The organism is Bradyrhizobium manausense (genome assembly GCF_018130615.1).
Lineage (GTDB): Bacteria > Pseudomonadota > Alphaproteobacteria > Rhizobiales > Xanthobacteraceae > Bradyrhizobium > Bradyrhizobium manausense_A.
Genome location: NZ_JAFCKB010000027.1, coordinates 57,672 through 111,248, shown reverse-complemented (window position 1 = coordinate 111,248; position 53,577 = coordinate 57,672). Strand labels below are relative to the sequence as shown.

The 53,577-nt window shown below is 64.3% G+C and carries 48 protein-coding genes (1 of these 48 cut by a window edge); 26 read left to right on the top strand and 22 right to left on the bottom strand.

Features of this window, described 5'->3' with window-relative positions; genetic code table 11:
• Positions 1–371: hypothetical protein (locus JQ587_RS33720; protein WP_212428209.1), on the bottom strand; the 371-nt coding region annotated here is incomplete at its 3' end.
• A 336-nt stretch (positions 372–707) separates the two neighbouring features.
• Complete coding sequence (locus tag JQ587_RS33715; RefSeq protein ID WP_212303116.1) at positions 708–1,871, bottom strand: hypothetical protein; 1,164 nt, start codon at positions 1,869–1,871, stop codon at positions 708–710.
• A 340-nt stretch (positions 1,872–2,211) separates the two neighbouring features.
• On the opposite strand from JQ587_RS33715, the gene JQ587_RS33710 reads away from it, so the two are divergent.
• Positions 2,212–2,832, top strand: coding sequence for a LuxR C-terminal-related transcriptional regulator (locus tag JQ587_RS33710; RefSeq protein ID WP_212303115.1), 621 nt, complete (start codon positions 2,212–2,214; stop codon positions 2,830–2,832).
• Between the two features lie 33 nt (positions 2,833–2,865).
• On the opposite strand, the gene JQ587_RS33705 is transcribed toward JQ587_RS33710, so the two are convergent.
• From JQ587_RS33705 to JQ587_RS33690, 4 genes are all read right to left on the bottom strand, one after another.
• Positions 2,866–3,114: a hypothetical protein gene (locus JQ587_RS33705; protein WP_212303114.1), complete on the bottom strand. Its 249-nt coding sequence runs from the start codon at positions 3,112–3,114 to the stop codon at positions 2,866–2,868.
• Between the two features lie 98 nt (positions 3,115–3,212).
• The gene (locus tag JQ587_RS33700; RefSeq protein WP_212428208.1) at positions 3,213–3,626 is read right to left on the bottom strand and encodes an Hpt domain-containing protein; all 414 of its coding nucleotides are present in this window, start codon (positions 3,624–3,626) and stop codon (positions 3,213–3,215) included.
• Positions 3,627–3,759: 133 nt separating this feature from the next.
• On the bottom strand, positions 3,760–4,455 hold the full coding sequence (locus JQ587_RS33695; RefSeq protein ID WP_212428207.1) for a Crp/Fnr family transcriptional regulator: 696 nt from the start codon (positions 4,453–4,455) through the stop codon (positions 3,760–3,762).
• Between the two features lie 200 nt (positions 4,456–4,655).
• Positions 4,656–5,366 carry a Crp/Fnr family transcriptional regulator gene (locus JQ587_RS33690; RefSeq protein WP_212428206.1) on the bottom strand — a complete coding sequence of 237 codons (711 nt, stop codon included), beginning with the start codon at positions 5,364–5,366 and terminating at the stop codon, positions 4,656–4,658.
• A gap of 510 nt (positions 5,367–5,876) precedes the next feature.
• On the opposite strand from JQ587_RS33690, the gene JQ587_RS33685 reads away from it, so the two are divergent.
• The 7 genes from JQ587_RS33685 (at position 5,877) to JQ587_RS33655 (ending at position 12,304) form a co-directional block, all read left to right on the top strand.
• Positions 5,877–6,284, top strand: a complete 408-nt coding sequence (locus JQ587_RS33685; RefSeq protein ID WP_212303266.1) for a response regulator — start codon at positions 5,877–5,879, stop codon at positions 6,282–6,284.
• A gap of 418 nt (positions 6,285–6,702) precedes the next feature.
• Positions 6,703–9,510, top strand: coding sequence for a hybrid sensor histidine kinase/response regulator (locus JQ587_RS33680; protein WP_212300029.1), 2,808 nt, complete (start codon positions 6,703–6,705; stop codon positions 9,508–9,510).
• A 22-nt stretch (positions 9,511–9,532) separates the two neighbouring features.
• Positions 9,533–10,006, top strand: a complete 474-nt coding sequence (locus JQ587_RS33675) for a chemotaxis protein CheW (protein ID WP_212428205.1) — start codon at positions 9,533–9,535, stop codon at positions 10,004–10,006.
• A 35-nt stretch (positions 10,007–10,041) separates the two neighbouring features.
• Entirely contained in the window at positions 10,042–10,431 is a 390-nt protein-coding gene (locus JQ587_RS33670) for a response regulator (protein ID WP_188106496.1), read from the top strand.
• A gap of 34 nt (positions 10,432–10,465) precedes the next feature.
• On the top strand, positions 10,466–11,338 hold the full coding sequence (locus JQ587_RS33665) for a CheR family methyltransferase (protein ID WP_212303689.1): 873 nt from the start codon (positions 10,466–10,468) through the stop codon (positions 11,336–11,338).
• 2 nt (positions 11,339–11,340) lie between these two features.
• Positions 11,341–11,658, top strand: coding sequence for a PilZ domain-containing protein (locus JQ587_RS33660; protein ID WP_128963451.1), 318 nt, complete (start codon positions 11,341–11,343; stop codon positions 11,656–11,658).
• A gap of 142 nt (positions 11,659–11,800) precedes the next feature.
• Positions 11,801–12,304 carry a response regulator gene (locus JQ587_RS33655; RefSeq protein WP_212303688.1) on the top strand — a complete coding sequence of 168 codons (504 nt, stop codon included), beginning with the start codon at positions 11,801–11,803 and terminating at the stop codon, positions 12,302–12,304.
• 53 nt (positions 12,305–12,357) lie between these two features.
• Here the strand turns inward: JQ587_RS33655 and JQ587_RS33650 are convergent, their stop codons facing one another.
• On the bottom strand, positions 12,358–12,660 hold the full coding sequence (locus tag JQ587_RS33650) for a hypothetical protein (RefSeq protein WP_212428204.1): 303 nt from the start codon (positions 12,658–12,660) through the stop codon (positions 12,358–12,360).
• Between the two features lie 189 nt (positions 12,661–12,849).
• On the opposite strand from JQ587_RS33650, the gene JQ587_RS33645 reads away from it, so the two are divergent.
• Entirely contained in the window at positions 12,850–13,485 is a 636-nt protein-coding gene (locus JQ587_RS33645) for a response regulator transcription factor (RefSeq protein ID WP_212303686.1), read from the top strand.
• 135 nt (positions 13,486–13,620) lie between these two features.
• Here the strand turns inward: JQ587_RS33645 and JQ587_RS33640 are convergent, their stop codons facing one another.
• From JQ587_RS33640 to JQ587_RS33630, 3 genes are all read right to left on the bottom strand, one after another.
• Positions 13,621–17,229: a PAS domain S-box protein gene (locus JQ587_RS33640; protein ID WP_212428203.1), complete on the bottom strand. Its 3,609-nt coding sequence runs from the start codon at positions 17,227–17,229 to the stop codon at positions 13,621–13,623.
• Positions 17,207–17,617 (bottom strand): response regulator, encoded by a 411-nt coding sequence (locus JQ587_RS33635; protein WP_212303684.1) that lies wholly within the window; start codon positions 17,615–17,617, stop codon positions 17,207–17,209. The genes JQ587_RS33640 and JQ587_RS33635 overlap by 23 nt, the downstream gene beginning before the upstream one ends.
• 195 nt (positions 17,618–17,812) lie before the next feature.
• On the bottom strand, positions 17,813–18,529 hold the full coding sequence (locus tag JQ587_RS33630; protein ID WP_212303683.1) for a GntR family transcriptional regulator: 717 nt from the start codon (positions 18,527–18,529) through the stop codon (positions 17,813–17,815).
• Between the two features lie 91 nt (positions 18,530–18,620).
• On the opposite strand from JQ587_RS33630, the gene JQ587_RS33625 reads away from it, so the two are divergent.
• The 8 genes from JQ587_RS33625 to JQ587_RS33590 all read left to right on the top strand — a co-directional run bounded on the left by JQ587_RS33625 (position 18,621) and on the right by JQ587_RS33590 (position 32,013).
• Positions 18,621–19,640, top strand: coding sequence for an ABC transporter substrate-binding protein (locus JQ587_RS33625; protein WP_212428202.1), 1,020 nt, complete (start codon positions 18,621–18,623; stop codon positions 19,638–19,640).
• Positions 19,640–20,401: an ABC transporter ATP-binding protein gene (locus JQ587_RS33620; RefSeq protein ID WP_212428201.1), complete on the top strand. Its 762-nt coding sequence runs from the start codon at positions 19,640–19,642 to the stop codon at positions 20,399–20,401. Before JQ587_RS33625 ends, JQ587_RS33620 begins: the two co-directional genes overlap by 1 nt.
• 11 nt (positions 20,402–20,412) lie before the next feature.
• Positions 20,413–21,276: an ABC transporter permease gene (locus JQ587_RS33615; protein WP_212428200.1), complete on the top strand. Its 864-nt coding sequence runs from the start codon at positions 20,413–20,415 to the stop codon at positions 21,274–21,276.
• Positions 21,273–23,009, top strand: a complete 1,737-nt coding sequence (gene araD, locus JQ587_RS33610) for an L-arabinonate dehydratase (protein ID WP_212303679.1) — start codon at positions 21,273–21,275, stop codon at positions 23,007–23,009. Before JQ587_RS33615 ends, araD begins: the two co-directional genes overlap by 4 nt.
• Before the next feature lie 111 nt (positions 23,010–23,120).
• Positions 23,121–23,840 (top strand): ribonuclease activity regulator RraA, encoded by a 720-nt coding sequence (locus JQ587_RS33605; protein ID WP_212303678.1) that lies wholly within the window; start codon positions 23,121–23,123, stop codon positions 23,838–23,840.
• A gap of 84 nt (positions 23,841–23,924) precedes the next feature.
• On the top strand, positions 23,925–25,016 hold the full coding sequence (locus JQ587_RS33600) for an SMP-30/gluconolactonase/LRE family protein (protein ID WP_212303677.1): 1,092 nt from the start codon (positions 23,925–23,927) through the stop codon (positions 25,014–25,016).
• Positions 25,017–25,432: 416 nt separating this feature from the next.
• The gene (locus JQ587_RS33595; protein WP_212428199.1) at positions 25,433–26,953 is read left to right on the top strand and encodes a ShlB/FhaC/HecB family hemolysin secretion/activation protein; all 1,521 of its coding nucleotides are present in this window, start codon (positions 25,433–25,435) and stop codon (positions 26,951–26,953) included.
• Positions 26,917–32,013: a beta strand repeat-containing protein gene (locus tag JQ587_RS33590; RefSeq protein WP_212428198.1), complete on the top strand. Its 5,097-nt coding sequence runs from the start codon at positions 26,917–26,919 to the stop codon at positions 32,011–32,013. The genes JQ587_RS33595 and JQ587_RS33590 overlap by 37 nt, the downstream gene beginning before the upstream one ends.
• Before the next feature lie 21 nt (positions 32,014–32,034).
• Here JQ587_RS33590 and JQ587_RS33585 read toward each other — a convergent pair whose 3' ends face one another.
• Complete coding sequence (locus JQ587_RS33585; protein ID WP_212428197.1) at positions 32,035–34,134, bottom strand: S9 family peptidase; 2,100 nt, start codon at positions 34,132–34,134, stop codon at positions 32,035–32,037.
• A gap of 154 nt (positions 34,135–34,288) precedes the next feature.
• Here JQ587_RS33585 and JQ587_RS33580 point away from each other — a divergent pair, with 154 nt between their 5' ends.
• Both JQ587_RS33580 and JQ587_RS33575 read left to right on the top strand, forming a co-directional pair.
• Complete coding sequence (locus JQ587_RS33580) at positions 34,289–35,725, top strand: MBOAT family O-acyltransferase (RefSeq protein WP_212428196.1); 1,437 nt, start codon at positions 34,289–34,291, stop codon at positions 35,723–35,725.
• Positions 35,725–36,825, top strand: coding sequence for a hypothetical protein (locus JQ587_RS33575; RefSeq protein ID WP_212428195.1), 1,101 nt, complete (start codon positions 35,725–35,727; stop codon positions 36,823–36,825). The genes JQ587_RS33580 and JQ587_RS33575 overlap by 1 nt, the downstream gene beginning before the upstream one ends.
• Before the next feature lie 206 nt (positions 36,826–37,031).
• Here JQ587_RS33575 and JQ587_RS33570 read toward each other — a convergent pair whose 3' ends face one another.
• The 3 genes from JQ587_RS33570 to JQ587_RS33560 form a co-directional block, all read right to left on the bottom strand.
• A complete protein-coding gene (locus JQ587_RS33570) occupies positions 37,032–38,219 on the bottom strand; it encodes a pyridoxal-phosphate-dependent aminotransferase family protein (RefSeq protein WP_212303672.1) in 1,188 nt (395 codons plus the stop codon).
• Positions 38,220–38,324: 105 nt separating this feature from the next.
• Entirely contained in the window at positions 38,325–39,050 is a 726-nt protein-coding gene (locus tag JQ587_RS33565; RefSeq protein ID WP_212303671.1) for a thermonuclease family protein, read from the bottom strand.
• 163 nt (positions 39,051–39,213) lie between these two features.
• Entirely contained in the window at positions 39,214–40,944 is a 1,731-nt protein-coding gene (locus tag JQ587_RS33560) for a hypothetical protein (protein WP_212428194.1), read from the bottom strand.
• 411 nt (positions 40,945–41,355) lie between these two features.
• On the opposite strand from JQ587_RS33560, the gene JQ587_RS33555 reads away from it, so the two are divergent.
• Positions 41,356–42,207, top strand: coding sequence for a caspase family protein (locus tag JQ587_RS33555; protein WP_212428193.1), 852 nt, complete (start codon positions 41,356–41,358; stop codon positions 42,205–42,207).
• Positions 42,208–42,367: 160 nt separating this feature from the next.
• Here the strand turns inward: JQ587_RS33555 and JQ587_RS33550 are convergent, their stop codons facing one another.
• Positions 42,368–43,246, bottom strand: coding sequence for an efflux RND transporter periplasmic adaptor subunit (locus JQ587_RS33550; RefSeq protein WP_212303668.1), 879 nt, complete (start codon positions 43,244–43,246; stop codon positions 42,368–42,370).
• A gap of 287 nt (positions 43,247–43,533) precedes the next feature.
• On the opposite strand from JQ587_RS33550, the gene JQ587_RS33545 reads away from it, so the two are divergent.
• Positions 43,534–43,842 carry a hypothetical protein gene (locus JQ587_RS33545; RefSeq protein WP_212428192.1) on the top strand — a complete coding sequence of 103 codons (309 nt, stop codon included), beginning with the start codon at positions 43,534–43,536 and terminating at the stop codon, positions 43,840–43,842.
• Here JQ587_RS33545 and JQ587_RS33540 read toward each other — a convergent pair.
• The 3 genes from JQ587_RS33540 to JQ587_RS33530 form a co-directional block, all read right to left on the bottom strand.
• Positions 43,839–44,009, bottom strand: coding sequence for a hypothetical protein (locus JQ587_RS33540; protein ID WP_212303666.1), 171 nt, complete (start codon positions 44,007–44,009; stop codon positions 43,839–43,841). The genes JQ587_RS33545 and JQ587_RS33540 overlap by 4 nt on opposite strands.
• Before the next feature lie 74 nt (positions 44,010–44,083).
• Positions 44,084–45,199, bottom strand: a complete 1,116-nt coding sequence (locus tag JQ587_RS33535; RefSeq protein ID WP_433995314.1) for a lactonase family protein — start codon at positions 45,197–45,199, stop codon at positions 44,084–44,086.
• A 174-nt stretch (positions 45,200–45,373) separates the two neighbouring features.
• Entirely contained in the window at positions 45,374–45,511 is a 138-nt protein-coding gene (locus JQ587_RS33530; protein ID WP_212303664.1) for a hypothetical protein, read from the bottom strand.
• A gap of 150 nt (positions 45,512–45,661) precedes the next feature.
• On the opposite strand from JQ587_RS33530, the gene JQ587_RS33525 reads away from it, so the two are divergent.
• The 3 genes from JQ587_RS33525 (at position 45,662) to JQ587_RS33520 (ending at position 48,344) form a co-directional block, all read left to right on the top strand.
• Positions 45,662–45,844, top strand: a complete 183-nt coding sequence (locus JQ587_RS33525) for a hypothetical protein (protein ID WP_212303663.1) — start codon at positions 45,662–45,664, stop codon at positions 45,842–45,844.
• Positions 45,845–45,972: 128 nt separating this feature from the next.
• On the top strand, positions 45,973–46,095 hold the full coding sequence (locus JQ587_RS36990; protein ID WP_349629550.1) for a hypothetical protein: 123 nt from the start codon (positions 45,973–45,975) through the stop codon (positions 46,093–46,095).
• A 149-nt stretch (positions 46,096–46,244) separates the two neighbouring features.
• The gene (locus JQ587_RS33520; RefSeq protein ID WP_212428190.1) at positions 46,245–48,344 is read left to right on the top strand and encodes a methyl-accepting chemotaxis protein; all 2,100 of its coding nucleotides are present in this window, start codon (positions 46,245–46,247) and stop codon (positions 48,342–48,344) included.
• Positions 48,345–48,480: 136 nt separating this feature from the next.
• Here JQ587_RS33520 and JQ587_RS33515 read toward each other — a convergent pair whose 3' ends face one another.
• The 3 genes from JQ587_RS33515 to JQ587_RS33505 form a co-directional block, all read right to left on the bottom strand.
• Positions 48,481–50,178 (bottom strand): GMC family oxidoreductase, encoded by a 1,698-nt coding sequence (locus tag JQ587_RS33515; RefSeq protein ID WP_212428189.1) that lies wholly within the window; start codon positions 50,176–50,178, stop codon positions 48,481–48,483.
• A gap of 123 nt (positions 50,179–50,301) precedes the next feature.
• Positions 50,302–50,562 carry a hypothetical protein gene (locus JQ587_RS33510; RefSeq protein WP_212303660.1) on the bottom strand — a complete coding sequence of 87 codons (261 nt, stop codon included), beginning with the start codon at positions 50,560–50,562 and terminating at the stop codon, positions 50,302–50,304.
• Positions 50,563–50,650: 88 nt separating this feature from the next.
• A complete protein-coding gene (locus JQ587_RS33505; RefSeq protein ID WP_212428188.1) occupies positions 50,651–51,010 on the bottom strand; it encodes a hypothetical protein in 360 nt (119 codons plus the stop codon).
• A gap of 330 nt (positions 51,011–51,340) precedes the next feature.
• Here JQ587_RS33505 and JQ587_RS33500 point away from each other — a divergent pair, with 330 nt between their 5' ends.
• Together JQ587_RS33500 and JQ587_RS33495 are read left to right on the top strand one after the other, a co-directional pair.
• The gene (locus JQ587_RS33500; protein ID WP_212428187.1) at positions 51,341–51,883 is read left to right on the top strand and encodes a hypothetical protein; all 543 of its coding nucleotides are present in this window, start codon (positions 51,341–51,343) and stop codon (positions 51,881–51,883) included.
• 12 nt (positions 51,884–51,895) lie between these two features.
• Positions 51,896–52,582, top strand: a complete 687-nt coding sequence (locus tag JQ587_RS33495) for an ATP-dependent Clp protease proteolytic subunit (RefSeq protein ID WP_212303657.1) — start codon at positions 51,896–51,898, stop codon at positions 52,580–52,582.
• Positions 52,583–52,596: 14 nt separating this feature from the next.
• Here JQ587_RS33495 and JQ587_RS33490 read toward each other — a convergent pair whose 3' ends face one another.
• Positions 52,597–53,577, bottom strand: partial view of a bifunctional diguanylate cyclase/phosphodiesterase gene (locus tag JQ587_RS33490; RefSeq protein WP_212428186.1) — the 3' end only. The gene runs 1,683 nt beyond the window's last position; 981 of the gene's 2,664 nt are visible here — the last part of the coding sequence; its start codon lies beyond the right edge, outside the window — the gene reads right to left on this strand; its stop codon occupies positions 52,597–52,599.

Here is a 53,577-nt window from a genome sequence, read left to right as displayed (position 1 = left end):
GTCGGATAGAACTCGGTGCGGTACGGACCCCACGCGGTGTCCTCGATGATGCGGTTGACCTCGCGCAGTCGCGAGGCTGGCAGCCGCAGCGTCGCCACTTGGCCGATGCCCATCATCACGTACCAGCTCACGACCTCCACCCCCGCCGGCGGAAAGGCCTTGCGAAAGCCCTGTTTGTCGAGCTGCGCATTCAGCTCATGAAGCGGGCGCGACTGATCGTGCTTGAAGAAGACGGTGAGCAAGACGGTATTGTCGGCGGTCGGCGCAGCGTTGCCGGGAGGCGGCGCGGTCTGCGCCATCGCGGCCGAAGCGAGCACGCACGCTCCCGTGAGCCATGCGGTCACCGCCAATTTCAGTCGGATCGATCTCATCCCAATGTCCTTTTAATGCAGCATGCGATGCATCGGAGAATAGGGGGGAGGGGTTCCATCCACGAATTCATTTTCGCGCGATGCGCGCATGATACGGCATCGCGCGTGACGGTGATGCGACAACGCGTCTAAGTGCCGGACGGGCGAGTGTGAAGCACCTCACATCCGTATTGCTGCATATGCGCTATTGATCCACGTAGCCGGTGGTGGGCTGTCAGGGATCGCAGCTATGACGACGCGGCGGATGATCTATTGGTGGTTCAGGTTCGTGATGTCAGGACGATTTCTCGATCGCTTCCTGTGCATGCCGCATGCGCCCGAATAGTGCTGCGGGAACTAGGTCGCCCCGATCAATTTGCGAAACGCCGCCGCGCCGTCCTGCACGGCGTCGCGCCCCTTCCAGGCGAGGTAGGTCAGCTTGCCACCCAGCGTGTCCTGGCTGCGCAGCCGTCGCGATCCCAGGATGTGACCGACATTGGCGGGAAAGCGGCTGACTTCGGCGGACACCAGCGCTGCGATCGCATCCATCAATTGCTGAAGCCGAGCACCCCATTCGCAATGCTCGATGCCGTCGATGCGAACCTTGAGCGCGTATTCGGTATCGTAGATCTCGGCGAGCAGGTCGCGCGCGACCAGCACGCGGTTGTGCCGGAGCGCAACCCTCAGCGCGAGGCGCTTGTCGTCGAGCCGGTCGAGCACCATGGGGACGACGCAGGCGTAAGGTGCAGCCGCGACGTCGGCCGCGCTCTTGCTCGGCGCAGCCTTGGTGGCGAGGCGCACCAGCTGCCACGACATCTTCAAGCGCCGGGCCACCAGCGCCAGTGCAAAGGGCAGTGCCTCGGGATTGGCTTTCTTGAAGGCGTCGAGCTGCGCGGTGATCTGCGCGACCTGGCCGTCACCGAATTTTGCGATCGCCGCCGGCAGCTTCTCATTGAACTTCGGCAGTGCGTTGCCGGCGCGCAGCACCTGCTGCATCTTCTTGACGTCGTCGAAGGCGGTGCGCGAAGCCGTGTATTGCGCGAGCTTGCCGCGCGCGAACTCGGTGCTCTCCGCCGATGCGAGGGTGTTCTCGAGCACCTTGAGGACCTTGACCTGGAAGGTCGTTGCGATTTTCAGCACTTCCTTGGGATTGTTGGCGGTGACCTGGTCGTTGATCGCCTTGATGTAGTCGCGCGCCATGGTCGGCAGAAGGTCGCGGCAGATCCATTCCCAGATCGGGGTCAGCGTGTTGCGCGAAATCCGTCCCGCATTGGCGTGCTCGGGGGCACCGTCGATCAGCAGCAGCTCGAGCGGTGCGAAGAAGTAGCGCGACGGGTTGGTCGCGCGCGCCTGGGTCGACCCGTCCTTGCGAAATTCGGCGCGCAGCTTGGCTTGAATCTCCGTCGAGCCCGGCATGTCGATGCCGCACAGCTCGAGCCGCTCGAGTTCGCTGAGCAGGCAGCTGCGCGACAATGGCGTCAGCTTCTGCAAAAACTCCGATAACTCGTCGATCCCGTCCATGGCACGCAATCTCTCGCAACGATCCAGCAGGCCTGATCGGCCCAATGCATGGAGGCATTTGCGCGCTCTCAATTGCGACATAGAGAAGCAAGCCGCCGTTAATTAATCCGTAAAATCCGGGGGCGGCGGGATCGGGCGGGGGAGCGGCCGTTAAGGAGGCGTTTCGGTGTCTGCCTATGATTTGGGCAGTTTTATCAACCTCTGCATAGTCCCAAGCCAGTGTGCGCAAGCATAAATTGTGCCGATGTCGGCATTTCGGCGCAAAACAGACAAAATAGCCGTAGTCTTACGGAGCGAAAAGTTAACCACAGTTCGCCCCGGGTTCCGCTAAACGAGTCACATGGGGTCACAGAACGATACGGTCACCGATTCGCGGCCGTCGGAATGGTTCGAAAGCAGCGCTTCTGCGCCCGAAGAGCTCGATTTCGTCCGGCTGAATGCCGCCCGTACCAAGGCGGCGGACGAGATGGCTGCAGCCATCGCTCGCGAGCTCAATGGTCCCCTGACCGCACTCCTGCTCTACATGGGCGAGATCAAACATCACAGCGATCAGCTCGCGCCCGTTGCGGGCGACCGCGCCTATTTGCAGCAGGTGGTAGAGAACGCGCTGGCGCAGACCGAGCGCGTCTGCGGCTTGGTCAAGCAGCTCGCCGGCCCACACAAGGGTGGTCTGCCCGCGCCGTCGACGACGGAGGAGGTCGAGTTGAAGGTAGGCCGGGTGCTCCCGCCACCGCGCGAGCCGAGCTCCGAGCTCTCGAGCCTGTCGAGCAAGCGGCTGACCAAGCGCGAACGTGAAGTGCTGAGGCTGATCAGTGAGGGGTTTTCGAACAAGCAGGGGGCGCTGCGGATGCAGATCAGCCCGCGCACCTTCGAGAGCCACCGGGCAGAAGCGATGCGCAAGCTCGGCGCGCGCAACACCGCGGACCTCGTCCGCGCGGCGCTGCTGCATTCGATCGATTGAGCCTGTCGGCTGGCGCTATCTTCGCGGCCGGGCCTAGAAATAGTCTTCGGCGAAGGGGCGCGCGCGCGAGGTGGGCCGCAGCAGCTTCGGCTCTTCCTTCGGCGCATTCGGGATGATCGTGATGGTCCAGCGTGGCGGGATGGTCGATTCCTGCTCCAGCACAGAGCGGACAAAACCCGTCACCGTGGACTCGCCCGCCTTCACCGTTGCCATCCGGCCGTTGAACTGCGCGATGCGGAAGCGACGGACCTCTTTCTGGTCCGCAGTCTCATAGGTGAACATGGAAACCCTCCTGGTTTCCGGCGACTATCGCCACCTATGATTAGTCATCTGTGAAAATTGCAAACCGTATAAGTACGGCGGGTTTTTCGACGGGATGGTCAACCCTGCGGCTCCTGCGCCTTTGCGGCGGCAAAGGCCGCGTCCATCTGCTGCAGCAGATCGCCAAATTCGGCGTCGGCGAGGCTGTCGGCGGTGCTCTCCAGCCGCAACGCCAGCGCCGCGAGCCGGAGATAGCCGAATGTCCTGGCCGTGCTCTTCAGTGAATGCGCCTCGCGCGCGATCTTGGCCCGATGCTGGCCGAGCGCGAGCGTGTGAAACAGCTGGAGCCGTGCGCTGGTATCGCTCCAGAACACCGCGCGCACCTCATGGGCGCCGTCCTCCCCGATCTCGCGCACCAGCGCGTCGAACGCGCCAGGCTCGCGCAGCGGTTCAAGGTCGCGCAGCGGTTCAAGGTCGCGCAGGGGGGCGGTGTCGTGCGCGCCTGGCGCGGGTGCGAATGCGGCGTCGAACATGCTTGTCCCGGTCCCTATTATGCGGCGTCCGGGACATCTACGCCTTTCCGATTGCAGTTCTGGTCACGAGACGCGCGGTGTTTGAGGGCGGCGATAAGCACTTACTTTACCATGCGCGGCCCCGTGCCTGCCGTCAGGCCCCAAGCAGCCGGTCGTACTGGGCCTTGACGGTGGCGTAGCATTCGCAGGCCGTCTGGCGCAGCCCGTCCAGATTGAGAATCTGGATGTGTCCGCGGCTGTAATGGATGAAATTGGCCTGCTGCAAGGTGTTGGCGACCAGCGATACGCTATTGCGCCGCGCCCCGATCATCTGCGCCATCGCCTCCTGCGTCAGCAGCAGGCGGTAGTCGCCCGACAAATCATGGGTGTGCAGCAGGCAGCGCGACAGCCGCGATTCCACCGGATGCGCCGCGTTGCAGCCCGCGGTCTGCTGAACCTGCGCGTAAACAGCGAGCCCATGCCGCGTCAGCAAGGTCCGCAGGGTGGGGCTCTGTTCGGCCGCGACGCGTAGCTGGTCAAGGTCCATGACGGACGCGGCGCCGGGAACGAGCACGACCGCCGTGTTGAGCGCGCATGCGTCGCCCATGGTCGAGAGCGTCCCGAGCAGGCTGTCGCGACCGATCATGGCGACCTGCACATGCTCGCCCTTGGCGAGTTTCACGACCAGCGAGATCACGCCGCGGTGGGGGAAGTAGGCGCGCTTGAGCGTCTCACCGGTTTCCACCAGCACCGCCTCATGGGGCAGATCGACCGTGCGCAGATGTGCACGGATCAATTCATAGTCGTCTGTCGACAGCGCCGACAGGAAACCGTTGGATGGGCGCACCATCGTTTCCAAAGCTGCCTCCCGTCGCCTCGCCGGTGAATGCGCCCGCCGGCGAAATCACCGCCCTCTGCCCGAACAAGTTCCAACATGCTTCCATTGGGATATATTGGCAATTGGTTCAGTGTTGACAGGCGCGGCTCGGCAATCAATCGATATCGCCTTGTGTGCACGCCAGCATGCAGCCAAATTTCGTCGCGCTGGCATCAAGGCGGTCTCGTCAACAGACGCGTGTGATGGGCCTTCACGGCGGTATAGCAGTCGCAAGCGGTGGCTTGCAGCGCGCCTAGATCGGTGATCTCGATCTGGCCCCGGCTATAGCGGATGACCCCGGCACGTTGCAGTGCATGCGCGACCAGTGAAATGGCGTTGCGCCGCACGCCCATCATCTGGGCCAAGACTTCCTGCGTCAGCGGCAGGATTTCGCTATCTGACAGATCTCGGGCCCGCAGCAGCCAGCGCGCCAGGCGCGCCTCAACCGGGTGCAACGTATTGCAGAGCAAGGATTGCTGCGCATATGCGAGCAGCGCCTGCTCATGCCTGATCATCAGGTTGCGGAACGGTAGGCTGGCGGCGGCGACGGTTCGAAAAGCCGTGACGTCGAGCGCGGAAGCGGTTCCAGGGAAGAGCACGACAGCGTCTGACGCCGCGATCCCGTCCGCAAGCGCCGCACTGCCGCCGACAATGCTGTCGCGACCGAGCATTGCCACCTCGATCGTCTGTCCCTCGGACAGGCTCACTGTGATCGAAACCGTTCCATGGTGCGGGAAGTGGACGTGTCGCAGCGCCGCGCCCGTCTCACCCAAGACAGTCTCTCTGACCAATTCGATCGTGACGAGATGAGGACGCAACAGATCGAAGTCCGCTGCGTCGAGCATTTGCAGCAATCGGTTGGGCGGTGGGCCGCTCGCGGTCATGCAGGATCAATCCAGCCCGGTTCCATGAGATCAGCGCCGCGTCTTCGACATCCAGTTGCGCGGCGGTACAAATTTATTGTAATGGTTGTGTCGCTGTCCATATACCCGTTAGAGGGCAGACAGCTTGTCGCATTTGCGGCGGAAATGAGAACAGCGCGCTGATTCGCGCGCCCGGCGAGTCAGTGATGCGTCTCAACCCGGGAAAGTGTGGCAGGAGGCTCATGGGCCGGAAGCTGGCAACCCACGGCAGATATTGGATCTGCCTTTCCATCGGGCATTCGCCGGTCGACGCCATCTTGTTCATTCGTCGCTTCTCTTCAGCCGTCAGACTTTGCCTCGCGCCTTTGTCCGGTCTGGTCGCAGATCTCGCAATCATCCCGCGCGCATGCCGTACCAGGCCGACTGCGCGCGCAGTCATCACCATTTCAATGCAAGCAAGAGGAGAAAGGCGTGCGCCACGGTTCAATTATTGAATCGCCGAAGCGGGAAATTCAAACGACGACAGAAAGTCTGCGCCATATTCTCGTTGTCGACGACGACCCGATGGTGTCCATGGCCATCGAGATCTATCTCCAGCGCAACAATTTTCGGGTGACGATTGCGGACGGCGGAGAAGCGGGGCTCCGAGCTGTCGAGAACGAACAGTTCGACCTGATGATCATCGACATCTTCATGCCGCACATGCGCGGGTTCGAATCGATCCGGCTCTTTCATGACCGCGCGCCTGCCACTCCGCTGATTGCGATGTCCGGCTATGCCTTCGCGGATCTGAATTCGCCTGCGCCCGACTTCCTGAGAATGGCGCTGGAGCTCGGAGCTGCGCGCTGCCTGCGCAAGCCGTTCACGCCGAATGCGCTGCTGGCCGCGATCAGAGACTGTCTCGCCGAGCACCAAGCCGCTGCTGCGCGATTGGGTTAGCGTGTTAGAGTTCGCGGCGCGCGTGAGGTAAGAGTCCATTTACCGCGAGCGCGGATCTCGCGGGTTTCACCGGCCCTTCGACGGATGGACGCGAAGGCGATTCCGATTGCGCGTGATTTGATTCAATTCGCGCGGCCCGTGCGTAGCCCCCAACATTGGCAGGATTTTTTTGCGCTGGTCGTGACGCTGTTATCAAGGCGTTTACCTGTCGCGTCTCCAGCCCGATGCTGCGTGCCGGATTGGGCGAAAACGCCAGCCTGATGCGGTCGAACGGCAAACTTCGCTTCAATATCCGTATTAGCACGGAGGATGAAATTAACGGGACCGTGAAATGGGTTGTCTAACGATCTAGGAGCGGACTTCCGCCGATTCCAGACGCGGCGCAGGCGTCGAGGTCCAGCTCAGTAAGGCGTAGCTTATGGATGATCTGTTGCGGGAGTTTCTGACGGAGACCAGCGAGAGCCTGGACACCGTGGACAATCAGCTGGTGAAGTTCGAGCAGGAGCCGAACAACGCCAAGATCCTGGATAACATCTTCCGCCTGGTCCACACCATCAAGGGTACGTGCGGCTTCCTCGGCCTGCCGCGGCTTGAAGCGCTGGCGCATGCCGGCGAGACGCTGATGGGCAAATTCCGCGATGGCATGCCGGTGACCGGCCAGGCCGTGACGGTGATCCTGTCCTCGATCGACCGCATCAAGGAGATCCTCGCAGGACTGGAGGCGACCGAAGCCGAGCCCGAGGGCAACGACCGCGATCTCATCGACAAGCTGGAAGCGATGGTCGAGCAGGGCATGGCGGCTATGTCCGGCTCGGCGGAGCCGATGCCGGCCGCAGGCGCTGCGGCTCCCGTTGCCGACGCGCCGCCGCTGGTGCCGGAAGCCCCGGCTGCGGCTCCTGCCAAAGAGATGACCACGGGCACGCTGATCGACCAGACCCTGGAGCGCCCGTTGCGTCCGGGCGAAGTCTCGCTCGACGAGCTCGAGCGCGCCTTCCGCGAGACCGCGATCGAGGCGCCGGCCCCCGCGCCGGTGGCCAAGGCCGAAGTGAAGGCCGACGTGAAGGCCGAGCCCGCGCCGGCTGCTGAAGCGCCGAAGGACACCAAGGCGCCCAAGGCCGCGCCGAAGAAGTCGATGGCCGACGAGGGCGCCTCCGAGGGCGACCGCATCGCCAACCAGTCGATCCGCGTCAACGTGGATACGCTGGAGCATTTGATGACCATGGTCTCCGAGCTGGTGCTGACCCGCAACCAGCTCTTGGAGATCTCCCGCCGCAACGAGGACACCGAGTTCAAGGTGCCGTTGCAGCGCCTCTCCAACGTCACCGCCGAGCTGCAGGAAGGTGTCATGAAGACGCGCATGCAGCCGATCGGCAATGCCTGGCAGAAGCTGCCCCGCATCGTCCGCGACCTCTCGAGCGAACTCGGCAAGCAGATCGAGCTGGAGATGCACGGCGCCGACACCGAGCTCGACCGCCAGGTGCTCGATCTGATCAAGGACCCGCTCACCCACATGGTGCGCAACTCCGCCGATCATGGCCTGGAGACCCCGGCCGAGCGGCTTGCGTCCGGCAAGGGCGAGCAGGGCACCATTCGTCTGTCCGCCTATCACGAGGGCGGCCACATCATCATCTGCATCGCCGACAACGGCCGCGGCCTCAACACCGAGAAGATCAAGGCCAAGGCGCTCTCCTCCGGTCTCGTCACCGAGGCCGAGCTGGAGAAGATGTCGGAAGCCCAGATCCACAAGTTCATCTTCGCGCCCGGCTTCTCGACCGCGGCCGCCATCACCTCGGTGTCGGGGCGCGGCGTCGGCATGGACGTGGTGCGCACCAATATCGACCAGATCGGCGGCACCATCGATATCAAATCGGTGGCCGGTGAAGGCTCTTCCGTCACCATCAAGATCCCGCTGACGCTCGCGATCGTCTCGGCGCTGATCGTCGAAGCCGCCGGCGACCGCTTTGCGATCCCGCAGCTCTCGGTGGTCGAGCTGGTGCGGGCCCGCGCCAACTCGGAGCACCGCATCGAGCGGATCAAGGACACCGCGGTGCTGCGGCTGCGCAACAAGCTGCTGCCGCTGATCCACCTGAAGAAGCTGCTCAAGATCGACGACGGCGCGGCCTCCGATCCCGAGAACGGCTTCATCGTGGTGACGCAGGTCGGCAGCCAGACCTTTGGTATCGTGGTCGACGGCGTCTTCCATACGGAAGAGATCGTCGTGAAGCCGATGTCGACCAAACTGCGTCACATCGACATGTTCTCCGGCAACACCATTCTGGGCGATGGCGCGGTGATCATGATCATCGACCCCAACGGCATTGCCAAGGCGCTCGGCGCCGCCGGCTCCTCGGCCCATGACATGGCCGATGACAATGGCGCGCACCACATCGGAAGCGGCGAGCAGACCACCTCGCTCTTGGTGTTCCGCGCCGGCTCGTCCCAGCCCAAGGCGGTCCCGCTCGGGCTCGTCACCCGCCTGGAAGAGCTCCCCGCCGACAAGATCGAGTTCTCGAACGGTCGCTACATGGTGCAGTACCGCGAGCAGCTGATGCCGCTGGTCTCCATGGACGGCGTCACCATCGCCTCGCAAGGCGCCCAGCCGATCCTGGTGTTTGCCGATGACGGCCGCTCCATGGGCCTCGTCGTCGACGAGATCATCGACATCGTCGAGGAACGGCTCAACATCGAGGTCGGCGGCTCGGCTAGCGGCATTCTGGGCTCGGCCGTGATCAAGGGCCAGGCCACCGAGGTGATCGACGTCGGCCACTTCCTGCCGATGGCGTTCTCCGACTGGTTCACCCGCAAGGAGATGAAGCCGTCGATGCACTCGCAGTCGGTGCTGCTGGTCGACGACTCGGCGTTCTTCCGCAACATGCTGGCGCCGGTGCTGAAGGCGGCCGGCTATCGCGTCCGTACCGCGCCGACTGCGCAGGAGGGCCTGGCGGCGCTCCGCGCGCAGAGCTTCGACGTGGTCCTGACCGACATCGAGATGCCCGACATGAACGGGTTCGAGTTCGCGGAAGTGATCCGCTCCGACAGCAATCTGGGCGCGATGCCGATCATCGGCCTCTCGGCGCTGGTGTCGCCGGCGGCGATCGAGCGCGGCCGCCAGGCCGGCTTCCATGACTATGTCGCCAAGTTCGACCGTCCCGGTCTGATCGCGGCGCTGAAGGAGCAGACCGCAGGTGCGGCCGGCGCCTCCGAGCTGAGCCGCGCGGCAGCCTGAGCGGGACCTGAGGAGACACGAGATGAGCAAGAAGACGCAGTCCACCGAAGGCGCCATGGTCGAATACGTCACCGCGATGATCGGCGGCCAGCTGTTCGGCCTGCCGATCTCCCGCGTCCAGGACGTGTTCATGCCCGAGCGCGTCACCCGCGTGCCGCTGGCCTCGCGTGAGATCGCAGGCGTCTTGAACCTGCGCGGCCGCATCGTCACCGTGGTCGACATGCGCGCCCGGCTCGGCCTGCCCAAGCCTGAGGACGGCAAGACGGCGATGGCGGTCGGCGTCGATTTGCGCGGTGAATCCTATGGCCTGCTGATCGACCAGATCGGCGAGGTGCTGCGCCTGCCCGAGGACAGCAAGGAAGAGAACCCCGTCAACCTCGACCCCCGCATGGCCAAGCTCGCCGGCGGCGTCCACCGCCTCGACGGCCAGCTCATGGTCGTCCTCGACGTCGATCGCGTCCTCGAGCTCAAGACCGAAGTGCAAATGGCTGCCTGAACTTTCACGAAAGACATTTAAGCCGGAGAACCAAGATGAAGACCTGTTTGGTGGTTGACGATTCCAGCATCGTTCGCAAGGTCGCGCGCCGTATCGTCGAAGCGCTGGGCTTCCAGGTCATCGAAGCGGAAGACGGCGTCGAAGCCCTGGTCCATTGCAAGAAGGCCATGCCGGAAGCCATCCTGCTCGACTGGAACATGCCCGTCATGGACGGCTTCCAGTTCCTGGGGACGTTGCGTCGCATGCCCGGCGGCGACGAACCCAAGGTGGTGTTCTGCACCACCGAGAACGGCATCGACCACATCACGAAAGCGATGGGCGGCGGCGCCAACGAGTACATCATGAAGCCGTTCGACAAGGAAATCGTGTTGGCGAAGTTCCAGGAAGTCGGGCTGGTCGCGCGCGAAGAAGAGACGGCCGCCTGAAAACACACCTGCCAGTAGCGTCAAGAGGTATCCTGTGAACGCGCCTGATTACGAGTATCTGCGTAAGTTGCTGAAAGAGCGCTCCGGTCTCGACCTGTCCGCCGACAAGCAATATCTGATCGAAAGCCGCTTGCTGCCGCTGGCGCGCAAGGCCGGCCTCTCCGGCATCCCCGAGCTCGTGCAGAAGCTGCAAGGCGGCTCGAGCGCGCTGATCACCAGCGTGGTCGAAGCCATGACCACGAACGAGACCTTTTTCTTTCGCGATAAGGTCCCGTTCGACCATTTCCGCGATACCATCATGCCGGAAATCCTCAAGGCCCGGGCCGGCCGCCGCAGCGTGCGGATCTGGTGCGCCGCAGGCTCGACCGGGCAGGAGCCCTATTCGCTGGCGATGACCCTGAAGGAGATGAGCGCGGCGCTCACCGGATGGCGTGTCGAGATCATCGCGACCGACCTCTCGCAGGAGGTGCTCGAGAAGGCCAAGTCCGGCGTCTACAGCCAGTTCGAAGTGCAGCGCGGCCTGCCGATCCAGATGCTGATGAAATATTTCAAGCAGACCGGCGAGACCTGGCAGGTCAATCCCGAGCTGCGCGCGATGATCCAGCACCGGCAGCTCAATCTGCTCCAGGACTTCTCCCACCTCGGTACGTTCGATGTCATCTTCTGCCGCAACGTGCTGATCTATTTCGACCAGGAGACCAAGATCAACATCTTCAACCGTCTGGCCCGCCAGATCGAGCCCGACGGCTTCCTGGTGCTCGGCGCGGCTGAAACCGTGGTCGGACTGACCGATACGTTCCGGCCGATTGCGGATCGCCGCGGCCTCTACAAGCCGAACGATCCGCGTGCGGCGGCGGCCAGGCCGGCCGTCGAGGCGCCGCGGATGGCGGCGATGGCAGGACGATAGGCATGGCCGAGGATGGCAAAGGCGCAGAGCGCGTCACCTTCAGTCGGGGCTATGATGTTTGCATCATGGCCATCGACGGCACGTGGCGGCGCGACTGTACGCTCAACGCGATTTCCGACACCGATGCCATCCTCACGGTGGAAGGTTCGATCCAAGGATTGAACCTGAAGGAGTTCTTCCTGCTGCTGTCGTCCACGGGCTTGGCCTACCGGCGCTGCGAGCTGGTGCGCGTCAACGGCGCCGAGATGGACATCCAGTTCCTGCGCGGCAAGAACCGCAAGAAGCGCGGCGCCGCCAGCGGCCATGATGCAGTGGCGTGATCGCCACGCGAACGGCGCGGCCCTCCGCTGACGCATTGCTTCACATTTTCTGAAAACATCCGACCGAATTCGCAGGCCCGGCTTTACGTGGCCTAAGCGCGTGCCATGTATCAACGACAGGTCGCAATTTCAGGGGCCGGCCATGCCAAGAAGCTCTCTCTCTCCCATTTCGTCAAACCTGTCCGACGTCGCCGAACGGCGCGCGCTTCAGCTCCTGGTGGTCGATGACGACGCCACCCAGCGCAGCCTGATCACGGTCGCCGCCAAGCAGGCCGGCCACGAAGTTGCCGTTGCGCCGTCGGTTGCGGAAGCCATCGAAAAGCTGCGCGCGGCGCGCTTCGACTGCGTGACGCTCGATCTGGTGCTGGAGGACGGCGACGGCATCGACGTGCTGCGCGAGATGGCGGCGGCGAAATTCTCGGGCTCGGTGATCGTGATCAGCGGCATGGACGGCAAGCGCCGCAGCGCTGCGCGCAGCTTCGCCCGCTCCGTCGGAATCGAGCTTCAGAGCTTGCCGAAGCCGTTGGACCTCGCGGCGTTGCGCATCAGCCTCGCCAATCTCGGAAAGACCGCGATGGGATTGCCGACGATCCATACCTGGGGCGGCGTCGCCACCGACGCAATCGTGGAGCGGCACCGCGCCTGAGGTGCGGAGCTGCCATGCAACGGCTGCGGCCCATCGGCCGCGCCAATCCCGGCCTATGCCGGATTGACGGATTCCGACAGGTTCTGAAGGGCCTGGCCGAGCTCCGCCCGGCAGGCGTTGAGGGCGGCGCTCGCCGTGGCATAACGGGGCGTCACGTCGTCGAGCACGACAATCTCGGTGGAACCCAGGTCGGCGCTCACGACGGCGCGATCGTCCTCGGGCTCCATCGCCGCGTCGATCAGACGCATACTGATCTCGATGCGGGCGATCAGGGAGCGAAGTTCAGCTGCGATCAGCTCTCGGCAGTCCGTTTCAGCCATCGCGGCAAGCGGGGGCGTGCCTGCGTAATTTAGCATGGATATTCTCCGTCTCCCGCAATAAGGCACCTCAGCGCTACTTGTGCGTTAAGTTCATGTCCCGTACAAATGCGGGGTGGGCCGAATCTGCGCCGAAAGCCATGACTTTAGGCGCGGACGCGAGTCCTTGAATGCCGAATGGACTTTGCGATCGACTTTGGCGATCGATTTGGCGAATGGACGTGGCACATGGTCGAACAAAGCTCCCGTGGTGAGATCTTCGTGGTCGATGACGACCCTGCTGTTCGCGACACCTTGTCGATGGTGTTGAAGGCGGCGGGCTATGAGGTGATCTGTTTTGCGGACGGCGCAGCACTGCTGTCCGTGGCGCGAAACCGCACACCCGCTGCGATCCTGCTCGACGTGCATATTCCCGGAAAGTCGGGTCTCGACATTCTGAAGGAGCTGCACGGCGAGGACTATCCGGCTCCGATCTTCATGATCTCCGGGCAAGGCGACATCACGATGGCGGTCGGCGCCATCAAGAGCGGTGCGCTCGATTTCATCGAGAAGCCATTCCGCGGCAGCGAGATCGTCGGCCGGCTCGACGAGGCGATCGGCGCTTATGCACGCAGGCAGGCGGAGAACGCGTCACCGAAATTCGGCTCACTGCATTTCCCCGGACGCGAGCCGTTGACCCGCCGTGAGCGCGAGGTGCTGGAGCAGTTCGCTGCCGGCGCCTCCAACAAGGAGGCCGGCCGTACGCTCGGCATCAGCCCGCGCACCATCGAGGATCACCGCGCCAACATCATGAAGAAGCTCGGCGCACGCAATGCCGCCGATCTCATCCGCATCGTGATGACCGCAGCCCAGCGGGCGTCGTAGGGCTCGGTTGCATCGCGGACATTCCTTTCGTCATTCCGGGCGATGCGGAGCATCGAGCTACGGTGCGCAATTGCGCACCTGAAAATCTCGAGCTTCCGGGTCGCGCTACGCGCGTCCGGAACGACTCCCAAAACATCACGCGCTCAGCGCCTTGCGGATGATGCGCGCCAGATCGGATTTGCGATACGGCTTCGCCAGCAGCAGCACGCCCGAATCCAGCCGGCCGTGGTGGATGATCGCGTTCTCGGTATAGCCTGACGTATAGACCACCCTGAGATCGGGACGCGTCTTCAGCACCTCGTCGGCGAGCTGTCGCCCGTTCATCTTGCCGGGCATGATCACGTCGGTGAACAGGAGGTCGAACGGCTTTCCGGCCGTGACGATCGCCAATGCCTCCGCAGCGTTGGCGGCCTGCAGGGTGACGTAGCCGAGCGAGTGCAGCTGCGCGAGCACATACTCGCGCACCAAGCGGTCGTCCTCGACCACGAGGATCGTCTCGTGTCCGCCCTCGGCTGCCATCGGCGTCACGCCGTCGCTCACGGCCGTGGGGGTCTTGCCCGGCGGCAGATACATCTTGATCGTGGTGCCGTGGCCCTCCTCGCTGTAGATCTTGATGTGGCCCGCGGACTGCTTGATGAATCCGTAGACCATGGAGAGTCCGAGCCCGGTGCCCTTGCCCGGCCCCTTCGAGGTGAAGAAGGGGTCGAACACGCGCGCCAGCATGCTCGCGGGAATGCCGGTGCCGGTGTCGCTCACCGCGATCAGCACGTAATGTCCGGGCGGGACATCGTTGGCGCTGGCATAGACCTCGTCGAGATAGGCAGCGCCCGTCTCCACGATCAGCTTGCCGCCGCGCGGCATCGCGTCGCGCGCGTTGAGCGCGAGGTTGAGAATGGCCGTGGTGAGCTGGTTCGGATCGACGACCGCGACGCAGCTCTCGTCCTCGAACACGGATTCGATCTGGATCTGCTCGCCCAGCGTCGGCCGTAGCAGCTTTGCGGTGTCGATGATCAGCGAGTTGATGTCGATCTCGCGCGGCTGCAGCGGCTGCTTGCGTGCAAAGGCGAGCAGATGCTGGGTCAGCTCGGCGCCGCGGCCGGCGGCCTCGTCGATCATCTTCGTGATCGCGGCAAGCCCCGGTTCCTTCGCCACTGCATCGGCCAGGATTTCGATCGTGCCGGTGATGACGGTGAGGATGTTGTTGAAATCGTGCGCCACGCCACCGGTGAGCTGGCCGACTGCCTCCATCTTTTCGGCGTGGCGGATGCGCTCCTCGGAGGCAATCTTGTCGGTGAGGTCGCGGTAGAACACGTTGAACAGGATGCCCTCGCGGCGCCGCAGCGCCGTGACACTCAGCTCGGCCTTGAATTCCTTGCCGTCGCGGCGGCGAACCTTGAGCTCGCGGCGACGGTTGAGGGTCTGGCCTTCCGCAGATTCGAGGAAACGGGCGAGGCCGGCCCTGACCCTTTCGCGCTCGCTCTCCGCGACGATCATGTCGACCGCATTCTTGCCGAGCGCTTCGTCGCGCCGCCAGCCGAACAGCTCCTCGGCTCGCGAGCTCCAGTTCAGGATAGTGCTGCGCTCATCGGTCTGGACGAAGGCGTCGAGCGCGGTCTCGACGATGTTGCGCGCAAGCTGCTCGCTTTCACGCAAGGACTCGGCGGCCAACCTCGCCTCGGTCATGTCGCGCCCGACGAAGAAGTAGCGCTTGGCCTGATCCGACCAGTTGCCGAGCCATGACAGCCAGACCTCGCGGTGGTCCTTGTGGAGGCAGCGCGTGTCGGCAAGCTTGGGATGGCCGCCGCGTTTGAGCTCGCGCATCTCCTCGCGGGACTGATCGAGGTGGTCGGGATGGATGAAATCGGCGCCGCTGCGCCCGATCATCTCGTCGGGCCGGTAGCCGAGAATGGTCTCGCTGCTCGGGCTGATCTGCACGACCTGGCCGCGCGCGTTCATGATCATGATCAGATCCTGCGAGGTGTCGAAAAGCTGCCGCCGCTCCTCCAATTGTTGCTGCAGCGCCCGTTCCGCGCGCCGCGCCTCGGTCAGGCTGCGCGCTGATCCGGAGGCGCCGATGATCTCGCCCGAGGGGCCCCTGATCGGCGACAGGCTGAGTGAAATTTCGACCGGCGTGCCGTCCTTGCGCAGCCGGACCGTCTCGAAGCGTTCGATCGGCTCGCCCCTCGAGATCCGCCCCAAATAATCCTTGCCGTGCTCGCGACGGTCGGGCGGGACGATGATGGAGGTGGATTTCCCGATCGCTTCGTTCGCCGAATATCCATAGAGACGCTCGGCCGCAGGATTCCAGCCCGTGATGATGGCGTCGAGGGATTGCATCACGATCGCATCGTCGGACGATTCGACGGCGGCGCTGAACAGCAGCTCGCGCGCCGCATGATGGCTTCGCGCGGCCTCGGTGCGGCGATGCTCCGCAACCTCGCGTTCGAGCGCGGCCGCTTTCGCGCGCGTTTCTTCGACCATCCGGGCAAAGGCCCGCGCCAGTGCGCCGGTCTCGCCCGGTGCATCGACGGGGATGTCCGCAGAGCGTCCGCTGCCGATGGCCTCCACTGCCCTAGTCAAGCGCCCGATCGGACGGGTGAGCGAGCGCGCCAGCAGCACGGCGAGCGAGGCCGCGGCGAGGACGGCCAGCACACCGACGAGCAAGGAGGTCTTTTGAATGGCCGCTGGCACGAGACCGAACACAGGCGCCGGAATCGTCTCGATGATGGCGACCCAATCCTTGCCCGCGAGCAGCGCTGGCGCGATCGCGGCGCCACTCGGCCGGCCAGATCCATCGGTCATGAGCCGCGTGGAGGCGTCCAGCGTGCCAATCAAGGAGGCGAAATATGGAAAGTCCTTGCGCCAGTCATTGGGGCGATCGTGTGGTGCGCCGAATTCCCGCGCGCGGTCGGGGTGAACGAGATAATCTCCCCGCGAGTTCACGACGTAGATCGCGCCGCCTGAGGACTCGGTCGAGCGGACACTATCGAGCGCCGGCCGCATGTCGACGTTGGCAATGATGATGCCGAAGGGCTTGCCGTCCGGCGCGAACAGCGGCATCGCGATGCGCAGCGTCGGAACGTGCAGGGCCGTCGTCCCGCCGTGCCGGGTGGCGAGATCGATGGGCGACACATAAACTTCGCCCGGCCCGAGCCGTATCGTTTCCTGGAAGTAGGCCCGGTCGCTCTTGCGCTCCAGTTCGCCGTCGGGAACGATCCGTGCTGCTCCGTTCGGTCCGGAGCGATCGACCCGGACCAGCTCGCGCTGGTCGTCGTCAACACCGATGATCCGAAACTGCCCATAGATGGGCTTGGCCTCAATCTCGGCTGCGAGCCGCGCCGCGATCCGTTCGCGCCAGGTTTGCTCCGAGACCCCGTCAGCAGGATCAATGCCGCCACCGGTGTGGGCGCGGATCAGGCCGTTGATGGCCGCTGCGGCGCGATAGCCGATCAGATCGCCGCGCACTCCGGCAACATAGGATTCAAGATTGCTCGCCAACAGGCGTGACTGGGCTCCGACCCGCTCCAGGACGCGCGGGATGACTGCCTGCGTGGTGTTGCGATAGCCGAGCCAGCCGACAGCGCCCACTGTGATCGCCACCAGCAGAATCATGGCGATGGCGAGACGTGTCGCGAGCGTCGTTCCGAGCCTCACGGGAACATTCGCGGGGCTCCCTGGACGATCGCGCCTGCTCTGGCCTTGGGGGGCGATGATGCTCCCCTCATCGGCGGCTGGCACTGACATCGGACCCCCCCGACTTCAGGCAACCGTCGACCGCCGCCAGCAGCGCGTCGGCCCGGAACGGCTTCTGCAGGCTCGCGACCGCGCCGAGCTTGGTCGCCATCTTCAGGAAGTCCGGTTCGGCGTAGGCGTCCGGCGTGATCGACCGACCGGAAATGACGATGATCGGGACCGCCGGTTGCAGGGCCCGGACGTGGCGCATCGTTTCCAGCCCGTCCATGCCGGGCATGAAGATGTCGAGGAACAGCAGGTCGAACTGGCTGCCCTCAAACAGAGTTAGCCCCTTGCGGCCGTCGCCGGCGACCGTCACGTGATGACCGGCCCGCTCCAACAGCAGTCGGATTGTCAACTGAACGGCCGGGTCGTCATCCACGATCAGGATGTTGGCCACGTTAAAACCTCCGGGCCGGATGGGAATGCTCCCAGCGACCCAAATCAAAGCTCCAAATGCGAAATTGTTGCGCGGATTGTACCTGTCCTGCAAGCACTTCGCGGCCGATCGGACGAGTTTGCATATGGCGGGCGAATTCCGACGCGTTTTCATATGCATGCTTGCATGCGCAAGCCGTCAGAGCAGCCCGTGCGGTCAGTCTGTGAGGTATTCGGGATGGTGGCTGCGGATGGTGTCGAGCTCGCTCAGCGTGCCGGACAGATGCTTGCGCAGATGCTGTTGTGCAGCATCGGCCTCGCCCGCCTCGATCGCACGCATGATCAGTCTGTGGTGGCGCACGATGTTCTGCGCCTTGCCGGGCGAAGGTAGATGCAGCCGGCGCAGCCGGTCGATATGTCCGCTGCGGCTTCGTACCAGCATCCAGAGGTCCTGCTTTCCGGCGGCGGCATAGAGCTGGGCGTGGAAATCATTGTCGGCGGCGATGAAGCTCTCGAAATCTCCGGCCTTGGCGAATTGCTGCTGGAGCGCGATCGCATGATCGAGGCGGACGACCAGGGCGGGATCATGGTGTTCGGCGAGCAGCCGGACGATCTCGAGTTCCAGCGCCTGGCGCAGGAAATGCGCCTGCTCGGCGCGGCCGACATCGACCCGGCTGACTACGGTCGCGTGCTGTGGAAAGACGTCGACCAGCCCTTCTTCCTCCAGCCGCATCAAGGCGTCGCGGATCGGGGTCGAGCTGACACCGAATTGCGCGGCGAGGTCGGTGCGCGACAGCGATGAGCCCGGCGGCAATTCGAGCGCGATGATCGCATTGCGCAGCCGCTCGAACACCTGCGGCGCGGCCTGTCGCGCACGGTCGAGCCGCGCGCCGGGGCGGACGGCCGCGTGTGGCGCGGGATGGGCTGGTTCCATGGCGGCTCCGGCGGGCTTGCCTTTGATGCACTAATGCATTAGTGCATCAGTTAGGCCGCGCGTCAATGCCAGCCGGAGGAAACGAACAACAATGATCACACAATTCCAGCGTGGCTGTGCAGCCGTCGCCCTGATCGCCGCGGCCGTCTTGTCGATCTCGCCGGCGCGGGCGCAGCAGAAATCCGAGATCTCCCTGTCGCGGCAGCCCGGTATTTTCTACATGCCGAGCCACATCATGGAGAAGCAGAAGCTGATCGAGAAGCACGCCGCCAGCCTCGGCGTGCCCAATGTCACCACCAAATGGGTCACCTTCTCCGGTGGTGGCGCGCAGACCGATGCGCTGCTCGCGGGCGGCGTCGACATTCTCAATACCGGCACCGGCAATCTGTTGCTGCTGTGGGATCGCACCCGCGGCGGCGTGAAGGGAATCGTCGCGACCTCGGCGCAGCCGATGACGCTGATCAGCCGCGATGCCAACATCAAGTCGATCAAGGATTTTGGGCCGAGCGACAAGATCGCGGTGCCGACGGTGAAAGTCTCGACCCAGGCGATCGTGCTGCAGATCGCCGCCGCCGAAACCTTCGGCGCCGACCAATGGTCGAAGCTCGACGCCAACACCGTGCAGCTCGGCCATCCCGACGCCTATGCGGCGCTCGCCAATCCCAAGCACGAGGTGCACAACCACTTCTCAATCCCACCGTTCAGCTTCCTGGAGCTGAAGAACGTGCCGGGCGCGCACGTCGTGCTGAACTCGCCTGATGTGATGGGCGGTCCGCTGAGCCAGGCGCAGTTCTTCACTACGACGAAATTCGCCGACGCTAATCCCAAGATCATCCAGGCGGTGCGTGACGCGACCAAGGAAGCGCAGGACCTGATCCGGAGCGACACCAAGCAGGCGGTCGAGATCTACAAGGAGATCACCGGCGACAAGACCTCGGTGGAGGAGCTGCTCGATCTCTTGAAGCAACCCGGCATGATGGAGTGGAATCTCGAGCCGCAGGGCACGATGAAATTCGCAGCCCATCTTTACAAGACCGGCACGCTGAAGACCCAGCCCAAGGCCTGGACCGACTACTATCTCCCCGTGGCGCACGATCTGAAGGGCAACTGATGGCGCTGCTCGACGTCAGCTCCGTGACGCTGCGCTACAAGACGTCCAGCGCCGTCGTCACCGCCACCGAGAGAGTGAGCTTCACCGTCGACAAGTCCGACCGCTTCGTGCTGCTCGGACCGTCCGGCTGCGGCAAGTCGACCCTGCTCAAGGCCGTCGGCGGCTACATGTCGCCGAGCGAAGGCCGCATGACGATCGGCGGCCGCGAGATCCACGGTCCCGGCGCCGACCGCATGATGATCTTCCAGGAGTTCGACCAGTTGCTGCCCTGGAAGAGCGTGCTGGCCAACGTGATGTTCCCTCTGCTCACCGCGCGAAAGCTTTCGCGCAAGGACGCGGAAATGCGGGCGCGGGCCTATATCGAGAAAGTTGGTCTCACCCGCGTGGTCGATGCCTATCCGCACACGCTGTCCGGCGGCATGAAGCAGCGCGTTGCGATCGCGCGCGGCATGGCGATGGAGCCGGACATCCTGCTGATGGACGAGCCGTTCGCTGCGCTCGACGCGCTGACGCGCCGGACCTGCCAGGACGAGTTGCTCCAGCTCTGGAGCGAAACCAAGTTCACCGTGCTGTTCGTGACCCATTCGATCGCGGAAGCGATCCGCATCGGCAACCGCATCCTGCTGCTGTCGCCGCATCCCGGCCGCGTCAAGGCCGAGGTGATCGACGTCGACAAGGTCAGCAATGATGACGGCAGCGCCGGACGGCTCGAGAAGGAGATCCACGATCTCCTGTTCGCCGGCGAAGCCACGGCGCATTAGGGGAGCCGCTCATGGGCGAAGCAAGAATTCTGCTGCGCGACACGCCGGTTGCTGCGGCGACCGGTGCGAGCGAGGTCGAGCGCAAGCTGCGCGTGGCCGAGCTGCTCTGGAACGACGGCTTCGTCCGCAAGAGCGTCATTATCCTGTTCCTGGCCGCTGTGTGGGAAGCCTACGGCGTCTATCTCGACAATCCCCTGCTGTTTCCGACCCTGCACGATACGATTCTGACGCTGTTCGAGCGCGTCAAGGACGGCACGATTCCGCTGCGGGCTTGGACCTCGCTAAAAGTCCTGTTCATGGGCTATTCGGCCGGCATCGTGCTCGCCGCGATCTTCACCGTGCTCGCGATCTCCACCCGGATCGGCACCGACTTCCTCGAAACGGTGACGGCGATGTTCAACCCGCTGCCGGCGATCGCGCTGCTGCCGCTTGCGCTGATCTGGTTCGGGCTCGGCAATGGCAGTCTTGTTTTCGTGCTGATCCATTCGGTGTTGTGGCCGGTCGCGCTCAACACCCATTCCGGCTTCAAGAGCGTCTCCAACACGCTGCGTATGGTCGGCCGCAATTACGGCCTGCGCGGATTGCCCTATGTGGCAAAAATCCTGATCCCCGCCGCCTTCGGCTCAATCCTCACCGGCCTCAAGATCGGCTGGGCCTTTGCGTGGCGCACGCTGATCGCGGCCGAGCTGGTGTTCGGCGTGTCCTCGGGGCAGGGCGGGCTCGGCTGGTTCATCTTCGAGAACCGCAACCTGCTCGACATACCCGCAGTGTTCGCTGGCCTCTTGACGGTGATTATCATCGGGCTCTTTGTCGAGAACCTGATCTTCCGCGCCATCGAGCGGAACACCGTCCAGAAATGGGGCACCCAATCATGACCAAGAAGAAAACACCCGACCAGCTCCGCAGCGCGCGCTGGTTTGCGCCCGATGACCTCCGCTCGTTCGGCCACCGCTCTCGCGCCATGCAGATGGGCTACGCCCCTGAGGAGTGGAAGGATCGGCCGTGCATCGCGATCATCAACACCTGGTCGGACGCGCAGCCCTGCCACATGCATTTCAAGTCGCGCGTCGACGACGTCAAGCGCGGCATCCTGATGGCCGGCGGTCTGCCGGTGGAATTGCCGGCGCTGTCGCTGTCGGAATCGCTTCTCAAGCCGACCACCATGCTCTATCGCAACCTCCTTGCCATGGAGGCCGAGGAGCTGTTGCGCAGCCATCCCGTTGATGCCGTGGTGCTGATGGGCGGCTGCGACAAGACCACGCCGGCGCTGCTCTTGGGCGCAACCTCGATGAACATTCCGGCGATCTATCTGCCGGCGGGTCCGATGCTGCGCGGCAATTGGAAGGGCAAGACGCTCGGCTCCGGCTCCGACGGCTGGAAATATTGGGACGAACGCCGCGCCGGCAAGATCTCCGACAAGGACTGGCTCGACATCGAAGCCGGCATTGCCCGCAGCTACGGCACCTGCATGACCATGGGCACCGCTTCGACCATGACCGCGATTGCGGAGGCGATCGGCATGACGCTGCCTGGCGCCTCCTCGATCCCGGCTGCGGATGCCAACCACATCCGCATGGCCAGCGAATGCGGTCGGCGCATCGTCGAAATGGTGTGGGAGGATTTGACGCCGAAGATGATCCAGACCCGAAAAGCCTTCGAGAACGCCATCGCGGTCGCGATGGCGATGGGCTGCTCGACCAACGCGATCATCCACCTGATCGCGCAGGCCCGGCGCGCCGGACAGGACATCGGGCTCGACGATTTCGAGATCGCTAGCCGCAAGGTGCCCGTGATCGCCAATGTGCGCCCGAGTGGGGATACCTATCTGATGGAAGACTTCTTCTATGCCGGCGGCCTGCCGGCGCTGATGGGCCAGATCAAGGACCATCTGCATCTCGACTGCATCACCGTGACCGGCAAGACGCTCGGCGAAAATATCGACGGTGCTGAAGTGCACAATGCCGATGTCATTCGCGGCGTTGACAATCCCATCTACAAGGAAGGCGCGCTCGCCGTGCTCAAGGGCAATCTCGCGCCCGACGGCTGCGTCATCAAACCGTCTGCCTGCGCGCCGCGCTTCCTCAAGCATACCGGGCCGGCGCTGGTGTTCGACGACTATCCCGCGATGAAGAAGGCGGTCGACGATCCCAATCTCGACGTCACCGAGGATCACATCCTCATCCTGCGCAATGCGGGCCCGCAGGGTGGGCCGGGCATGCCGGAATGGGGCATGCTGCCGATCCCGACCAAGCTCGTGAAGCAGGGCGTGCGCGACATGGTCCGCATCTCGGATGCGCGCATGAGCGGCACCAGCTACGGCGCCTGCATCCTGCACGTCTCGCCGGAGTCCTATATCGGCGGCCCGCTGGCGCTGGTGCAGAACGGCGACCGCATCACGCTCGACGTCGCCGCGCGCACCATCAATCTCGACGTCCCGGAGGCCGAACTCGCCAAGCGCCGCGCCGCCTGGAAGCAGCCTGAGCGCCGCTTCGAGCGCGGCTATGGCTGGATGTTCACCAAGCACATCAAGCAGGCCAACGACGGCTGCGACTTCGACTTCCTGGAGACCGATTTCGGCGCGCCGATCGGCGAGCCGTCGATTTACTAGTTTCACCCACCGTCGTTCCGGGACGATGTGAAGCATCGAACCCGGAACCTCGAGATTCCGGGCTCATCGCTTCGCGTGCCCCGGAATGACGACCATGAGAGAGTTCGACCAATGACAAAACTTTCCGAAGCCACCCGTACCAAGCTCAAATCCGTCTCCACCGCCACTGTCGCCACCGCTTTGTTCAAGCGCGGCCTGCGCATCCAGATGATCCAGGATGTGCATCCGCTCGGTGCGGACCAGCCGACCATGGTCGGTGAAGCCTTTACGCTGCGCTATATGCCGGCGCGTGAAGATCTCAACACGATTGACGTCTTCAAGGACCGCTCGCATCCGCAGCGCAAGGCCGTGGAGGATTGTCCTCCCGGCGCCGTGCTGGTGATGGACAGCCGCAAGGATGCACGCGCGGCCTCGGCCGGCGCGATCCTGGTGACGCGGTTGATGAAGCGCGGCGTCGCCGGTGTCGTCACCGACGGCGGCTTCCGCGATTCCGCCGAGATCGCCAAGCTCGGCATCCCCGCTTATCACCATCGCCCGAGCGCGCCGACCAATCTCACGCTGCATCAGGCAATCGAGATCAACGTTCCCATCGGCTGTGGCGATGCGCCGGTGTTTCCCGGCGACGTCATCTTGGGCGATGCCGACGGCGTGATCGTCATCCCTGCGCATCTCGCCGACGAGATCGCGAATGAAACGTTCGAGATGACCGCGTTCGAGGACTTCGTCGCCGAGGAAGTCGGCAAGGGCCGCGGCATCTTTGGCCTCTATCCCGCCACCGATCCGCAGACGCTCACCGACTTCGCGGAATGGCGCAAGAAGAACGGCCGCTAAGGCCGTTCACGCCAGAAACAATCGATTCAAGCATCAGGCCGGCCACATCAAGTGCCGGCCTTTTATCAAGCAGGGAGGACTTTTATGAGTTTCACGCGACGCAATCTCTTGTCCGGCGCCGGTGCGGCGGCGGCTTCGACGCTTCTCGCCCGCGCCGCCGGCGCCCAGTCGTTTCCGTTCACGCCGGCTCAACGCTATCCGGACCCCGCCGTTCAGATCCTCGATCCGAGCTTCGCAAAGTACCGGCTCTATTCCTCGACCCTCGAGCAAGTCGCGACCGGCATGCGCTGGGCTGAAGGTCCGGTCTATTTCCCGGAAGGCGGCTATCTCCTGTTCTCCGACATTCCCAACAACCGGATCATGAAATTCGACGAGAAGACCGGGCAGACCAGCGTGTTTCGCGCCAACGCCAATTACGCCAACGGCAATACCCGCGATCGCCAGGGCCGCCTCGTCACTTGCGAGCACTCCGTCACCCGCCGGATCACCCGCACCGAGAAGGACGGCAAGATCACCGTGCTGGCCGACAAGTTCGAGGGCAAGCGGCTGAACGCGCCGAACGACATCGTGGTGAAGTCGGACGACAGCATCTGGTTCACCGACCCGCTGTTCGGCATCAATGGCGAATGGGAGGGCAAGAAGGAGAAGCCTGAGCAGGCCACCACCAACGTCTATCGTATCGCCAAGGACGGCAAGCTCTCCGCCGTCCTCACCGATCTCGTCAATCCCAACGGCCTCGCCTTCTCGCCGGACGAGAAGAAGCTCTACATCGTCGAATGGAAGGGCACGCCCAATCGCAGCATCTGGAGCTACAATGTCGGCGATGACGGTTCGCTCAGCGGCAAGACCAAGCTGATCGACGCCGCCGACCAGGGCTCGCTCGACGGTTTTCGCGTCGACCGCGACGGCAATCTCTGGTGCGGCTGGGGCTCGAACGGCGCGTTGCAGTCCGAGCCCGCCGATGTCGGTGGCCGCAAGGTCTATCAGCTCAAGGGCAGGCCAGAGGATCTCGACGGCGTGATGGTGTTCAACCCCGAAGGCAAGCCGCTCGCCTTCATCAAGCTGCCGGAGCGCTGCGAAAATCTCTGCTTCGGCGGCCCCAAGAACAACCGCCTCTACATGGCGAGCTGCCACTCCATCTATGCGCTTTATGTGGAAGCCCACGGCGCGGTGTAGCGCGTGAATTGCGGCGCGTGTCCGTGGGATTACGGACATGCGCCGTGATGCGATTGCATCATCATACCCTTCTCACGAGGAAGTGGTATCCAATCCTCAATTCGCAACGCTTTGTTAAAGTTAACGCTGCAGTTTCGCGCGCAGATCGACCTTTTAAAGTGCGCGCTTGAAGTTGTTCTCGGGTGCGATTTTTCTCATGAATATTGCTCGAGATGTCTTGAATGCTCCGCGGCTGTCTTCGCATGGCGATTTGCGCTGGACTGGGCGTCGGGTCATTTGCTGGATGGGCCCGCGCGCAGGCCACTGCGCCAAGTCAGCTTACGCCGCAGGATTTGCGCCCGCCCGCTCTGACGGGTGAACAGACGACAGCTCTCCCGGGAGCGTCGGTCGCCGCGCCTCCGGCGGGCGATCGCAGCATGACGGTGCTGCTGCGCGAGGTCCGGATTGGCGGTGAGTTCGTTGAAGTCGCCGCCGCCGGCAAGACCTTGACCGCGGGACTGAGCGGACGACGGATCAGCGTGACGGACATCTATGCCGTCGCATCCGGACTGGAGCGCCTTTATCACGAAGCCGGCTATCCGCTCGTGCGTGTCGCGGTACCGCCGCAGCGCCTCGTCGATGGCGGCGTGTTGCAGCTCCTGGTGATCGATGGTTTCATCGAGACGATCAATGTCGACGCTGTGCCGTCGCGCGCCAGATCGGTCGTCGCGGCGCGAACCGCGCAGTTGGTCGGCCGCAGGCATTTGCGGCTCGCCGAGCTCGAGCGGGCGCTGCTGATCGCGGGCGACCTGCCGGGCCTCGCGCTTCGAAGCACGCTGATGCGGGGCGATAGCGAGGGTGGCACTAAGCTGATCCTCGATGGCGCGCATCGACTGGTTTCGGCATCGGCGGGCGCCGACGATCGACTGCCGGCTTCATCTGGTACGTGGCAGCTTCGCGGCACCTTGGCCCTCAACAGCGCGCTCGGATTGGGTGAGCAGGTCTACGGCTCGGCGGGCCTCGGCGCGAACCTCGAAGCTGCAGCACAGGGGCGAGCTCCGCTCGCCGTCTATGGCGGAGGCTTGATCGTCCCGGTCGGCGTCGACGGGTTGACCGTCAATCCGGAGTACACGCACTCGACGACGCGAACGCCGGAGGCGCCGGGTGTGGTCGGCTCGTTCGGCACGTTCGAGCGCGTCGCCGTCAGACTGCGGGCGCCGATCAGCCTGACGCGGGCATCATCGCTCTACGCGAACGCATCGATCGAGCATGTCGACCAGCAGATCAGCGCGCCGACCTTCGGCGTGATGCTGAGCCATGACCGTTACGCCGTCGCGCGCTTCGGTCCGGACTATGCGACCACACTGCAATGGGGCGCCGGCATCCAGGCCGGCATGACGTTCTCGGGCGGGCTTGGCGGCCGGGACGTCCTCGACGTTGCGTCATCCGGGGTTCCTCTGTCGCGGCTCGGCGCGAGCCCGGATTTCACCAAGGTGACGGCCAACGTTCATCTGGCCCAACCCCTGCCATGGGGCGTTCGCTGGGACTTGATCGGCTCCGGGCAGGCGAGCTTCGACAAGCCGATGCTGCGTTCGGAGCAGATCTCGCTCGACGGCGCCGACGCGGTCTCGGCCTTTGCGTCGGGCACCCTGACGGCCGACCAAGGCGCGACGTTGCGCAGCGAGTTGTCCCGTTCGTTCCGGCTCGACGCCGTCCGCGCGACGCTGTCGCCTTACGTCTTCGGTGCCGTCGGCCGCGGCTGGCTGGCAAACGCGACGGTCGTCGAACGCTCCGCATTCAATGCCGGCTCGGTCGGCGCCGGCTTGCGCAGCGCCGTCGACGCCGTCGGCGTGCTGCCGGGGGCCTCGCTCGGACTGGAGGCCGCGCGCGGATTCACAGACCTGCCGGGAACAAGGCTTGGATGGCGCGCCAACGCCATCGCCTCGGTGGCCTATTGATGCCGGCCTGTCGTCCCACGGCGCAGCTGCGGAGGCATCGCGCAAGAGCGGTGGCGCTGCTCGTCTGCTCGCAGGCCATGGCCTGGTGTTCGCAAACATTTGCGCAAGCCTTGCTGCCGCAGGGCGGAAAGGTCGTCTCGGGCCAGGCCAGGATCGACGCTGCCGGCAATGCGCTCACGATCACGCAGAGCTCATTACGGTCGGTGATCGACTGGAACGCGTTCTCGGTCGGGGAGACCGGCGCCGTCAATTTCGTGCAGCCCAATGCCGGCTCGGCCACGCTCAACCGGGTCACGGGGCAGACGTCCTCGGTCATCGCCGGTCAGATCAATGCGAACGGTCAGGTCTTTCTCGTCAATCCGAACGGCATTGCCATCACCTCGACCGGAACGGTCCAGGTTGGCGGCGGCTTCGTCGCCTCGACGCTCGATATCGATACGGCTGACTTCAATGCCGGACGTCTTGGCTTCGTCGGCAAGGGGGCGTCCGCGGCGGTCAGCAATGCCGGGGTGATCTCGGCCGCTCCGGGCTCCTTCGTTGGATTGATCGGCGGCACCGTTTCGAACAGCGGCACCATCAATGTGCCGCTCGGCAGGGTCGGGCTCGGCTCGGGCGAAGCGGTGACGCTCGATCCGACCGGCGAGGGTTTTCTTCAGGTCGCAATTCCCACCGGTGCGACCGCCGCCAACGGCCGGGCGCTGATCGATGTCACCGGCCGCATCAAGTCGGCCGGCGGGCGCGCCGAGATCAAGGCGGCGACGGCGCAGCAGCTGTTGCGCGACGTCATCAATGTGTCGGGGAGCGTGACGGCGCGGAGCGTCAGGGGCCGCAGCGGAAACATCATCCTCGACGGCGGCGATGGCGGTGCGGTCACCGTCTCCGGCAGGCTCTCGGCCAACGGCAACAAGGTGAGCAAGGGCGGCGTCATCGTCGCGACCGGCCGTAAGGTGACGTTGACGTCGACCGCGCGCGTGTCCGCCGATGGTGCGACCGGCGGCGCGGTGCTGATCGGCGGAGACATGCGCGGCGGCACGGACGCCGCCGCGAAGCTCGTGAGCATGCCAGTGCGGACGGCGGCGACGACGTCGATCGACGAGGGCGCGCTCATCTCGGCCAACGGACGTGCGGGCACCGGCGGCAATGTTGTGATCTGGTCCGATGCCGCGACCGATTTTCGCGGCACGATCTCCGCGACCGCTGCCGGGTCGGGAGCAGGCGGTGCGGTCGAAGTCTCCAGCCATGGTGTGCTCGGCTACGACGGACATGTCGACGTCACCGCCGCCGGTGGGATCACCGGGACCCTGCTGCTCGATCCCTATAACGTGACGATATCGTCCGGCGGCAACAGCAACATGTCCGCCGGCACGCCTTTCACGCCGTCGGGCAACAGCTCCGTTCTCAACGTGGCGACATTGCAGGCTGCGCTGGCGACGGCCAATGTCACGGTGAACACCGGCAGCGCGGGCGCACAGAGCGGTGATATCACGGTCGCCAATGCGGTGACCTGGAGCAGCGGCCACTCGCTCACCTTGACGTCGGCGCGGGACATTGTCGTCAACGCCAACATCACGACGAACGGCGGTGCACTGACGCTGAATGCGGGCCGCGGCGTCACCACGACCAATACGACCATCAACACGTCAGGCGGCGCTCTGACCGTAACCGGCAGCACCACCGACGGCACCACCGGCATCACGCTCAATGGCGCCGCCATCAGCGTTGGGACTGGCACCGCCACGCTGACGGGCACGGCGACCAACGGCAAGGGCGTCTTTTTCACCACCGGCGCCAATACGCTCTCGGCGAGCGGCGCGGGCTCGGTCACCATCACCGGGAATTCGAGCACGACCGTCACCAATTACGGCGTGGCGCTGAACACCAATCTCACGACGTCCGGCTCGGTTTCGATCTCCGGCACGAACACGGGTTCTGCGTCGCAGGCTTATGGGCTGTACGTCAACGGCGGCAACACGATCACCGACAGCTCGGGCAATCTGACCTTGAGCGGCACCTCCACCTCGGCCAACGGGGTCTGGTTCAATGCCGGGACGACGACGCTGACCAATTCGGGTGCGGGAACGCTTGCCCTGAGCGGCGTCAGTGGGAGCCTCAACGGCATCAGGATGAACACCAGCACGGGCCTGGCCACGTCCGGTACCGTCACGCTGTCGGGCAGCTCGACCAGCGGTTCGGGATTTTCCGCGAAGGGCAGCAATACGCTGACGGCGTCGAGCGGCAATCTGACGATCAGCGGCGCGACCAGTTCCGGATCTCTCGGGATCGACCTGTCGTCGAGCGGCAACACGATCACGAACAGCGGCAGCGGTAAGCTGACGTTCAGCGGCACCGGCGGCACTAATCTGGCTGCGACCATCACCTCCTCATCCGGCGTGCTCGCGATCGGCGACACCAGTGCGGTGACGCAGTCGGGGGGAACGATCACCGCAGGCAGCCTCCTGCTGTCCGGCGGCGGGAGCTTCTCGCTCGGGCAGGCCAACCTCGTCGGCACGATTGCGGCGACCGGCGTCGGCTCGGTGTCCTTGGTCAACAATCAGGGACTGACCATCGGCACCGTTTCGGGGATATCGGGCATTTCCGCGCTGGCATCGGCAAGCATCACGATCACCACCAGCGGCACCAGCGACATCACCGTCGCGAGCGCGGTGAGTGGCGCCAGCGGCAATGCGGTGAGCCTGACTGCGGGACGAGATATTCTCGTCAATGCCGGCATGACGACCAATGGCGGAGCGCTCGCGCTCAATGCCGGCCGCGCCGTGAGCATCGCCAATGCGGCAATCTCGACATCGGGTGGCGGCCTGACGGCAAGCGGGACGACGACCGACGGCACGACGGCCATCACCCTCAACGGGGCGACGATCAATGTCGGCAGCGGGACGGGCACCTTGAGCGGAACAAGCTCGACCTCCGGCCTCGGTGTCCGCTTCACGAGCGCAGCCAGCGCCCTCAGCGCGAGTGGCAGCGGTTCGATCACCATCACCGGCCAATCCGCCAGCAGCAACGGCGTGCAGGATGATGCAAATCTGACGACATCGGGGACGGTCTCGATATCGGGAACGTCGAGTACGGCAACGGGTGTGCAGTTCGGGGCAGTGACCTTCAACGTCGCCAGCGGCAATGTCACGGTCAACGGAATGTCGAGCGCGACCGCCGGCTCGGGATCGACCATCGGGACGCGCTTCGCCGGAACGATCGTGAGCAATTCCGGCAGTGGCGCTCTCACGGTCCTGGGAACGTCGAACGATGCCGGCGCCGCCAATTCCGGCAGCGCCGGCGTGCTCTGGAGCGGGACGAGCTCGCTCGCCAACACCGGCGGCGGCTCGCTTTCGATCAGCGGCACCAATACGTCCGGTTATGGGACCGAGGTGAAGACCTCGGCGTCGCTGACGACATCGGGGACGATGTCGATCTCAGGAACATCGACCTCGGGCTACGGCCTTTTCCTTGCCAGCGGAACCACCGTGACGGCGGCGACCGGAAATCTGAGCCTGTCGGGCAGCTCAAGCTCGGCTATCGCCCTGCGGCTCCGGGGGAGCTCGATCACCAACAACGGCACGGGCACGCTAGCGCTGATTGCGTCGGGTGATACCGACCTGCACGAATCGATCTCCTCGACAAGCGGGCTGCTGAACCTCTCGCAAAACGGGACTTTCACGCAGGCGACCGGCACGATCAGCGCGGCGAATTTGCTGCTATCGGGCGCGAACGGCACCTTCATCCTTACTGCCGGCGGAAACAGCATCGCGACCCTCGCGGCGAACACCGGCAGCGTTGCCGTGATTGACGGCGCGTCGCTCACGATCGGATCGATCGCGGCAACGTCGGGCGTCACCGCGACGGGCACTGCGACGATCCAAACGTCGGGCGATCTCACCCTCGCATCGCCAGTCAGCGCCATCAGTCCGGTCCTCTCCGCGACCGGCGCCTTCATCAATCATGTCGGCAGCAGCGCCGTGACCGCCACGTCCGGACGGTGGTTGATCTATTCGAGCGCGCCCGGCTCGGATGTTTTCGGCGGGCTGGACAGCGCCAACACGGCGATCTGGAATGCGACCTACGCGACGCTGCCGCCGGCCAACGTCACCGCCACGGGCAATCGATACGTGTTTTCCTACCAGCCGACACTGACATTCACGTCGACAAACGCCACCAAGACATATGGCGCGGATGCGACCTCTGCGGTTGCATTGAGCTACAGCGTCTCAGGATATCAGGGCGTCGGCGGCGCCTTTACCACCGACAGCGCGAGCTCCGTGTTCACGGGCAGTCCTGTGGTGACCTCGAGCGGATCGGCCGCAAGCGCCTCGGTCAGCGGCGGTCCCTATGCCATCACGATCGCGCAGGGCTCGCTGTCGACGACATCGAGCTACGCACTGGCGTTCAGCAGCGCGGGGACCCTGACGGTCAATCCGGCGCCGGTGACGGTGACCGCGCTCGGCGGCTCCTCGACCTACGGTTCGTCGCCATCAAATCCGGGCTTGTCGGCAACCGGCTTGCAGAATGGCGAGACCGTAAGCCTGCTGACCGGGCTGTCCAACTCGTTCGCCGTCAGCAACATGACCAATGCCGGCACCTATACGCTCAGCGTGATGGGCGCGCTGACCAACAGCAATTACACCCTGGCCGGGACCAATGCGGGTAGCTGGACGGTCAATCCAGCGCCCGTGGTCGTGACGGCGCTTGGTGGCTTCTCGTTCTACGGCCTCGCGTCGCGCAATCCGGGTCTGTCCGCAAGCGGTTTGCAGAACAGCGATACCGTCAGCGCGTTGACGGGTCTCTCCAACTCGTTCGGGATCAGCAATACGAGTGCTGCAGGCACTTATGTGCTTCGCGTGACCGGCACGCTCACCAATCCGAACTATGCGGTAAGCGGCACCGTGAACGGAACGTGGCTGGTCTACGCGCCGTCCCCAGCGGTCGCCTTGCCGCCGCAGCCCATCGGCGCCAAGCGCAGTTGCGGTCGGCGCCTCAATCGACCGTGCTTCGATATCTGGGAAACCACGGCGCCGCACGCCGAAGGACTGCGTGCGTCGATACGGTAGCTGCGCACTCGTCCGTGCGGGCTAGGCCTGCGCCATCCCCGTCGCCCACAGTGCAAACGCGTACACGATCGCGACTTCATCGAGCCGGTCAAACCGTCCCGAGGCGCCGCCATGGCCGGCGCCCATGTTGGTGCGAAGCAGGACCGGGCCGCCGCCGGTCATGGTCGCGCGCAGGCGGGCGATCCATTTGGCGGGCTCCCAATAGGTGACGCGCGGATCGGTCAAGCCGCCCATCGCCAGGATCGCCGGATATTCCTTCGCCGCGACATTGTCGTAGGGCGAGTAGGACAGGATGGTGCGAAAATCCTTCTCGCTCTCGATCGGGTTGCCCCATTCGGGCCATTCCGGCGGCGTCAGCGGCAGCGTGTCGTCGAGCATGGTGTTGAGCACGTCGACGAACGGCACTTCGGCAACGATACCGGCGAACAATTCGCCGCCGCGGTTCGCAACCGCGCCCATCAGCATGCCGCCCGCCGAGCCGCCATGGCCGACGATGCGCTTGGCGCTCGTGTACTTCGCATCGATCAGCGCGCGCGCGCTGGCGGAAAAATCGTCGAACGAATTGGTCTTCTTTTCGCGCTTGCCGTCGAGATACCAGCCCCAACCCTTGTCGGCACCGCCACGGATATGGGCGATGGCGTAGACGAAGCCGCGATCGACCAGGGACAGCCGGTTGGCGTTGAACGAGGCCGGCATCGCCATGCCGTAGGAGCCGTAGCCATAGAGCAGCAGCGGCGCCGCGCCGTCGAGCTTGAGCCCGCGGCGATAAAGGATCGAGACCGGCACCTCGGCGTCGTCCTGCGCCTTCGCCATGATGCGGGTGGTGACGTAGTCGGTGGCGTTGTGGCCGGACGGAATCTCCTGGCGCTTGCGAAGCGTGCGTGTCCGCTTCGTCATGTCGTAGTCGTAGACTTCCGACGGCGTCGTCATCGACGAATAGGCAAAGCGCAAATTCGTCGTCTCGAATTCGTAGGAGCCCATCGTATCGAGCGAATAGGCGGCTTCGTCGAAGGCAATCGCGTGCTCATCTCCACCGGCGAGCTCGCGAATCACGATCGCCGGCAGCGCATTGGCGCGCTCCAGCCGCACCAGATGGCCGGCATAGAGATCGAGGTCGATGATGTAGATGCCGGGACGATACGGGATCAGGTCGCGCCAGTTCTCGCGCTCGGGTGAAGAAAGCGGCGCGGTGACGATCTTGAAGTCGATGGCATCATCGGCATTGGTGAGGATGAAGAGCTCGTCGCCGCGATCGGCGAGCGAATATTGCACGCCTTCCTCGCGCGCCGCGACCAGGCGCGGTGGCGCGTCGGGGTTGGCCAGATCGATCAGCCGCTGCTCGCTCGTCTCGTGATCGCCGCCGGCGATTACGCAGAAGCGCCCGCTGGTGCTCTCATGCAGATGGGTGAACCAGCCGGAATCCTGCTCCTCGTAGACGAGCGTGTCGTCGGCCTGCCTGGTGCCGAGCTGATGCCGCCACACTTGCATGGGCCGGTGGTTGTCGTCGAGCTTCACATAGAAGAAGGACTTCGCATCCTTGCTCCAGACCACGCCGCCGTCGGTCTCCTCGACGACGTCGTCGAGATCCTGGCCGCTCGCCCAGTCGCGGACGCGGATCGTAAAATACTCCGAGCCCTTGGTGTCGGCGCTCCAGGCCTGCAGCTTGTGATCGTCCGAGTGGCGGCTGCCGCCGAACTTGAAATATTTGTGGTCCTTGGCGAGCGCGTCGCCGTCGAGCACGATCTGGCTGTCGCCGCCGTCGCGCGGCATGCGGCCGAACAATTCATGCTGGCCGCCCTCGCGGAATTTGCGGAAATACGCGAACGGGCCGTCCGGCGACGGTACGCTGGAATCGTCTTCCTTGATTCGTCCGCGCATCTCGCGCACCAGCGTCTTCTGCAGGCTTGCGGTGTGGCCGAGCAGGCTCTCGGTGTAGCCGTTCTCCTCGTCCAGATATTTGCGGATATCGGGATCGAGCACCTGGGGATCGCGCAGCACCTCCTGCCATTTCGCGTCCTTCAGCCAGGCATAGTCGTCGGTCACGGTGATGCCGTGCCGGGTCAAGGAATGCGGCCGGCGCGGGGCGACGGGTGGCTGGGAAGGTGTCTTGGCTTGGGTCACTCGATCCTCATTCAATTGCGCGTTCTACCTTATATCGTCCCGATTCCGCGAATTGCCAGCGCCGCAGCGCCAAGGACTGCGCCAAGTCGACGGGTTGTTGATCCGCCCCTTCTATGCTTTGAGAAGCGATAATCCCGTCCCCTGGTCCAGCCTGATGCTGTTCAATTCCTATCCGTTCATCCTGCTGTTCCTCCCCGTGGTGCTGGCCGGCTATTTTGCCCTGGGGCGGCGCAGCAACCTGACGCCGGTGATCTGGCTGGCGCTGGCCTCGATCGTCTTCTACGCGATCGGCAACTGGCAGTTCGTGGCCCTGCTGCTGCTCTCGATCGCGTTCAATTACGGTGTCGGTCATCTCCTCATCGTGGCGAAGCTCGGCCCGTCACGACGGAAGATCGCACTCGCGATTGGTGTCACAGGCGATCTCCTCGTGCTCGGCATCTTCAAATACTCCGGCTTCGTCACCGAGAACGTCAATGCGCTGGCCGGCACGCATCTTGCGCTCCACATCCTGCTGCCGGTCGGCATCTCCTTCTACACCTTCACCCAGATTGCGTTCCTGGTGGATGCCTATCGCGGCCAGGTCGCGGCCTATGCGCTGCCGCATTACGCGCTGTTCGTGACCTATTTCCCGCATTTGATCGCGGGACCGATCCTCCACCACAAGGACATGATCCCGCAATTCGCGCGGGAGGAAACCAAGCATCCCGACGCGCATCTGATCCTGTGCGGAATCATCATTTTCGCGATCGGCCTGTTCAAGAAAACCTGCCTTGCCGACGGCATCCAGCCGCTGGTCGCGCTCGCCTTCGAGGCGCGCTCGCCGAGCTTCGACCAGGCCTGGTTCGGCGCGCTGGCCTACACCTTCCAGCTCTATTTCGACTTCTCCGGCTATTCCGACATGGCGATCGGGATCTCGCTGATGTTCGGCATCTTCCTGCCGGTCAATTTCAGCTCGCCCTACAAGGCCACCAGCATCGTCGATTTCTGGCGCCGCTGGCACATGACTTTGTCGCAATTCCTGCGCGATTATCTCTACATCCCGCTCGGGGGAAACCGCCGGGGTCGCGTGCTGCGCTACGTGAACCTGATGATCACGATGCTGCTCGGCGGCCTTTGGCATGGCGCGGCCTGGACCTTTGTGGTGTGGGGCGCGCTGCACGGCGCCTATCTCTGCGTCAATCACGCCTTCAACGCGCTCGTGTCGAACGTGCCTACGATCCTTGCGCGCCCGGCCCGCATTGTCGGCGCCGCGCTGACGTTCCTTGGTGTCGTCGTCGCCTGGGTGTTCTTCCGGGCGGAGAGCGTTGCGTGGGCGCTGCGGGTGCTCCGCGCCATGGCGGATCCCTCGAACATCGTGTTTGGCCGCGAGGAGATCGCGGCGCTGGTGTTGGTCGCCGTTTATGCCGCGTTGGTGTGGCTGGCGCCGAACACGCAATCGCTGATGGGATATGATCACGGCAATCGCACGGTCGGCGAAGCCTTGCGGGCAGGGCGCATGCGGCCCTTGTTCCTCTATGGCGCCTCGCTCGTGCTCGCCTTCGGCATCCTGGGCATCCAGAGCCACAGCGAATTCATCTATTTCCGGTTCTGATGCGCGGCACGCTCACACATCTGGTGCGTCTTCTGCTCGCGAGTGTCGCCTGCATGCTGGGTGCAGCAGTGCTCACCTATCTCGTCGATCCCCTGCAACTATTTCGCCCTTCGCGCGAGGCCTTCTATTCCGACGACACGCGCGTGCAGAACGCCGGGTTGATCCGCAGCCAGTCGTTCGATACGGCCTTCATCGGCACTTCGCTCGCCATTCACTTCCGCCAGAGCGACATCGATCGCGTGCTCGGCGTGCACTCGCTCAAGCTCGCCATGACCGGATCGAACTCGCGTCAGCAGGGCTTTGTGCTGGAGCAGGCGATCGACCGCGGCGCCCGGCGCGTGATCTGGGAGATGGACGACTTTATTTTCGTCGATGCTGCGGACATCGAGGCCGATCCGTATCTCTCCGTCGATCTCTACCGCAGGACGGCCAAGGGCATCGCGTCCTATCTGTTCAGCGCGGAGATGGCGAAGGAATCTCTGTTCGCACTGCTGCGCACTGTTCCGCCGCTACGGGAGCCGCTGAGCCGGGCGGCGCCGTATCTTCCGGTCAAGTTCGCGCTGGCGAATGCTGACGACATCTACGCCCTGCCGCGGGATTTCGACCTGCCGCGCGATTACAATGCGAAGAAGACGCTCGCCTCCTTCGTTTATATCACCGCGCCTTCGCGCAGCCGCTTCCTCGGCGAAGGTTATGGCTACGACGCCATGGTCCGGCACTTCGAGCAGGACGCCGTCGGCCTGATCACGCGCCATCCGGACGTGACCTTCGACATCTATTTCCCGCCCTATTCGATCCTGCAATTCGTCGCCATGCGCGATGCTTCGCCGGAGACGCTGAAGATCGTCGCGGATCTCACAGCGGTGATCGCGCAGCGCCTGACGAAGCTTCCCAATGTGCGGCTTCACGATTTCCGTGCGATCAAGGCGGTGACGCACGATCTCGGCAATTACGGCGACGTCATTCACCATTCGCCGGTGGTGGACGCGATGGTGCTGCGATGGCTGGCGACTGGAGAATACCGCGTCGATCCGAACAAGCCGACTGCACCGTTGGATGAGCTGAGGACGCAGGTCGAAGCGTATCGTGTCGAGCGCTGATCTTCCCTCTCCCCTTGTGGGTGTTCAGACCGGGGAGAGGGTGGATCGCCGCGATAGCGGCGAGACGGGTGAGGGGTATCTATCCGCGAACGCAGTAGGCGGCTCTGTGCGCGGAGAGATCCCCCTCATCCGGCGCTCCGCGCCACCTTCTCCCACAAGCGGAGAAGGAAGAAAGAGGAGGCGTTCACAGGGACGACAGCGGTGCCTTACACCGCCACCTGCTCGCCGAGATACGACACCGCTGCCTCTAACCCACCCTTGCCATGCGGGATCTTCAGCGCGTTGAGGCCTACCTCGATCACGCCCAAGGTACCGAGCAGCATCGGCGCATTGACATGGCCCATATGGGCGATGCGGAAAGCCTGCCCCGAGAGGTCGCCGATGCCGGTGCCGAGCACGACGCCGCATTTATCCTTGCAATAGCGTTGCAGCACCGCGGGATCGTGACCGTTGCTCATGGTCACCGTGGTCACGGTGTTGGAGCGCTCGCTGGCTTCGGCGACGTTGAAGCCGAGCACCTGGCCTTCCGTCCATGCGCCGACGGCGCGGCGCGTGGCTTCGCCGAGCAGGCTGTGACGGCGGAAGGCGTTCTCCAGCCCTTCCTCGTTCAGCATGTCGATCGCCTTGCGCAAGGCGAACAAGAGATGCACCGGCGCCGTGCCGGCATATTTGCGATAGTTCTCGGTACCCTCGCGCTCGCTCCAGCTCCAATAGGGCGTCGCCATGTTGGCCTTCTTGTGCACTTCCAGCGCGCGCGCGTTGGCGGAGACGAAGCCGAGGCCGGGGGGCGTCATCAGGCCCTTCTGCGAGCCGGACATTGCGACGTCGATGCCCCATTTGTCCATCTCGAACGGCATGCAGCCGAGCGAAGCCACGGTGTCGACCATGTACAATGCGGGATGGCCGGCCGCCTTGATCGCCTTGCCGATCGCCTCGATGTCGTTCTGCACGCCCGAAGCCGTGTCGATCTGGACGACGACGACGGCCTTGATCTTGTGCTCGGTGTCGCGGCGCAACCGCTCCTCGACCTCATGCGGCCGCACGGCGCGGCGCCAGTCGCCCTTGAGCACCTCGACCTCGGCGCCCATCAGCGCTGCCGCATTGCCCCAGCCGATCGCGAACCGGCCGCTCTCGAGCACCAGCACCTTGTCGCCGCGCGACAAAACGTTGCTCAAGGCGGCTTCCCAGGCGCCGTGGCCGTTCGCGATGTAGATGTATGACTTGCCCTTGGTCGCGAACAGAGTCGAGATGTCGCGGAGCAGGCTTTCGGTCAGGTCGAGCATCTCCTTGGAGTAGATGTCGATCGCCGGACGATGCATCGCCTGCAGCACCGCGTCGGGCATCGTGGTGGGCCCGGGGATGGCCAGAAATTCCCGGCCCGCGCGAACGGTCATTGCTATCTTCCTTGTGTCGTGAAGACTGTCTGGTGGGTCGCTGATCTACACTTCTACGCGGCGTGGGCGCCTGAGAAAAGCGCGCAAAACGCAGGTCTGGGGCTCTTATCTCTTGGTTTCCCTGCAGCCGGCGGCCTCCGCCTCCTCGACCGAGCAGAACCAGCGGGTGCCCTTGCTGATCTTCATCTTGATCTGGGTGTACCAGCGGCTGGTTGGCTGGTGGTAGATGCACTCGCCCGACGAGTTGACGTTGCCCTTGATGGTGCAGTCCGGCGAGGGCGCGACCGGCCCCGAGGCCGAGGCGAGCAGCACCGAATGGGCCCCTTCCGGCGGCTTGGTGGCACCCAGGATCGTCGTCTTCTTGTTGCGCACGCGCCAGTCCCAGGGGGCGATGAAGGCGCCCTGCCACATCCCGGCTTTGGCCTCACGCGCGGCAGCTTCGTCCGCCTCGTAGTCCTTCGAGATGCGGACAAAGGCCAGCGCCCAGCCGTTGCGCACCAGCCATTTCTGGACGTCCTCGCCGCCGACCTCGCAGCGCGCCACGGTGCGGCCGCGCCGGTCGATCGAGCGGGCATGGCAGACCCAGTTTTTGCCCTCGCTGTATTTGGCGAGCTCGTCGCGCGCGGCGACGCCGCAGGTCCAGCGCTCGCTCTTGGTGTTGAGGCAGAGCTGGTCGACCGAGGGCGCGTCGATGCCGCCGAGCCGGATCCGCGTGTTGCCGATCAGGACGGAGTCGCCATCGCGGACCTTCGCGGTGCCGGTGATGTCAGCTGCCGCCGCGAGCGAGGGGACAGCGAGCAGAGACAGCGCAATCAGGATTTTTCGCAACATGCCGGTCCGCGTGTGAAAACAATCTCGATAGTGCCCGCAATTGTGGTCGGCTTTGGGCCACTCGGCCAGCATATGCCGAACACAGAGGCTTTCAACTTCCCGTCATTGCTGCGGGCGAATGGCGAGTAGGGCATGGCGAATGGGGGTCGACCAACCCCATTCGCTATTCGCCATTCACAATTCGCCGCCTTGCCACCGCCAGCCCCATCAGCACGAACGCCGTCGTGACCTCCGGTCCGCCGACCAGGATCCGCGTTGGCGTCTTCATCTTGTTCCATTCATAGGCGCGGAACGGGCCGCGGCGGCCGCCTTCGCCGATGGCCTTGACGATCACGTTGAGAGCGGGCGCAAAGGCCCGCGGGTCGGCGCCGAGATGGCCGAGCGCGATCAGCGCCAGTGCCGCGTCGAACGCGTTCATCTCGGCGGCCATCAGCTCGCCCTGGACGTAGGACAGCACGCGGTGACGGATGAAGTCGAAATCGCCGTCGGGATCGATCGCGGCCTGCGCGGCGAGCGGCAGCGCCAGGAAGGCGGCATAGCAGCGGCCGAAATAGGCGCTGTAGAGCTCCGGCAGATAGTAGATGTGCGAGCGCGGATTGGCGAAGGCGCCGCTCGCCGCCAGCCGCTTCTGGAAGCCGATGATGCGATGCACGGTTGCGAGCCGCGCCGGCGTCTCCAGAACTTTCCAGCGCGCCAGATTGCGAAAGCTCACCTCGAGAACGTCGAGATTGAGCGTCGGATCGAGGTCGTTGCCATAGGGCCGCTCGCCCCGGAGGTTGTCGATCCAGGTCGCAACGCCGCCCTCGTAGTCGATATTGTCGTTGAGCGGCACCGTCACGCGCGGCTCGTTGACGCCGGCTTGCACCTGGTAGCCGGCGTAGAAATCCAGCAGCGGCTGCTCGAGGATAGGATCGGTGCAGCCGGCCTGCGTCGCCGCCGAGATCGAGCACGCCGTGGTGTCGCAGTCCGGCACATAGACGCCGAAGCCGAGGTCCTGCTTGATCTGGGCGAAATAGCGGGAGAAGCGCGGATGCGGCGCGGGCGCCAGCGCGGTGATGACGTTGAACCGCTGGCCGCCGGTCGCCACCACCTCTTCGCGGCTGATGTTGACGCAGAAATCGACCATGTCGGCGATCGCGCGCTCCGCTGCCGTCTTGTCGGCCGGTGAGGCGAGCCCGGTCTCGACATAGCTGAGCAATGCCTCGATGAAGAACGCATCGTAATAGGCTGAGCGGTGACGGATCTGCACCGGCTCCCACATCGGCTCGGCGATGCCGCTCCAGGGCGGATTGACCACGGCGCGGGCCTCCGAGCGCGCGATGAAGACGCGGGCGAGGTTGAACAGCAGCGACGAATTCTTGTAGCCGCGCGCATTCAGCCCGGTGAGCGCCATGATCAGCTCGCGCCCGCGGAGGTCGGGATCGCCGATCAGGTTGAAGGCGGCATAGGTCGGCAGGAAACCGTTCTTGCGGTACGAGCCGAGCAGATGCTGCGCACAGTCGCGGATCACGCCGTCGATCTGCGCCGGCGCTGGCATGGCGCCGACGAACATGGCGGGCGGCGGCTTGGGATGATCGAGCGCGATGCTGTCGACGAGTTCGGCCACGGGCTGACCGACCGCTGCCCAGTTAGGCTCGGCATCGTCGCGGGCGCGGACCAAAGCCTCGCGCAGCCGGCTGAGCCTGGCCTCGTCACGCAGCTCGGGCACGCCGGCGCGCCGCAGTAGCACCCGCAACGCGGGATTGCCGAGCGCCGTCTTGTAGAACTTGGCGAGGTGCGGATCGCCGCCGGCCTGTCCCGACAATACGGGATCGCAGACGTCATACAGGGAGGGGCCGTCTTTCCGGGCCGTCAGCGCCCGGCACGCGGCACCTGCGAAATAATGAAAGCTCATGAAATACCTGGTCGCGGGGGACTTATCCGGGGGCTTGGTCCATGACCCGCCCCTGCAAGTCTTTGAAAAAGCTACCCGGATTCGCAGGAAATACAAATGTGACTGACGTCACGGAAAAACTCGGCACGGGAGCTGCATGATCGACCTCCGGAAGGCTACGGAGGGGCCAAAAATGGAGAATTCTGGAGGGTTAAATTAACGAGCATATCCAGCAGCTTAGATCAAATTTTGGGCGGTCTATTGCCGGGCCGGCGATATCCGGTTAAGGGTTTGTTTGGTGCGGCGCCGCAAATTGCGCGCAATTCGGGGGCACTCCCCCGGCCAATCCCTCAAACCTAAAGACGCCATCGCGCTACTCAAACAGTGTGCGCGCGCTTGGCAGGTCTTTGGCACTGACAGGAATGAACCGAGATGAATTTAAGGCAGCTCGACATTTCCAGACGCTCGATTGCGCTCGCGGCGGCCCTCGTCGGTACGGTGTCGCTGGCGATCGGCGCCCACGCTGCCCTCAACATGCGTGCGCTCGACGCCGCCAAGGCCGTTTCGACCGACCAGATCACGGGCTCGGTCGGCCAGACCTCGCGTCTGGCGCTTGTCATCGGCAATGGTCACTATCCCGACGCTAGCGCGCCGCTGGCGCAGTCGATCAATGATGCGCGCGCGCTGTCCTCGACGCTGCGCAAGAACGGTTTTGACGTCGACATGGTGGAAGACGCGAGCAAGGACGACATGGTCCGCGCCGTCAACCGCCTCAAGTCCCGGATCAAGCGCGATACCGTCGTCATGCTGTTCTTCGGCGGCTACGGCGTGCAGGCCGGCCGCGAGAGCTACATGCTGCCGGTCGATGCCGTGATCTGGAAGGAGAGCGACGTCCGCCGCCAGGGCGTTTCGATCGAGGGCGTGCTCGATATGATGAAGCAGCAGGGCGCCAAGGCCAAGCTCGTCGTGGTCGATGCGTCCCGCCGCAATCCGTATGAGCGCCGCTTCCGCTCCTATTCGCACGGTCTCGCGCCGATCGGCACGCCCGACAACGCGCTGATCCTCTCCTCCGCCTCGCCCGGCAAGGTCGTCGACGACGGCAAGGGCGAGCACTCTACGCTGGTCAGCGAGCTGCTCAACAATCTCAATGCGCAGGGTAGCAGCGCCGAAAGCGTCTTCAACAAGACCCGCGTCGCCATCTCCCGCGCTTCCGAAGGCGATCAGGTCCCGACCGTCTCCTCCTCGCTGCTCGAGGACGTGCACTTCGACCAGGCCGGCGGCTAATTTTCTAAGAGCTCGCGAGCTTTTGTAGGTTGGGCAAAGGCGCAACACGTCGTGCCCACCAATCTTTCCGACATTCGCGAGAAAGACGTGGGCACGCTTCCGCCTTCGCTCTTCGAGCTACGGCGGACAAGTCGCTTTGCCCACTCTACGAGATCGTCACCTACTTCGCCGCCTCGCTCGCCATCACCGGTCGCACGGGATCGCCTTCGCGGAGCAGCGCGCCGGCGCGGGCGACGACGATATCGCCTTCGTTGAGGCCGTCGCGGACCTCGATATTGCCGCCCGACATCAATCCGGTCTCGACGCGCTTGGTCTCGACGCGATTGCGGCGGATCACCTGCACCACGGTGCCGGCGGATGAATATTGCACCGAGGTCAGCGGCACCGCGACGTTGCAGCTCTGCCCGGTCTTGATCAGTGCGCGCCCGCTTGCGTTGAGCAGCAGTCGCTTCTGCGACGAGATGCCGATATAGACCATGCCCTGCTGGATGTTCGGCTCGACGGTCGGACCGATGCGGCGCACCTTGCCGTCGATATCGCCGGCGCCGGCAATGCGCACGGTGGTCGGCTGATTGACCGCGAGCTTCCTGACATCGTTGGTCGCGACCAGACCGACGAGATCATATTCGCTGCGCGCCACGATCGTGAACAGCGCCTCGCCCTTGGCCGAGGCGGGCGCGCCGATCTGCGCGGTCGAGGTGGCGATGACGCCGGCCACTGGCGCGGTGACCTGCAGCGTACCGCCTTCGGGCAGCGCCAGCCGCGCCAGCACCTGGCCGGCCGTCGTGGTCTCGCCGGCTTCGGCCAGCACCTCCGTCACTTTCAGCCCCGGACGTTCGGGCCGCACCGAGGTCTCCTCGCGCGCGATGATCGTACCGGTGGCCTCGACGATGTCGGAGAAGCAGGACTTTGCCGCCTTCAGCACCGTGACCGCCGGCCCCTTGGGCGCGTCGTCATCGGCGGCTCCGGCCGGACTTTGGCCGAAAACGAGCACTCCGGCGATGGCTGCGGGAAACAGGCTTCGAACGACATGACGCATCGGAAATTCCACGGGGGCTATGCCTCCAATCGATAGCAGATGGCAGCGGTGCGGACTACGGCAGCGTTGTCCCAAGGCAGGACGCCGCGCCGCCGTGGGCGGGCGCGGCAAGTCCTTGATTAGTCGCAGGAACGGAAATCAGGTTCGCTGCCGGCCGGGCGGCCGGCAGATGTCGAGGGGACCGTGGGTGCGGCGATCACGGTCTTCTCATCTGCTGGAACCGGCTGTATGGAGCTACAGTCTGGAACGCGCGGCATCGCGGCTGTACAGCTCATGGTCGAGGTGGGATGCAAAGGTTCGTTTGCGAGCAGAATATCGTTCATTTTGAGCGGTTGCTCAATGAAGCGACCGAGGCAACGGTTCAGCATACCGTCCGCGCCCTGCTGGCGTCGGCGAAGCGGCAATTGGCACTGCTGAACTCGGCTGCGTCAGGTGCCGATGCGACGCCCTTCGAGCAACGCCGGCGCCAGCAAACCGACGCGGCGACGATCCGGCAGCAATTCCAGCCCGAGTTCGACAGCTCACCGCATCCCTATATGCTGCTGTCGAGGACGTCTCTGCGCAGGTCGCTTCGAGGCCGTAGCAACCCCCTTTAGGCCCGGCGATCGCCGAGCAGCTTGCCGGTAGAACGATCGATCAAATGCAGGCGCGTACAGGCCGGGCAGGAGACCGGCACGTGCGTACGGTCGGCCGGCTCGTCGCCAAGCCGATGCTGCACATTCATGCCGGTCTGGGGGCACTTGAAGACGATATGACGGTCCATTACCGTCATATGACGCCAACACGGACCTTGCGAAATTACGGATGTTTACGTAGGTCCGCCGGCCCCATCCCCCCTTACGGCAGGGTCAAAAACTCCACCCAGTTCGGCTTCTTGCCGGTGGCGTAGGATTTCAGCTTGCTGAGCGCGCCGCTGCTCTGGTCGATGGCATAGACCGTCATGCCGTCGGAGAGCTCGCCCACGGCGGCGAGATAGTGGCCGGTGGGGTCGATGTTGAAGCCGCGCGGCTGTTTCTCGGTCGGCACGCTGCCGATCGTGGTCAGCTTGCCGCTTGATAGATCGACCTTATAGGCGGTGAGGGTGTTGGTGGTGCGCTCGGAGGCGTAGAGGAAGCGGCCGTCCGGGGTGATGTGGATGTCGGCGGCCCAGGGTTTGCCGCTGAAGCCTTCCGGCAGCGCAGTGGTGCGCTGGATCTCGCTCCAGGCCCCGTTCTTGGCTTCATAGCTGTAGGCCGCGACGTCGCCGTTCAGCTCGTGGATGAGATAGACGAACTTGCCGTTGGGGTGGAATACGAAGTGCCGCGGCCCGGATTTCTCCGGCGTCTTGACCGCCGGCGGATCGTTCTGCGTCAGCGTGCCGGCGTTCGCATCGAACGCAAAGCGCAGCACCTGGTCCGAACCGAGATTGGTCGCGAACACGAAGCGGTTGTCAGGCGAGGGCAGGAAGGCATGGGCGTTCAGCCCGGTCGGGATCACCTGCTTTGGCTCGGCGACGACGCCGTTCGCGGCAAGCGGATTCAGCGCGACCTTGTTGCCGCCATAGGAGGCGCTGAACAGCACCTTGCCGCCGCGGTCGGTCGCGATGTTGGCCATGCTGTCGGCGAGCGGCCCGTTGCCGATATGGCTGAGCTGGCCGGTCTTGGGATCGATCGCAAAGCTGACTGCAACGAACGGCTGTGAGCGGACGCCGGCGATCAGCACGCGGTGATCCGGCGTGATCGCGAGCGGGGTCGAGGCGCCGGGCTTTTCGATGCCTGTGAAGGCGGCCGTCTGCACCGGCGTCATCTCGCCGTTCCCGGCGATCTTGAACACGCTGATGGTGTTGGAGTCGGCATTGCCGACATAGGCGAAGGTATCGGCCATGCCGGCACGGACTCCGGAAACGAGGGCAAGAGCGGTGAAAAGCGTGGTGGCGATCGCAGTATGACGTGCGGGGCGTGTCGGTCTGGTCAAGGGCATCCTCCTGCCGGTGTGGCGTTGTCGTTTTGCGGCAGAGGATAGCGGCTTGTGTTCCTTTGCACCAAATTCCAATTGGGATTGATCGATGCTGAAATTGTATCGGTTGCAAAGCTTTTTCAAACGAAGCGGAAGCCGGTTCGCGTCAAGAAAACGCGTCAAAATGACGATCTAGCGCACCGAAGCCGTCAGGTCGCGCGAGGGCAGATGCGGGCTGGCCGGCCGGTCGGGCGGGCCGAGCACGGTCCACACGGCGACCGCTAGGAAGGCCGAGGTCAGGATGGTCCAGGCGACCAGTTGCTTCCGCATCAGGCCAAATCCGTCGGTCGAAGGTTCGATGCGCCCGAAGCGCGCGAGCCATTCTGCGCTGCAAACGGCCACGATCCTATGAACTCGTTCACAGCCGAACAACGTGCGAGCAAAATACGAACCATTGCCGTGTGACCGCATTGTCCCGGCATGCCCCGCGAAAACGACCTCGAAGGCAAACCCGACATGGGCGGCAAGCACGGCGGCCAGTCCGGCCAGCCCAAGCCGCCGCCGCGCCCGCGCCAAGGCGCCGGAGATGAAGACGTCGTGGCAAAGCGCCACACCGGTCAAACCGATCGCAAGGGCTCGCCGACCAACATCAGGAAGCGCTAAGCTTCGCTTGCTCAAGCCGCAGGCCCCGGCCACGGGATCTCCAGGGAACGGCAGCTTCTTCCCGCCGTTGTCCCGGTCTCGCGGGCGAAGGGTGCCACAACGGAGGCTGGCAAAACGGAGGCTGGAAAGTGTTTTGGATTTATTGGGACACCGCCTGGTCGCTCATCATCAGCGGCATCATGTTCGCCACCATCGTCAGCCATCCGGACGCCGAGTTCGTCGAGATCCAGGCCACCAAGCGGACGAAGTGAGCCTCTATCGGACCTGAGATCGCCACCCCCTGACAGGTCTGGATTGAACCTCGCGCGCGCGTGCCGCGGACGCGTTTGGTGAACCAAATCTTAGGGGCACGCCGGTACTATTCTGCATCTTTTTCAGATTCAGAGACCCGGCGCTCCCTATGGCATTGTTCGGCAATCCCTCCATTCGTTCTGTTCTCGGCGCCATCATCGGCGTCCTCGGCCTGTTCCTGGTGGGGCAGCTCTCGACCGGGCTGTTCGCCGCCATCGAGCGCAACAGCGCCGCTCAGAAAGTCGAGCGCTTCGCCAGCACCGACCAGCAGCTGTTCGCGACCCTGCTCGGCTTCCGGCTGGAGCGCGGAACCTTCCTGTCGGCGCTGGTCGCGGAAGCACCGGCCAACGCCAATGCGGACGATCGCGTCGCCACCAACAGGGCATTGTCGGAAGCGGCCTACAAGAACGTGCTGGAGCGCCTCGCCGGCGTGAGCGATTCCCGTCTGGCCGCTGCGACCAGCAAGTTCGTCGCGATCCATGATGCGCTCGTGCCGATGCGGTCGAAGGCTGAAACCCAGATCCATCAGGCCAAGGCGCAGCGAGACGCCAAGGTAGGCGACGAGTTCCGCAAGGCCGCCCAGGATTATCTCGATACGATCCTGGCGCTGACCGGCGAGCTCGAGAACGCGCTCAAGCTGAGCGATCCCGTGGTCGATCATCTGCTTGGGGTGAAGCAATCGGCCTGGGCCGCACGCAATTTCGGCGGGCTGGTCGCGATCCGGCTCGAAGCTGCAGCTGCGGCCGGCAAGCCCTGGAGCGCTGCCGACATGGTCGGCGCTGCCGAGGATACCGGCCGGGCCAAGCAGGCCTGGAGCCAGGTGCTCGAGGTCGCTGGCCGCCCCGACGCGCCCGCAGCCCTCGCCGACGTGATCGTGCGCTCGAAGCAGGGCGACGCCGCCGCCATGACCGAGCGCCAGCAGGGCTTCATCAAAGCGCTGAGCAACAACCAGAGCATCGACATCAAGATCGAGGATCTCTCCAAGCTCAACACCGCGATCCTCAATTACAGCGTCGAGGCCGGCCAGGTCGCGCTCGCCGAAATGGTCTCCCGCGCCGGTCAGCAGATGACGTCGGCGAAATGGAGCCTCGTGTTCAATGGCGCGATGATGCTGGTGGCGCTCGCGATCACCGTGTTCGGCTTCATCCTGGTCCAGAACCGCGTCAGCACGCCGATCCGCAAATTGACGCAGGCGATGCAGAAGCTGGCCGAGCGCGACTATGCGATCGAGCTCGCAGGCATCGAGCGCGGCGACGAGATCGGGGATATGTCGCGTGCCGTGTCGGTGTTCAGGGAGAACATGATCACGGGTGATCGCCTCGGCGAAGAAAAGGCTGCAGAGCAGGCGAAGAAGGAGCGTCGCCAGCTTGCCGTCGACCAGCTGATCGAGCAGTTCGAGAAGACCGTCACGGAATCGCTGCACACGCTGGCCTCGGCCTCCGGCGAGCTCAACGCCACCGCGCAGTCGATGTCGTCGACCGCCGAACAAGGCTCGTCCAAGGCAGCCTCGGTCGCGAGCCTGTCCGGCGATGCATCCTCCAACGTGCAGACGGTTGCAGCTGCCACGGAAGAGCTCTCGGCCTCGATCAGCGAGATCAGCCGCCAGGTCGCGGAATCCTCCAGCATCGCGAGCGCTGCCGCCAGCGAGGCCGATCGCACCAATGGCGAGGTGCAGGCGTTGGCCGATGCTGCCCAGCGCATCGGCGACGTGGTCGCGCTGATCACGGGCATTGCCGAGCAGACTAATCTGCTCGCGCTCAACGCCACCATCGAGGCGGCGCGCGCTGGCGAGGCCGGCCGCGGCTTTGCGGTGGTCGCTTCCGAGGTGAAGAACCTCGCCACGCAGACCGCGAAGGCGACCGAGGAGATCACGGGACAGGTCGCCGCGATCCAGGGCGCGACCCATTCCTCGGTGACCGCGATCCAGTCGATCGGCACCACCATCCAGCGCGTCAACGAGATCGCCGCCGCGATCGCCGCCGCCGTCGAGGAGCAGGGCGCCGCAACGCGCGAGATCGCGCGCAACGTGCAACAGGCCTCGCAAGGCACCAACGAAGTCTCGCGGCACATCTCGGGCGTGTCGCAGGCCGCCGGGCAAACGGGTGCCGCCGCCGGCGAAGTGCTGGATTCCGCCAAGATGCTGGCGCGCCTGTCGGACGATCTCAAGCGCGACGTCGACCGCTTTGTCGGCGATCTCAGGGCGGCGTAGAAAGGTTCGTAGGGTGGGCTAGACGAACGACTGCGCGAAGCGCAGTCGCGCGGCGTAACCCACCTCTTCCGTTCCTGCGGATATGAACAATGGTGGGTTACGCTTTCGGCTAACCCACCCTACAAAGTCAGCGCCATCACTGCATCATCGCGGCTGCGATCTTCTCCGCCGACATCAGCACCGGAAAATTGGTGTTGGCGCATGGCACCACCGGGAAGATCGAGGCGTCGACGACCCGCAGGCCCTGAATGCCTTTGACCCGGCCCTGGGTGTCGACAACCGCCATCGGATCGTCGGCCCGGCCCATCCGGCATGAACAGGAGGCGTGCCACACGCCGATGGTGGCCTTGCGCACGAAGGCTTCCAGCGCCTCGTCGTCGTTGATCACGTCATCGAAGGTAAAGCCTTCGACCACGAAATTGTCGATCAGGTAATGCCGCAGCGCCGCCGGCCCGTCCATCAGGGTCGCGGCGATCTTCGTCAGGATCTTGTTCCTGGTATTGACCACGCCGATCTTGCGCACCTTGTCGGTATAGGCGGCCGGGAACGGCTTGTCCGTCACCCTCCTCACGACGTCGCTCATCTGAATGGCCGCCATCTTGCGGAAGCCGCTCATCAGGCGTTCGAGATCGCGCCGGTCGGACAGCAGATTGAACTCGACGATCGGCTCGGCCGAGGGGTCGCGCGAGGCAAGCTTGACCTGCCCTGTCTCGGAATAGGTCTTGTTGACGAAGGTGAGCAGCGAGCCGATCTGCGCGCCGACCGCGTGCCAGGCCGACTTGGAGAGCACGACGACGAACATGTCGCCCTTCGGCACGCCGGCGAGCCCTGACGAATAACGCAGGCCAAGCTGCATGTGGCGTCGCGTGTGCTCGTTCATGCGCGCGCCGCGGCGGACAAAGGACGACAGTGAGATCGAAGGGTGGTCCATCAGGCGCTGGCCGACGCCCGCCAGCCCCATCAGCACCGGAATGCCCAACTCCTTGAGGTGGCCGACCGGCCCGATGCCGGCGCGCAACAGATGCGCCGGCGAATGGATGGCGCCACTGGAGAGAACGATCTCGCGTCCCCGGAATTCCTGCTCGCTGCCGTCGACGACAGCTTTCACGCCGACGCAGGTCGTGCCTTCAAACAGCAGTTCCTTGACCTGCGTGTTGGTGGAGATCGTCAGATTGGCGCGCTTGCGGGTGTCGCGATCGAGATAGCCCATCGCGGCCGAGACGCGTTGCTCGGCCTGGTTGGAATGCGTCACCGGGAAATATCCGTCGACGAACTCGCCGTTCTGGTCCGGCAGATATTGATGGCCGGCCGCTTGGAAGGCATCGGCGAAGGCCTGCGAGTGCCGGGTCCAGTGCTCCCTGGGAATTCTGCGCACCGGAATGCGGCCGTCCTTGCCGTGATACGGGCCGTCGAAATCGAGGTCACGCTCCACCTTCTTGAAGAACGGCAGCACGTCGGCCCACGCCCAGCCCTCGGCGCCGCGCGCTTCCCATTCGTCGTAATCGGTCGGTGCGCCGCGATTGGCCATCTGGCCGTTGATCGAGGAGCCGCCACCGAGCACGCGCGCCTGCTCGTATTTCCGCAAAGGCGGCCGCGCTTCGTCCGGATTGTTGTGGCTGACGACCTGGGTCGTGACCTTGAGCTCGGTCCAGTGAAAGCGCGGATCGAAATAGGCGGTGCCCGGATAGCTGTCCCTGATTTCGGCCGGCTCGTTGCCGGGTGGCGTATCCTGTCCGGCTTCGCACAGCAGGACCTTGTTGGCGCTCCTGGCGGAGAGCCGGTGGGCCAGCACGGACCCTGCCGAGCCGCCGCCCACGATAATGAAGTCGTACACGATTGGCGTTTCCTCTTGTTCTTGTCAGAGGAGGGTAGCGTGGTTTTAGGCGGAGGTCACGCCACCGGCCATGCAGGCGCAGGGTTGCGTCAAGACGCTATTGCAGAACCTTATTGCAGGACCTTATTGAAGAACCTTGGGCATCACGACGACGACGTCGACCTGCTTGTTCAGCACCCGCGATGCAACGGCAGCGATGAGGGGCGAGTAGCTGTCCTCGATGTCGGACGCGACGTCCTCGTTCCTGGCGAAGGCGTAGAGCATCGTGCCCTCGATTTCGTCGAAGCGAATGCCCGCGAAGACGTGATCGAACGTCTCGGCGCCGACGATGCCAGCCATGAGCGCCTGAATGGCCTGGTCCTGAACGCGTGTGAGCTTCATCATGTCCCTGAGATATGGAAACGCCGCGCGAATACAAGGCTCCGATCGGCTGATTGGAGGCGGCGCACTGCCCGGCATGGGAGAGCTCACTTCACGTCATGCTGCCGGGCATGAAGCAGCGGATCATGGGGCGGCCGTTGACGTAATAGGGCCAAACGATGGTGCGGCCGACGCGGTTCGGCCCGGTGATCACGGTATCGTCAGGCACCTCGATCCAGTCGCCCAGGATCCTGACGCGATAGTGTCCACCTCGCGTCTCCCAATCGACATCATCGAGCGCGGTGCCATCGGCATCGGCGCAGCAGGGGCCACCGCCCTTGCTCTGCAGGCTCTCGAACCAGCCCTTGAGCGGTGAGTTTGCGTAGCGGCCGTCGTCGCGCGCCTGCGCGGTAAAGCCGATCACGGCAGCGGCTGCTATGAGTGGGATCATCCTGAACGTTACGATCGCCATGTCGCCTCGCTCGATGTGCACGCGCGCAACCGATCGCAGGCGACAAGCCGCCTGCGATGCGCGTGATGCAATGTTGGCTGATGCCCGCCGGTTCGGGGTTCCCGGTCGTCTCAGCAGCGCGACAACTGCGAGGTGCGAGGTTTGATCCTATTTTCAGGACAGGGCGCGGTCATGGTCCGAAATGACGGGCGAGGCAGCCGGCCTCAGGCCGCCGCTTCGACGGCATTTGATGCAAATTTGGCATCATGAGGATTTGCGGAGGCGTTTTAGCCCTATCTTATGGGTTGCAGCCGTAGATTGCCGCCGATTTGAATGTCCGGAGTTACCGCAATGGCGTTCGGCAAGCGTCAATCCGGAGTTGGTGCGGCTGCACAAGCTCTCAATGCCGGCACGACTGTCACCTCCAGCCGGGTCGCCAACGAGATGGCTCAGGGAAGCCATCCGTTTCGCTGGTTCATCATGCTCGTGGCCTGCGCCGCGGGGCTTTACCACCTGTTGGTCGGCTATGGTCCGGACCTCTGGCGCGACCATCGGCTTTCCGGGACCTGGCAGCCGGCCTACGATCTGCAAGTCACGGATGGGAAGTGCGAACGAACGAACTTCGTGATCACCTTCTGCAACGCCAAGATCAAATCGGCCGCGAAGCCCGATCAGGCACCGATCCCTCATAGTTTCCTGATGTTCTTTTCGAGCGGCGGCGGCGAAGCGCTGGTGCCGGTGCGCTCGACCAAGGACCGCTCGGCCGTCTCGATCTTCTATGCCGCGGACACCAAGCTCTGGAACCGCACGTTCTCGCTCATTTTCGCGGTGGGCATGATGGCCCTGCTCGATCTCGTTGCGCTGTTCGGTTTCTTGAACGCCGTCAATTCGTGAAGGCGTCCTTCCGTGACACTGCTCAAGACACTGGTCTGGATCGGCGGCATCCTTCTCGCTTGGGGCTATTTCCAATTGCCGTCCGGCTCCGGCGATGTGGCGTCTCGACAGACCCTGTCCATCAACGAGGAGCCGGACCGCATCGTGCTGGGCTGGAGCGGGCCCGTGCAGGAGCCGATGCGCGAGCGCGTCGCCGCCGCGCTCGACCGTTACAAGACGGATTCGCGTCGGCTCGTCCTCGTTCTGAATTCGCCGGGCGGCTCGGTCGAACATGGGCGCACGGTCGTTGCCGCGATCCGCGGGCGCGATCGCGCAATTGACACGCTGGTTCAGAAGGCCGGCGTCTGCGCGTCCATGTGCGTTCCGATTTTTCTCGCAGGCCGCGAGCGCAAGGCCGATCCCGAAGCCTACTTCATGTTTCACCAGGCCAGCCTGGATCGAACTGCAAAGGAAGATCTGAAGCGGCGCGAGCTCAGTGACTCCGAACGAGCTGTTATCTCGCAAGTGGTCAAGATCACGGAGACTGCAGCCACTGACGATCTCTATCAGAACGATTTCGATATCCGCGGCGTCAAGCCGGCCTGGCTTGCCATGATGCGGAAGAGGATCGCCGGCCGCGATGTCTGGATGAGCGGCCAGCAGCTGGTCGACGAGGGCTCCGGCATCGTCGATAGCCTGGTTCGCACGTCGGCCCGCTAGCTCGGGCAGCGCATTCAAGCTGCCGCCGCCTGCTTCGACAGCAATTGCTTCAGCTTGGCCGCCGGCACCGCCGGGCTGAACAGCCAGCCCTGCATCTGGCTGCATCCGAGCTGGCGCAGCACCTCGCGCTGGGCCTCGGTCTCGACGCCCTCCGCCGTCGTCGCCATGTGGCGGGCGGCGGCCATGTGCACCACGGCCTGGACGATCGGCGAGGAATCCGAGGGCTCGCCGATGTCGCTGATGAAGCTGCGGTCGATCTTGATCTTGTCGAAGGGGAAGCGGTGCAGATAGCTCAGCGACGAATAGCCGGTGCCGAAATCGTCGAGCGCGATGCGCACGCCGAGCTCGCGCAGCTGCTGCAGGATGGTCAGCGCCTCCTCGTCGTCGCGGATCAGCACGGTTTCGGTGATCTCCAGCTCGAGCCGCCCCGGTGCCAGGCCCGACTCCGCGAGCGCCGAGGCAACCTTCAACGCCAGCGTCTTGGATCGGAATTGCACCGGCGAGACGTTGACCGCGATGTGGATGTCGCCGGGCCAGGAAGCTGCCTCGTTGCAGGCCTGCTTCAACACCCATTCGCCGATCTCGCCGATCAGGCCGGTGTCTTCCGCGATCGGAATGAAGTCCGCGGGCGAGACCATGCCCCGCTCCGGATGGTGCCACCTGAGCAGCGCCTCGCAGCCGGTGACGATATTGGCGGAGAGATCGACCAGCGGCTGATAGTGCACCTCGAACTCACCGCGGACCAGCGCCTGGCGCAAATCCAGCTCGAGCTGGCGGCGCTGCCGCGCCTTGGCGTCGTAGTCGGGGACGAAGATGCGGAAGGTGCCGCGTCCCTCTGATTTCGCGGCGTACATCGCGAGATCCGCGCGCTTGAGCAGGTCTTCGAGATTGTCGCCATGGTCGGGCGCGATCGCGATGCCGATGCTGGCATCGGTCGAGATCTCCTGGCCCTTGCAGTCCACCGGCATGCGCAGCACATTCAGGATCTGTTCGGC

What these genes read in the sequence shown, in the direction of transcription:
- JQ587_RS33600 (WP_212303677.1), top strand. Translation starts at nt 23,925, where the DNA reads ATGAGTTTCACGCGACGCAATCTCTTGTCCGGCGCCGGTGCGGCGGCG.
- JQ587_RS33580 (WP_212428196.1), top strand. Translation starts at nt 34,289, where the DNA reads ATGCTGTTCAATTCCTATCCGTTCATCCTGCTGTTCCTCCCCGTGGTG.
- JQ587_RS33705 (WP_212303114.1), bottom strand. Translation starts at nt 3,114, where the DNA reads ATGTTCACCTATGAGACTGCGGACCAGAAAGAGGTCCGTCGCTTCCGC.
- JQ587_RS33620 (WP_212428201.1), top strand. Translation starts at nt 19,640, where the DNA reads ATGGCGCTGCTCGACGTCAGCTCCGTGACGCTGCGCTACAAGACGTCC.
- JQ587_RS33510 (WP_212303660.1), bottom strand. Translation starts at nt 50,562, where the DNA reads ATGATGAAGCTCACACGCGTTCAGGACCAGGCCATTCAGGCGCTCATG.
- JQ587_RS33630 (WP_212303683.1), bottom strand. Translation starts at nt 18,529, where the DNA reads ATGGAACCAGCCCATCCCGCGCCACACGCGGCCGTCCGCCCCGGCGCG.
- JQ587_RS33695 (WP_212428207.1), bottom strand. Translation starts at nt 4,455, where the DNA reads ATGGTGCGCCCATCCAACGGTTTCCTGTCGGCGCTGTCGACAGACGAC.
- JQ587_RS33550 (WP_212303668.1), bottom strand. Translation starts at nt 43,246, where the DNA reads ATGCGTCATGTCGTTCGAAGCCTGTTTCCCGCAGCCATCGCCGGAGTG.
- JQ587_RS33715 (WP_212303116.1), bottom strand. Translation starts at nt 1,871, where the DNA reads ATGGACGGGATCGACGAGTTATCGGAGTTTTTGCAGAAGCTGACGCCA.
- JQ587_RS33505 (WP_212428188.1), bottom strand. Translation starts at nt 51,010, where the DNA reads ATGGCGATCGTAACGTTCAGGATGATCCCACTCATAGCAGCCGCTGCC.
- JQ587_RS33650 (WP_212428204.1), bottom strand. Translation starts at nt 12,660, where the DNA reads ATGCTAAATTACGCAGGCACGCCCCCGCTTGCCGCGATGGCTGAAACG.
- JQ587_RS33605 (WP_212303678.1), top strand. Translation starts at nt 23,121, where the DNA reads ATGACAAAACTTTCCGAAGCCACCCGTACCAAGCTCAAATCCGTCTCC.
- JQ587_RS33710 (WP_212303115.1), top strand. Translation starts at nt 2,212, where the DNA reads ATGGGGTCACAGAACGATACGGTCACCGATTCGCGGCCGTCGGAATGG.
- JQ587_RS33520 (WP_212428190.1), top strand. Translation starts at nt 46,245, where the DNA reads ATGGCATTGTTCGGCAATCCCTCCATTCGTTCTGTTCTCGGCGCCATC.
- JQ587_RS33625 (WP_212428202.1), top strand. Translation starts at nt 18,621, where the DNA reads ATGATCACACAATTCCAGCGTGGCTGTGCAGCCGTCGCCCTGATCGCC.
- JQ587_RS33615 (WP_212428200.1), top strand. Translation starts at nt 20,413, where the DNA reads ATGGGCGAAGCAAGAATTCTGCTGCGCGACACGCCGGTTGCTGCGGCG.
- JQ587_RS33680 (WP_212300029.1), top strand. Translation starts at nt 6,703, where the DNA reads ATGGATGATCTGTTGCGGGAGTTTCTGACGGAGACCAGCGAGAGCCTG.
- JQ587_RS33590 (WP_212428198.1), top strand. Translation starts at nt 26,917, where the DNA reads ATGGCGCGCCAACGCCATCGCCTCGGTGGCCTATTGATGCCGGCCTGT.
- JQ587_RS33545 (WP_212428192.1), top strand. Translation starts at nt 43,534, where the DNA reads ATGCAAAGGTTCGTTTGCGAGCAGAATATCGTTCATTTTGAGCGGTTG.
- JQ587_RS33525 (WP_212303663.1), top strand. Translation starts at nt 45,662, where the DNA reads ATGCCCCGCGAAAACGACCTCGAAGGCAAACCCGACATGGGCGGCAAG.
- JQ587_RS33660 (WP_128963451.1), top strand. Translation starts at nt 11,341, where the DNA reads ATGGCCGAGGATGGCAAAGGCGCAGAGCGCGTCACCTTCAGTCGGGGC.
- JQ587_RS33645 (WP_212303686.1), top strand. Translation starts at nt 12,850, where the DNA reads ATGGTCGAACAAAGCTCCCGTGGTGAGATCTTCGTGGTCGATGACGAC.
- JQ587_RS33500 (WP_212428187.1), top strand. Translation starts at nt 51,341, where the DNA reads ATGGCGTTCGGCAAGCGTCAATCCGGAGTTGGTGCGGCTGCACAAGCT.
- JQ587_RS33640 (WP_212428203.1), bottom strand. Translation starts at nt 17,229, where the DNA reads ATGTCAGTGCCAGCCGCCGATGAGGGGAGCATCATCGCCCCCCAAGGC.
- araD (WP_212303679.1), top strand. Translation starts at nt 21,273, where the DNA reads ATGACCAAGAAGAAAACACCCGACCAGCTCCGCAGCGCGCGCTGGTTT.
- JQ587_RS33690 (WP_212428206.1), bottom strand. Translation starts at nt 5,366, where the DNA reads ATGACCGCGAGCGGCCCACCGCCCAACCGATTGCTGCAAATGCTCGAC.
- JQ587_RS33560 (WP_212428194.1), bottom strand. Translation starts at nt 40,944, where the DNA reads ATGAGCTTTCATTATTTCGCAGGTGCCGCGTGCCGGGCGCTGACGGCC.
- JQ587_RS33565 (WP_212303671.1), bottom strand. Translation starts at nt 39,050, where the DNA reads ATGTTGCGAAAAATCCTGATTGCGCTGTCTCTGCTCGCTGTCCCCTCG.
- JQ587_RS33655 (WP_212303688.1), top strand. Translation starts at nt 11,801, where the DNA reads ATGCCAAGAAGCTCTCTCTCTCCCATTTCGTCAAACCTGTCCGACGTC.
- JQ587_RS33540 (WP_212303666.1), bottom strand. Translation starts at nt 44,009, where the DNA reads ATGGACCGTCATATCGTCTTCAAGTGCCCCCAGACCGGCATGAATGTG.
- JQ587_RS33575 (WP_212428195.1), top strand. Translation starts at nt 35,725, where the DNA reads ATGCGCGGCACGCTCACACATCTGGTGCGTCTTCTGCTCGCGAGTGTC.
- JQ587_RS33555 (WP_212428193.1), top strand. Translation starts at nt 41,356, where the DNA reads ATGAATTTAAGGCAGCTCGACATTTCCAGACGCTCGATTGCGCTCGCG.
- JQ587_RS33595 (WP_212428199.1), top strand. Translation starts at nt 25,433, where the DNA reads ATGACGGTGCTGCTGCGCGAGGTCCGGATTGGCGGTGAGTTCGTTGAA.
- JQ587_RS33670 (WP_188106496.1), top strand. Translation starts at nt 10,042, where the DNA reads ATGAAGACCTGTTTGGTGGTTGACGATTCCAGCATCGTTCGCAAGGTC.
- JQ587_RS33675 (WP_212428205.1), top strand. Translation starts at nt 9,533, where the DNA reads ATGAGCAAGAAGACGCAGTCCACCGAAGGCGCCATGGTCGAATACGTC.
- JQ587_RS33530 (WP_212303664.1), bottom strand. Translation starts at nt 45,511, where the DNA reads ATGCGGAAGCAACTGGTCGCCTGGACCATCCTGACCTCGGCCTTCCTA.
- JQ587_RS33700 (WP_212428208.1), bottom strand. Translation starts at nt 3,626, where the DNA reads ATGTTCGACGCCGCATTCGCACCCGCGCCAGGCGCGCACGACACCGCC.
- JQ587_RS33570 (WP_212303672.1), bottom strand. Translation starts at nt 38,219, where the DNA reads ATGACCGTTCGCGCGGGCCGGGAATTTCTGGCCATCCCCGGGCCCACC.